Here is a 55,441-nt window from a genome sequence, read left to right on the forward strand (position 1 = left end):
CGTCAATTTCCCGGAATGCCATGATCCCCATTTTTATCCGAGGGGACTTATAATTATAGGATCGCCTCGCCGTTTCGAGCGGTATCCACACAGCCTTCCGCACCGGTTCCAGAGCCGGATGTCACCCGATCTCTGTCGTCACTTCCGTGCGACCGCGGGATCGGCAACGGCTCCCGTCGGAGGACGCAGTCCGAGCACCCGCCGCAGGTCTGCGGTACCGAAGTTCTTTGCTGCGAGAGCCCGCTTCTCGATGACATGCCAGGAGAGGAACGCGAGAGCGAGCGCTGCCGGGAACGAGAGCCCGCAGAGCGCCGGAAGGAGGAGAGTGTTCCCCGTTACCTGAATCAGCATCTGCTGGACCGGGTAATGGTAGATGTAGATGCCGTAGGAGAAGTCTCCCGATCTGCCGAAGTTGTTCAGGAGCGGGATCGGGAGGTGCGCGGCGTAGATGACGAGGTAGGGGATGGCGAGCATCCCGGCAATGGACGGGAACGGGTAGGGTGTCAGGGCCGAGAGCCCGAGCACCAGCAGCAGCCCCCCGGCGACGACCGGCCGGTAAACGATACGTTCCCGGTGGAGGTAGAGGAAGGCCCCGATGAGGAAGTAGAGGGCGAACCGGATCTTTGCCATCCGGGGATCGTCGAACCAGGCAGCCCACAGGAGGACGTTTACGGCGGCGAGGGCAGCGAGGGCGCCCCACCGGCGAAGGAGCCCGGCGATCCCGAGGGCGGCGACGACCCCATACAGCAGGACCTCGACGGGAATCGTCCAGAGCGAACCGTTGACGTAGGTCCACGGGTTCTCCTGAAAGAGGCCTATCGCCGACCCGTCCTCAAAGAACGGGATGGTAGAGAGCCCTGCCGGGGAGAAGAGGGCGGCAAAGTACTCCGCCGGAGATAGGGTCGTCATCAGCGGGCCGATGACGAAGAGGGTGATGAGGATCGCGAGGACAAGGGCCGGAACGACCCGGAGGAACCGCTTCCAGGCGAACCGAAGCGGCGATGCGGTCGACTCCCAGCTTGCCGCGATCAGGTAGCCGCTGATGACGAGGAGGGTGGCAAGCCCTGTCAGTCCCATAAGCAGGACCGGGTCGGTGAGCCCGATGCCCGTATAGCCGAGCCTGAGCGCGTAGGCGTGCGTGACGACGATCATCGTCGCCGCGGCGAACCGCAGAAAGTCGAAGTTGTTCGAGAACCGAGCCGCACCGCCGGGAGTGCTTCTACCCGCCGGTGCCGCTCCCGGGTGCTGTAGATCCATGATTAATCCAGGTAATTTCTCAATTATTCTTCGACAAATATTAAATAGTTAGTCAAATACTCTCCAGCATGAACCTCTCGGTCGTCGCCACGTTCGCCGTCGTCGCCCTGCTCGAGATCGCCGTCCCGCTCGCGCTCGGCTACTGGATCGTCAAAAGGTTCGGTGTCTCATGGCGGATTTTCGCCCTCGGCGCACTCTTCTTCATCGCCGTGCAGGTCGTCCACGTCCCGCTCGTCTTTGTAACACAGACCCCGCTCTACCTCGCCTTCCTGCCGTTCGGACCACCAACCGCCGTCGCCGGTCTCGCCGTCTACCTCGGCCTCCTCGCCGGGCTCTTTGAGGAGATCGGCCGCTACCTCGTTTACCGCTACTACTTCCGACGTCGGGAGATCCCCCTCACCCGCGAGAACGGCCTCCTGTTCGGGACCGGGTGGGGCGGCGTCGAGAGCATGTCCGTCGCGCTCATCGTGATCGCGGGCATGCTCTCCTACATCGTCCTCACGAGCGACGGAGCGACGATCCCCCTGCCAGACGACCCCGCCGTCCAGGCCCAGATCGATGCCGTCCGGGCCCTCACCCCGCTCGATATCCTGCCCGGGCTTGCCGAGCGGATGATGACGATCACCCTGCATATCGCGTGGTCGCTCCTGGTGCTTGCCGCCGTTGTCTACGGCAGACCCCTGCTCCTTGCTCTCGCCGTTCTCTGGCACGCCGCCGTGGACGCCGTCGCCGTCTACCTCGCCCAGACGCAGGGGATTCTCGTGACCGAGGCGGCGGTCTTCGTCTTTGCGGTGCTTGGTCTCGTGTATATCCTGTGGGAGTGGCGGCGGATGGGGAAACGGGTCCCTGCCTAACCGCTCCACTCGTGCAGGTAGCCCCGGCGCTCAAGCGGTTTTCCGTCCGCGAGGACCACCCGCTCCGGTATGACCTTTCCGATGATGTGCGCCTCGACCCCAGGGATCGGGAAGATGGCGGGAGGGGCGGAGAAGAGGAGTTCGAAGTCCCCCCCGCCGTAAAGCGCGAGTTCTCTCGCCTCGTCCTCCGGGACCCCGGCCGGGAGCGGGAGGCGGGCGGTCTCGACGGCAAACCCGCGGTCGTTAACCGCCAGAAGGTCGTGGAGCGAGAGCGCAAGACCGTCGGAGATGTCCATCATCGCCGAGACCCCGGCCCGCCCGAGGACCTCGCCCTCCGCGACCCGGGGCTGCGGTTCGAGGAGTTCCTTTCTGTGCCGGTCGTAGCCGGCGAGAGCGGCCTGGGCTTCTCCGAGCGGTCCCGTGACCGCAATGACATCGTTTGGCCGCACTCCCCGCCTTCGCACGAGGTGCTCCGGGGCGACGGTCCCGAGCCCCGTGCTCACGATTGTCAGTTCCCGGTGGGCGTCGAGGTCCCCTCCCACGATCTCGGCGCCGAACGCCGCGCAGCAGTCCCGGGCGCCTTCCATGATGTCAAAAAGACGTTCCGGCCGGTCGAGGCCGACCGCGAGGAGCACCTCGCCCGGTGTCGCTCCCATGCTCGCGATATCCGAGAGCGTGACCGCCACCGCCATCCAGCCGACCTGCCAGTCGGTCATCCCGGCAGGAAAGTCGGTCGTCTCGTGAAGCATATCGGTGCTCGCGACCGCGAGAAGGTCGCCGCAGGGGATGACGGCGCAATCGTCCGCAAGGCGCTCAGGATCGATGATCGTCCCGATCAGCCGGTGCAGGGCCCGTTCATCCACCGCGGCGCACCTCCTTCTCCCGTTCGCTCCGGTACTCTTTGAAGAGGTACTCGACCCGCTCGGCTTCCTGTTCGCGCAGGAACACCTTCTGCTCCTTCTCCCACGCTCCGAGCGCCTCCTCTACGGCCCCGGTCTTTGCCGCTCCGGTCCTGCCCCGGATGTCCGGCCGGACGGCGTCGGCCGGAAGGAGGGGGAGGTCGGCCTCCCGGGCGATCCGGACAAGGTGCGGGTCGGGGGGCTCCCCGCCGACGACCAGTGCCCGCACGCCCGCCCCGGCAAGGTCTTTCACCACACCCCGCCCCCAGCCGTGAGCCCGCGAGACATAGAGGATATCCCCGGTGGAGACCCCGATCCCCTCCTGGAGGTCCCGCACCCCGTCCCGGGTGAGAGAGTCGAGCACCTTGAGCGGGGTGTAGTCCTCCGAGACCTCGATCTTCGCGACGGCCCGCATCCGTTCCAGGCGTTTCTTCAGTCGCCTGGACCGCCGCCGCTCGCTCCGGAGTTGCTCGCGCAGGCTCTCGATGGTTGCGTCCTTCGTCGCCAGTTCCGCGTCCCGCCGGACCTTCCGCTCGGTCGCGGAGCGTGCCCGCTGCAGGTCCTCTCGTAGCCGTTCCCCCTCCCGGTCGCGCTCCCGGAGGTCTTCCTGCAGTTCCTGAACGTAACTCCGGAGTCTTTTGACCATCCCGTCGAGGGCCATCACCCGTTCATCGTCGACCGGTCGTTCAGGAAGAGTCTCTTCGGGGGTTGCGGCGGCCGGCTTCGGTACCACCGCCCCTCCTTCAAGGTCCGCAAGGACCGTATCGAGAGGCTGGCCCCGGAGGACCCGCGCCCGCACCTCGTCGAGATCGACTCCCGGCCGCACCCTTTTGGCGATGTTCCGGAACTTGCTCTGGAGGCTCCGGTAGGCGTCCAGCGCCGCCGAGAGCGAGTCGCGCTCGTGGTCGTTCGTGTAGGAGAACCGGGCGGTCAGGTCGTACTTCGCCTCCACCGAGAGCGACTGCCTCGGGGTGTAGGGGATGGCGTTGAACGCCCGGCGGATCTTCTCGACCGAGTAGGGCATCTGCTGGACGTCGGAAGCGACGATGAGCGGTTTCCCGGCATGGTAGAGCTCCTCGATGATATCGGACATCGTCATCTGACGGGAACTCGTGAGGAGGACCAGGTTCCCGTCGAGGTCCACAGCGGCGATGCCGGTGGTCGTTCCCGGGTCAAGTCCGACGATCAGATACCGGGGGCGGCGGGAGAGCGGTTCGAACCGTATCCGGTCGAGTTCCCGCCCCGTCACCCGGACCTGCACGTCGGCGCCCCGGGAAGAATGGACCGGGACCATGTCCCGGGGAGCCGTGACCCGGAAGGCGACCCTTGAAAATCCGCCGAAGGCTTTTGTCTCCTTCTTATCGTAGTCGATCCCGGCGTTCCGGAGTCGGGCCTCGATCTCCCGGGCCTTCTGCAGCACGGCGCCGTGGATCTTTCGCACGTAGCGGTTCTGGCTCCACCCGCCCCGGCCCGGCGAGCGGTGTCTGCTCACCACGATGTCGGTGGTGTTCTCGAACGCGATCACCTCGACGCCCGCCCCGAGGGCGGCCACCCGGGCGGTGGTCCGGGCCTCGGCATAGGGGTCGAACCTGTTGAAACTGATGTTGTAGCGGGCGGCGACTTTCCCGAGGCTTTCTTTCCGTTCGCCGCCGGTCACCTGAACAAGTTTCGTCGAGGGAGGAAGCGCCTGCAGGAATCGGTGGAGTTCGTGCTGGTCGGCGGCGATCTCCTGGAGGCTGTCCACCGCAAGGATGTCGGGCTGCTCCGTGGCGAGGAGACGCTGGAGCCGGAACCCGGTGACCTCCTCGACGCCTTGGACCTCGCCGTCTTCCACCCGGCAAAGAGCGTAGACGGGCCGCCGGGTACGGGAGCGAACCGAGCCTTTGATGATATCGATCCCGAAGACCTTCACTCCACCACCCTTGCCAGTGCTTCGTCGAAGGCATAGTCCAGGCCGTATTTTCGTTTGAAGTACTGGAGGATGTTCTCGATATCTCGCGCGAGGATCTCACCGGCGTTCGGGTGGGCGGTCTCCACCCACTGCGGCCAGTCGATCAGCCAGCACTGCTCCTCGTCGACCATGACGTTGAACTCGCTTAAGTCGCCGTGGACGATGCCGAGGCGGTATGCTTCGCGGACGTTATCGAGGATCCGGTCGAGGATGGCCTGCGGCTCCGCAAGGGTTGCCCGCGAGAGGGTGACGCCGGGAACAAACGACATCACTACGACGTGCCGGTTCTGGTCGATGGGGAGCGGCACCGAGACAGCGGAATGAAGGGTCTTTAAGGCGTCGTACTCCATCTTTGCCGAGTTGCTGGAGGCAAATATCCAGGGGCAGTGCCCGGTCTCCGGCATGTAGCCTCGCTTTACGCGGGCCGACTGGAACGACCGCTGTCCGACCCGGTGGAACTTCAGTACGACGACCCCGAGTCCCATCGCCTCAAAAACCTCCGATTCTTTACCGACGCCGATCAGGGTCCCGAGAGCCTGGACGGTGCCCCGGCGGGTGAGGGTGTGGAGGGCCAGACTGTCGTAGCCGTTGAAGACGAGTGCGTAGCCTTCGTAGGGGACTTTCTCGTACCTGACCATGTCCATGGCCATCAACCTGCCCAGCCGGTAAGATAACTCGGACTCGGAGAACCCGGTCGCCGACTTGAGCACTTCGAGCGGCACCCACCGGTACCGCCGCATGAGACGTTCGAGAGCAAGCAGGATCCGGAGTTCGTAGGAGTGCAGGGATCGCACGTATTCTGCAGGAACGGGCATCTTCTACACCATTTATGTGACCAGGTGATAAAAGGATGATCGAGGATACATGCGATGCAGCAAGTGCCGCCGTGATGCGGTCGTCTACCAGCGATACTCCGGGCTGCACCTCTGCGAACAGCACTTCAACCAGGACGTTGAAGCGAAAGCAAAGCGGGCGATCCGGGAGCATCGCTGGGTCAGGTCGGGGGATACGGTGGCGGTGGCGTTCTCGGGTGACGGCGGCTCAAGCGCCGTCCTCTTCTTCCTCCATCAACTCCTCCGTGAGCGCCGGGACGTCCGGTTGATGGCGATCACCGTGGACGAGGGAGTTTCCGGCTACCGGAACCCGGAGCGGGCCCGGGCAACTGCCGAGCACATCGGTGTCCCCTGGGTTATGGCTTCGTTTCGTGATGAGTACGGGGCCGCGTTCGACGAGAAGTTTTCCTGCCGCGCTACACTGCGGCGGACGCTGCTCTCCCGGATCGCCCGAGCCGCGGGCGCAACGAAACTCGCCTGCGGGTATAACCTGGATGACGGGGCCAGGTCGGTGCTGGAAGCCGTTCTCCGGGGCGATCCGGGGAGGCTCACCCGTCCTATGCGGGAGGAGGAGAACGCAATTCCCTGGATAAAGCCCTTCATGTACATTCCTGAGTGCGAGGTGGCGCTTTACGCTTCCCTCCACGTCGAGGGGTACGACCCTGCAGGCTGTCCCTGTGCGGCCGACGCCCTGCAGAATGACGTCCGGGAGCTCCTCGACGACTACACCTCCCGCCACCCGGCGACGAAGTACTCGCTCGTCAACCTCGGCGAAGCCCTCCGGGAGATGGTGGAAACACCCGCAGATGAAGGGTCGGAGGTTGAGCACCGATAGGTGTGCGGGCCGTACGGGGAGGTCTGCCGGACCTGCCGGGTCCTTGATGGGCGGCAGGGTGGGGCGCGGCTGAACCGCAACCCGACACGTTGGAGCGGCGTCCGCTCCACTCAGGTGCTCCCTTCTACCGCATCAGCAGGCACCCGCCGGTCACGTCGGCGAAGATCTCCATGAACTGCTCGGGGTGGTTCAAAAACGCGACGGACCGGGGCCGCCCGATGAGGTCGTAGAGCCCGACTTCTTTCTCGATGCCGATGTCCGGGACCTCCACCGGGTTGCAGTAGCGCACCGGCGGGGCGTCGGGGTAGTGCGGGTTCTTCACCAGGGCCCCCCCCTCCATCTCGTAGTAAGCGGCGCCCTGGAGGTCCACGTAAGGGCCGTAATTGCTGGAAAACTCCGTCGAGACCAGGTTCGCCATCGCAAGGTCTTCCCGACCCGGGTTGATGGTCACATGACCGTACCCCGGCGGGATCAGGATCTTGTCGCCGACGGTGCCCTCGATCATCACCACGTCGCCGGCGTTCTCGGTCTGGAGGAGGTAGTGGCCGGTCCCCGAAAGCACCTCGTAGATCTCCGGGTAGAGCGTCCCGGCCGGGTTCACGGTGTGGTAGTGTCCCTTTGTCTTGACATACTCCCCGCAGAGAGTCCGGGCCGGAATGACGGTGATGTCGTAGCGGACATGGTGCTGCCGGAGCCACTCCTGATCGCTCTCGGTTCTGGCGAGATCCCGGTACATAAAATAGAGGGGCTGATCGGAGGTGCAGCCGGGATCGGCGAGAACCACTCGCATTTCTTCGATTGTCCTCACCTGAGGCTCCGGTTTTGGCCCGTCCCAGTACCCGTTCATCACTTTTTCTTACGGTACACGAATATATAATACCCTGCTCCGATGACGACGGCCGCAACAATGACGATGAAGACCGAACTCGTGAAGGCGGCACTACTCTTCTGCAGTGCGACCGGGACCTTCATCGTGTCCGAGATCTTGCTGTTGTCGAGTTCGTCACGGTAGCGGATCTCGGAATCGATCCCGTATTCCTTCTCGGTGCCGTCGCTGTCGATGCTCACTTCGAACCGTGCCGTTGCGGTCTCTCCAGGGGCGAGGTCGCCAAGGTAGGCGGTGTCATCGCTGCTGGTGAAGGGGTCAACGGTGCTGATCCGGGCCTGGGCATTGTAGGCCGTTGCATCGCCGGTGTTCTTATACACGACCTCAAGGACGCTCTTGCCGCCCAGATTGAGTGTTTTCATCGGGGAGACAACCTCAAAGGCGATCTTTCCGCCGACGGGAAAGCCTATCGTCACCGGCTTGGAAGTCACGGTCGTCTGCTCGTAGTTCTCATAGGTGACCGCGACGTCCAGCGGATACGACTGGGGCTCGGCGCTGTTGGCGACCGAGACCTTGAACTTCACGTCAACCACTTCTCCGGGCTCGAACGTCCCGAGGTAGGCGCTGCCGTCGGTCGGGATGAGCGGGCTTGCGCCGTTCCTCACGATCTTCGCGACGGCGTTGTGTGCCGTGTCATGGCCGATGTTCTTTAAGGTCAGGTAAACGTAGCCTTCCGTGCCGACGTTCAGCGACTCGGACCGCACGTCCGTGACCTCGATGCGGAGATCTGGCGTGACCCGCACCGAGAGCGGCAGGGTCACGGTCTTTGTCTGGTAGTTGTAGCGGAGAACGTCGCTCCCGTACTCTTCTGCATCCTGCAGGTATTGGTAGGTCACGAGAAGCGGCAACGTGTAGGTGCCCGGTTCTGCGGAATCCGCCACCTTCACGTCGAATGTGGCAGTCCGGGAGGCGCCGCCCATGATGTCGCTCAAGAACTGGGGGTCCGTCTTGACGGTGAACGGTGTGTCGTCGCTCTTGAGCGCCACCGTGACCAGTTTCGCGGTGTTCGGCAGATCATCGGGGGCGATGAGCGTCGAACCGACGATCTTGTGGGTATTTACGCCGCTGTTGGATAGAACCACCGTCAGACCTGTCTCGGCGCCCGGTGCGAACTCATTGGTGCCGGCTATCGTAGCAGATAGTTCAGGGTTTCCATAGAGGTACTTGACCCCTGCCGCTGACCCCGGCACAGCCAGGAGTGCCAGCAGGAGGAGCAATACTGTTGCATGCTGCCAACGCATCTCTTCACCTTGTTGTTTTTTTAACAACAACATTTATTGCTGAACAGTATATATATATGCTGGATGAAGGTTCCCCGAGATATTTCAGGTGCTCTTCTCGAATCTCTTAAAGCGTTGGGACTTACGAAGTACGAAGCCCTTGTGTACATCGGACTCCTCCGGGTAGCTGGTGCGACCGCGACGGAGGTTCACGAGACCTCCGGTGTACCGCGCGCGTCCGTCTACCCGGTCCTGGACCGACTCATCGAGAAGGAGCTGGTCAGTGTTTCCCACACAACGCCTAAGCGGTTCGATGCGATTCCCCCCGACCGGGGTATCGAGAACCTGATGCACCGGATCGAAGCCGATGCAGAGAGCGCTAAACTGGCCCTCGATACAATATACCGGGAGAAGGGCCCGGAAGTCCGGGGGAACCAGGAGTTGATCTGGACGATCTATGGCGAGGAGAACATCAGGACCCGCCTTGCCGATATGTTTAAACATGCGGAACAGAGCGTGGCGATGCTCGCAACGTGGGAACTTCTTCAGGGGAGTGTGCTTGAGGTCCTTACGTCCGTTCCCGAATCCGTAGATGTCGAGATCGTCACCGATTGCTGGAAAGGCGAGCAGCCGCCCCGATTCCGGATACGGCTCCCGCTTTCCGAGTCCTTTCACGAGGTCCGTTCCGCGCAGGGAAAGCCCCTGCCGTATGAGAGGTCCGGCGTCTTCCTGGTAGACAACACCCGGACACTGGTCTGGCTGGGCTCGAAGAGCGAGCAACCCTCAGCCCTTTATTCAGAATCTGCGGGGCTCGTCCAGTTCGTCAGGCGGCACCTTGCGAGCGTCACGGAGCACATGAGTGCCGCGGGTCAATAATCCTCCAGGTAGCCCATCTCCCGGATATCGATCAGTCCTTTCAGCGCCCGGGTCACGACCGGCCTTCCTGCCTCCCTGACGGCTGCCATCGCGTTTGTGCCTCCGACTATCGCCACGCCCATGTATTGCGGGCTTACCGGAACCCCGAGCAGGGGGACGTTCGGGGCGCCGACGTCCAGGATGCCGGAGAACCCGATAGCCGAGAATTCGTCGAGCACCGTCCCCACGAGTTGTTCGGCCTCCATGTGGCACTCCCGGATGTTTGCAAGGATGCTGCCGTTCCCGTGGCGCATGACGCCGAGGATCGAGGTGGTCTCCTGGGAGATCAGGACCTCGAGGGGGTCGAGCGTGGTGTCGCGGTAGAGGATCATGCTCGTGAACCGTTGCGCGACCCTTCCGCTGACTTCGACGACCCCCCCGCCGATCGGGTTGAGCGGGATGCCGCGCTGGAGGAGGAGGGCATCGAGCGTGATGCTGCACAGCGTGCAGATCCCGTGATGGCCGTCGGGCACAATATAGCCGCCGACATGTTCTCCCGGTTCGGAGACCCGGATCCGGTCGCTGATGGTGATGCCTGTTCTGTGGGCCTCTTTCATGATGGCGAGCGCAAACTCGAGGTCCCGGCTCTCGATGAGCGAGAGGTTGTAGATAATTGTCCCGGCATCCTCCTCCGGGCGGTAGGTCACCCTGAGCGCGTACTCCTCGATACGGTGATTGGTGAATTTCAGGGGGACATGCATTATACGATCTCTTGTGCGGCAGGGGAAAAAAGGGTTGCTTTCGGTGATGAGATCTCAAGGGTGTTTCCACGGCCCCGGGGCGGTACCGGGCGGGGTAAGTGGTGGGTGCCCCTCGAGAGATGACCGGGTAAGCGTGACGGCACGGAGTGCGTCCTCCTTCGGGCAAATGTATTCTTGGACCGCGTCCGGTGCAGATCTCTGTATCGGCGCCCGTATAACCTCTGATACGAGGCAAGCATGACGAATGAGATGCGGAATCGAGTTGCGGAAAGATGTCCGAAAATAGTGGGGTTAGGGATTACACGACGGTGTTTAGCGTATCGACCAATTCAGTCAGCATATGGAGGAACTCATCGATGGACATCTTGAAACTTGTGAGCATCCCCCGTTCCTCGGCGGGGAGATCGTGAACGGATATCCCGTTGACGTGAGCCTGAATCTGCTGGAGTTTGATCCGGGTATCTACAAACTCGGGTTTCGCCAGTTTTAGTTCTGATTTTGCGCCGGTCATATCTTTCCTGTCGGCGTACTCCTCGGCTTTGAGCATATGCTCCATGCCGTCGGCAAGATCGGTTCTCACTACATTGCAGAGGTCTTTTGCCGCCGTGCACATCACCACGCACGCATCGATCGTCCGCTTCTCTTCATCGTTTGCCGGCTCGATGGTGTAGAGGACCTTCACTGCCTCATCGAGATCGACCTCCGCACCGGCAAACTGGGCTTTAATGAATCCAAGGTTTTCCCGGTTCCATTCCAGATCTTCGACCTCTGCTATCTTCTCATCGGCCGACTCTATCAGTAGGGTTGCCTGTTCCAGTTTTTTTTCCGTATCAGAGATACAGCCGCATACTAGAGCGACGGTCAGAAAACAGAGGATGCAGAGAGTAAAAAGTTGTTTTTTTGCCATTCACTCGCCTTGATGCAACTAACGTCTATTGGGGTAATATTTTTTTCGAAAAGCACGCAAACGTGCCGGAGCCGGGAGTTACGCTGAATCTCTTTTAATCGGAAAAAGGTATCTTTATCCCCTGGAGGGCATTCCCGGCAGAACACCTTCTCCTCCGGGAAGGTGCCCTGAGCCACTCCGGCCGTCCTTATTTTTTATTTCCGTCAACCCGCTCATAGAATCTCTAGATTTTGTTCCGGAACCTCATCCGAATTTTTATTGACATCCACTCGAAGAAATCACGACCCACGGCCGCTCTCACGACGCAACCGTTTGCCTGCTCCTGTTGCGAACTGATGATTGACTCTGATAGTGCGCGGTCCGCCTGCCTGACCGACTCCCAGCCTCCGCTCTCCACGCCAGCCGGCCGACGAAAGGGAAAACTAATTCAACCTCCCTGTGGTATTGTATGGTGAATGGAGAGAGGGACTCGGGAAAAAGCCCGGAACGTGCTGAAGCGGATCCTTGTCGCGGCCTCCTACGATGTCGAAGAGGTCGGCGAGCCGCTGGATCTCTCCGCAATCGGGAGTGAAGACGCCCTGGTGGTGCTCTGCTCAGACGACCCGGAGACGATTAAATCTTTCGATTCGATGACCTACCGGCTACGCACCGGCGACGATGATGTGGTCTGCAGGAAACTGCTCTTTGCCCTTGATCCGGCGGTGCTGCAGACGGAGGACTGCATCCGGTGGGGTGCGGACGAGTTTGTCCGTTACGCGGGCAGGGCTATGCTTGCGGAGGTGCTCGGGCAGAACCTGATCCTGGACTTCGGCGAGCCGGCCCCCGTGATCCGGAGCGACCCGGCAGATCCCGCCTCTCCGCCGGAGGCGGAGGGTCCGGAAGCGGGGCCCGACCTGCCTCACCTCCCCGCCCAGGTTACTGAAAAGCGCGCCTGCGGCATCGCCGGGCTGCACGGGTCTGCGAAGTGCCGGTTCATCCCGTACTGGAGTTACCACTATGTGAGCACCGGCGAGCGCGAGGTGAAGGACCGGCTGGTCTCTTTTGATTCCGAAGCATCCGGGGCCATAAATGCCATCAACGGCTTGAAGATGGAGATCCCCCCCGGCGCCGTCGAGCGCGGGCCGGTCCCGTTCGGCTCCGAGATCTCATCGGCGCGGCTCGTGCGTGAGGACGTCGAGGAGCAGCTCGTGCGGGATGTCATCGACCGGCTCACCCAGCGGGTGCGATTCCGCTACGAGAAGGGCGATGCCATCTTCTACGAGGAGAAGACCCTCAAACCCGACCGGAACAACATCAAGGTCGACCTGGAGATCATTTACGTGCCGGTCTGGCAGGTGCGGGGAGGAAGCAAGATCGTCGAGATCAACGGATCCACCGGCGAAATCCTCTCGATGCCGATGGACGAGGGCGTCGAACTTCTGTAGGTAACCATGATCGTCGTCATCGGCGGCGGACCCGCGGGAAGGTTCGGGGCGATGCACCTGGCACAGGCCGGGAAGGAAGTCCGGCTCATCGAGCAGCGCAGGATCGGCGGCCAGTGCCTCCACGAGCGATGCATGCTGGTTTGCGCCTTAAACGACGTCGCGCGGCTCATCGAGTACGCCCGGACCCAGAAGGACCTCGGCATCCTCGACTCGGTCCCGGCCGTCTCCTATCCGATGATCCGGAGACGGGTCTGTGAGGTCCAGGAGAAACTCTCCTCGGTCCTCGATGCCGAGACCCGCGCGGCGGGTGTCGAGGTCGTCTACGGGGCCGAAGGCCATCTGGAAGGCAGTCGGGCCTTCATCGACGATGAAGAAATCCGGGCCGATGCGGTCCTCGCGGCCACCGGGTCGCGGGCGGCAATCCCCGCTGTCCCCGGCACCGATCTTTTCGGCGTCTACACCTACCGGACGCTTTCGGCGATGCCCGACCTCCCCCGGCGTATGGTCGTTATCGGCGGCGGAGTGGCGGCAGCGGAGTTCGCGCATATATTCCGGGCATTCGGGTCCGAGGTTGAGATCGTCGCCCGGCACGGGCTGCTCCGGGACCTCGATCCGAAGGTGCGCTCGGCCGTTTTGCGCGATCTTGCCGGGGTTTGCATCCGCGAGGGGACCCCTGTCGCGAGTATCGAAGGTGCGGGAAGGGTCCGGTCGGTCCTCCTCTCCGACGGCGGGGAGATCGAGGCCGATGCCGTCCTGCTTGCTACCGGGCTCGTCCCCCGGTCGGAATCGCTGCAGGGTCTCCGCAAAGGCCCGGACGGCGCAATCATCGTTGACCGGCAGATGCGCACGAGCGTGGAGAACGTTTACGCCGCCGGCGACGTCATCGGCCCGCCCTATCTCACCCCGGCCGCCCGGCGGGAGGGTGTGGTGGCGGCCGAGAATATCCTCGGCCGCGACACCGTCATGGACTACGAGGGCATCCCTCAGGCGCTGAGCCTCCGCTACGACTACGCCTTCGCCTCGACCGGCGCCGACGGGGGCGTCACCCTCTCGGCCCCGGCACCTGCAGGCCCCGGCTCGTTCTGGGACGTGACGAAGGGCTGGGCCGGGCTTACCCAGATCCGGGTCGATCCGGAGACCGGCTGCCTTATCGGGGCCGCTGCCGGCGTCCCGGGGGCATCGGCTCTCCTTTCTTACCTCGGCTACCTGATGAAGCGCGGCATCACCGTCTACGATTTCGACGATATCGTCGAGGTCCACCCCTCGACCGACGGCGTCTCCGGACTCTCCCGCTACGCTGCCGGAATGCTTCGGAAGAAAAAGGGTTGAACTGTTCCGGCAGGCTTCTACAACTGCCGGAGCATCTGCCCGAACTTCGGGATAAAGTCTTTTTTCCGGGACATGACGCCCTCAAGCCGGGCGGGCTGGTCCCGCAGGTTCAGTTTATTGATGCAGGCCTCGTCTCCGGCGGCGAAGAGGTCGCTTGCATTGCTAAAGACATTGGTAAAGAGCGCTAAGAAGCAGTCGACCCCCATCGTCGTCCGCAGGTGTTCGAGCTCGGCGCGGATCTCGTCGGCACGGGTCTCTGCGAACGTAAACGACGACGCCATCACCTGAGACACCATGATGCTCCGCCCGAAGAGGTTGTAGCGCTTCATGTCCCGGGTGAGGAGTTCCTCCATCGGGAGGGCGTCGAGATCCATGCCCCTCTGGATCAGTTCGGGCCCGAACTCGGCCGGGTCGACGCCGGCGATCCCCGCGAGGTAGTCCGCCGCCCGGATATCCCCCGGCGTGGTCGTCGAGAGTTTCATCACCATCGTATCCGAGAGGACCCCCGCGAGGAGGAGGCCGGCGGTCGACGGCGTGGGCTCCACGTCGGCCTCGATGAACTTGGTCGTCACGATCGTCGAGGTCGATCCTACGGGATCGTTGAGGAACTTCACCGGCTTGAGGGTGGATATTGCGCCGAGGCGGTGGTGGTCGATGATCTCCAGGATGTCCGCCTGTTCGATCCCGTCCACGGCCTGAGAGTACTCATTGTGGTCGAGCAGGATCACCGACTTCTGGACGTCCTGCATCAGCGTCGTCCGGGATACAAGCCCGATGTGCTTTCGGTTTTCATCGACGACACATGCCGTCCGGAACTTGGAGTTTGAGACGACGCTTTTTGCGAACTCAAGCGAGTCTTCCATCCGCACCGTGGGAACGTCGGTCTCCATGATCATGCTCGCCGGCAGGGAGAGGCTGATCATCTTGCCGACGCTGAATGCGTCAAGCGTCGTCGCGAGCACCGAAGCCCCTCTTTCCCGGGCGGCGGCGATCACCCGCTCGCCGACCGGCGCCCCTTCGGCGATGATGAGCGCGGCGACCCCTGCCGATATCAGGGCAAGTTGGGCCGGTTCATTATCCCCGACGATCGCGATGTCGTCCGGCGTCATCCGGGAGAGGGTGACGTGCAGAGCATCGATGACGGTGTAGACCCGGCCCTCCCCGAGCATTTCACGCGCCGGCACGACGACCCGGGCGTCGAGGATGCGGGCGAGCGTTTCAAGCGGCATCGGGATGAGCGAGAGCCGCTCCCGGGGGTTCTTCCGGACGTATGCCCGGGCGAGGCCGTACTCGCTGACGAGGCCGACCAGCGTCTCCTCTTCGTCCGTGATCGGCATGTTCCGCATGTCGTAGGTATCCATCAGGGCGGCGACGTCGATCGTCGGAACGTCCTTCCTGACGCTCCGGGTATCGAGCGGTATATCGGACACGGCGGGCTCGACGCTTGCTATGTAGACCGGCGCCTCAGCGTTGAACGTCTCGAGCGCAAAACTCGTCTCCGCATTTATCTCCCCGCACCGCGCGGGGATGTACTTCCCCGGCTCGGCGTGGTTGCGGAGTTCCGCGTAGCCGATGACGCTGCAGATGCTGTCGGTATCGGGCTGCTTGTGGCCGATGATATAGATGTTGTTCTGTCCCATGTTTCCTCGGACCCCCGTCGTCAAATGCTTGTTTTTAGAGGTTATCTCTCTGCCGTCAAAGGCTTTATGCCGAATCGCGGGAGCAGGGTTGAAGCAGGAGTTCCCATCGTTCTCCCATGTGGACTCACGACCGTCGAAGACGAAGCAACTCCGGGGCTGTGCCGAAGCGGCCCGACAGATCTTCGAAGGTGACGGACCCCCGGGTCGCAGTTCGCTCGTACCTCCTCTGGCCCTGGAACCGGGCCTTCCTGCCGTATTTTTCGGTTTGCTCATCTCTTCCGAGAATGATACGGCCACTTTTGATTAAGACCGAAGTGAATATCCTTTCTTTAAGGTGGAGTGCAGATGGCCGCTTTCTTCCCGAAGGGGTGCCTCGGTGCCGTTGCAATTGGGGACGGGTATCTGTGGACAGGCCCGTGCATTGTACGGGCTTTTCGTCCCTGATCTCTCACTACAGGAAGAATATATATGGAAAAAGAAAAGGAGAATAACCCCATTTCCCTGCTTCGCCGTTTTGCCCGGCCATATAAGGGCAAATTCGCCGCTTCGGTTTTTCTGGCGGTTCTGGGCGTTGCCTCGGGGCTTGTTCCGTATCTCGCCGTGGCGCGGATGGTTGTCGGGCTGCTCGCCGGGGAGGGGGGGATCTCGTTTTATCTGTTCTGGTGCGCCGTCGCGGCGGCCGGATACCTGGGCAAGGCGCTGCTTGCAAACTGGTCGACGACGATCTCCCATACCGCCACGTTCATGACGCTGCGGGACATCCGCAAAAGCCTGGTTTCAAAGCTTTCCCGGATGCCGATGGGCGCCCTGCTGGACACACCCTCCGGCCGGTATAAGGACGTCATCGTGGACCGGGTAGAGGGGCTGGAGCCTACCCTTGCGCACATGCTGCCCGAGATGACCGCCAGCATCCTTGGCCCGATCCTGCTGTTCGTGTTCCTTTTTGTGCTGGACTGGCGCATGGCGCTTGTATCCCTCATTACGTTGCCGGTGGGAATGATCTTCATGGTGCACGTCATGAAGACCTATCCTGCACAGTATGCCGGGTCGGTGGAGGTCGGAAAAAGGATGAACAGCGCGGTGGTGGAGTATATCGGCGGCATCGAAGTCATCAAGGGGTTCAACCAGAGCGCCAGATCCTACCAGAAGTATGCCGACGCCGTCAACGACAATGCGGCCTATTTCTACAACTGGATGAAGAGCTGCCAGCTTCCGCACGCCGCGTTCTTCGCCATCTGCCCCGCCACCCTTACGACCGTACTGCCGATCGGCTTCTTTTTTTACGCGAACGGCAGTCTGCCGGCGCCCGAATTCATTACCGTGATCATCCTCTCGCTCGGGATTATTGGGCCCATTCTCACTGCCATCAACTTTACCGACAGCATCGCCGCGATGGGGACGGTAGTGCAGCAGGTGGACGACATCCTCTCCGCGCCGGAGCTTGGGCGCCCCACAAAGGACGCGAAGATCTCCGATCCGACCATCGCCCTGAAGAACGTCTCCTTCTCCTATCATGAAAACAGCGCCGAGCCCGCGCTCTGCGGCGTCGACCTCACGATCCGTCCCGGCACGGTCACGGCGCTGGTCGGCCCGTCCGGCAGCGGAAAGTCCACCATCGCCAGGCTGATCGCGGGCTTCTGGGACGTGACGGAAGGCGAGATCATGATCGGCGACGTCAATTTAATGGAGATTCCCCAGCGCCAGCTTTCGAGCCTTATCTCCTACGTGGCGCAGGATAACTATCTCTTCGACGATACCGTCCGCGAGAACATCCGCATGGGCCGACGCTCGGCCTCCGACGCCGAGGTGGAGGCTGCCGCAAAGAACGCCGGATGCGACGCGTTCATCCGCGGGCTGGAGCACGGCTACGATACCCGCGTCGGCGGGGCGGGCAGTCACCTCTCCGGCGGGGAGCGTCAGCGCGTCGCCATCGCCCGCGCCATGCTCAAGGACGCGCCCATCGTCATCCTTGACGAGGCGACGGCTTACACCGATCCCGAAAACGAGGCGGAGATCCAGCGGTCGGTGTCCAGGCTGGTGGCGGGAAAAACACTGCTTGTTATCGCACACCGGCTCTCCACCGTGACCGATTCCGATCAGATCGTGCTCGTAAATAAAGGCAGGGTCGAGGCGAACGGAAAACATGAGGAACTGCTTGCCGCTTCGGAACTGTACCGAACTATGTGGCAGGCGCACATCGGCGTAAGGGATGGTGCATAAGGATGATAGGCGTATTAAGAAAGATCTGGGCGTTTGCAGGCAACAAGCAGAACGAGATCAAAAAATCCGTGATTATAGACTTTTTCAACGCTGTATTCTACGCGTTGATGTTTGTCGCCATCTTTGTCGTTTTGAACGCGCTGGTCACAGGAAGTACCGACATGCGGGTCGCCTGGGCGGCGCTCGGCCTGATGCTGGCAAGCATTCTCGGGAGGATCGTAACGCGGTACTTCTCCATGCTGCAGCAGACCAACGCGGGCTACTTCATGGTTGCCGAAAAGCGCATTCGGATCGGCGACAAACTGAAGGTTATCCCGATGGGGTACTTCAACCAGAACAGCCTGGGGAACATTACGGCGATGGCCACGACGATTCTGGGCGACGTGGAGAATCAGGCGCCAAGGGTTCTGGTGCTGGTGCTGGGAGGACTGATCACCACCGTGGTGTTTACCCTGGCAATACTCCTTTTCGACTGGCGGATCGGCCTCGTCGTGGCGGCCGGCCTCCTGGTGTTTCTCTGGACCGCGTCGCTTACGGAAAGGCGCTCACGCAGCGATTCGCCCAGACGTCAGGCCGCGCAGGAGGGGCTGGTGGAAGCCGTGCTGGAGACCGTCCAGGGTATGGGCGTCGTGAAAGCCTTTAGCCTGGATGCAGAGCGGGACAAAAAAGTGGACCGGGCCATCGAAGAGAGCTGTGCGAAAGAAACAGCGCTCACGAAGGCCCTGACGCCGTATAACGCCCTGCAGCAGGTCGTGCTCTGGCTGTTCTCGGTCGGGATTATACTCGCGTCCATTCTGTTTTACCTCGGGGGCAGTATGACGCTTGTCGTCTGCCTGATGATGCTGATCGTGTCGTTCGTGGTCTTCGAACAGCTTCTGTCTGTGGGAAACGGCGTGGCCCTGCTGCAGCTGACGGCGGCCTCCATCGACCGGGCCAACGAGATCGACAGGGTGCCCGTGATGGGCGAGGGCGGGAAGGCTATTGCGCCCAGGAGCTTTGACATCGAATTTGAGAATGTCGGCTTTTCCTATGGGAAGCGGCCGGTGCTCCAGGACGTGAACTTCAAGATCCCTGAAGGGACCACGACGGCTATCGTGGGGCCGTCGGGCAGCGGCAAGACGACGATATGCAACCTGATCGCGCGTTTCTGGGACGTGGATTTCGGCAGCGTCAGGATCGGCGGGCGGGGCGTGCGGGAATACACTCCGGACAGCCTGCTCTCAAACATCAGCATGGTGTTCCAGAACGTGTATCTCTTCAACGACACGATCGAGAACAATATCAAATTCGGCTCTCCGTCTGCGACTCACGAGCAGGTGGTGGAAGCGGCGAAGAAAGCCTGCTGCCACGACTTCATCACGGACCTGCCGGATGGCTACGATACCGTTCTCGGGGAGGGCGGCGCCACCGTATCGGGCGGCGAGCGGCAGCGCATCTCCATCGCCCGTGCGTTGCTCAAAGACGCACCCATCGTGCTGCTGGACGAGGCGACCGCGAACGTGGACCCGGAAAACGAGGACCAGCTTCAGCGTGCCATTGAATCCCTGACAAGGGAGAAGACCATCGTCATGATTGCCCATCGCCTGAAGACGGTCCGAAACGCCGACCAGATCCTTGTACTGAACGGCGGCAGGGTCGTGCAGCGGGGCACCCACGAGGAACTGCTTTCCCGGCCTGGCTTTTACGCCGATTTCGTGGATGCACGCAAGAAGGCGATCGGCTGGAAACTGGGCGGGACTGTCCCGGCCGCCGGATGACGGGGAGGAGGAAGATGATTCCGCTTAAGGGTGTACAGGAGACGATGCTGATACCCCTTGCCATTAAGGCAAGCGAAACAAAACGGCCCAATGCAAGGATTCACGATCTCAAGGCTGTGGAGATCATAGAAACGTTGAACCTGGATACTTCCAGATATGATAAATTCATGAGCCACGAGGGGGTCGTGGCGAGGACCATTCTCTTCGATGAGGCCGTCAGGCGCTATTTGAAAAAATATCCCCGATCTGTGTGTATTTCTATCGGCTGCGGCTTTGATTCGAGATTTTCAAGAGTTGACAACGGAGTGCTGACCTGGTATGATCTGGACTTCCCCGAGGTGATCTGCGCCAGAAAACAATTCTTCCCGGAGCAGGAAAGGGTGCATTTGATAGCGAAATCCGCTCTGGATTCTTCATGGCCCCTGGAAGTAAAAAAAGGCGAGAAAACCATTATTCTCCTGGAGGGGGTGCTCATGTATTTTAACGAGGAGGAGGTAAGGCAGCTGTTACGGATTATAAAAGACAATTTCGCTGATGTCATATTGCTGGCAGAGTTGATGCCGCCGATTTCAGCAAAAGGCAGCAAGTTGCATGATACCGTCAAAAACACGGAGGCTACCTTCAAATGGGGCGTAAAGTCGGGGAAAGAGGTCGAAAAACTCTGCGATGGCTTGAAGCTCGTTGATGAAAAGAGTTTTAATTGCGAGATGAAAAAACACTCTCTCAGAGGCAGACTGTTCGCCTCCCTTCCTGTTATTCGAAATTTTAACGACCGGCTCGCTATCTTCACGTTGAATTGGAGAGGACAGGATGTTTAGTTCACAATCCGCACTCCTCCGGCACTTTGCATCCAATTGCATTCGTATTAACGAGAATAACAAAAATTACAACTGATCTCTGACTCCGGTCCTCCGGACAATCGCTGATTGGGTAGACCCCGTAGGGGAAAAGGAATGATAAGCGCCCTTATCTTTCTCATCGGCCTAAAAGCGGCTAAAAACGACATTACTCAGTGTTACGGCGAATCATTCTATAAGGATTTCAAGGCCAGAGCAAAGCGGGAGTACCGGGCGATACGCCCGCAGGTGCCCGATATAGGCGACAGCATATTCAAATTCAACTATGCTTTTACCCCCGCGTACATTGCATGGTATCGGTCGTTCCGGGTCATGGGGCTGGACAGAGCCGGCACTGTTGAGTTGATCTGGAGCATAAACGAAGATATGATTCGGCTCATTCCGTCATGGCTGCTAAAACGATATGGGACGAAAATATACCTTGGCGGGTTTAGAAAGAGAGCGCCCGGGCATGCCGTGAAGTCGGCTCAAAACGACCTGCATAAATATGATTACAAAATCCGGTTTCGTGAGATCGACGGCAACGCCTTTGAAATCGATATCTACGCATGCGGGATGAAAAAGTTATGTGAGAAACTGCATGCTTCGGACCTGTTGCCGGGCGTTTGCCGGCTCGACTATCTGGTCTCTCACTATATGGGCTGCGGGTTTTACCGGACCAAAACACTCGGTGACGGCGACGATTGCTGCAATTGTCGATACGAGATGATGGGAGACTGTGCGTGGGAGCCGGAGCGGGGATTCGAAGACAGGAAATAATCTATGAGGGAAGAGGACGTATTGAAGAAAAATAGGCGCATTGCTAAAATTGAGGTTAGAAACCTCTACCCAGGGGTGATCCCTTGAACGATGGGATAATTTGCCCGTGGTGGGCAGGGCATATGCTGGCCGGTCCGGTGCGCGGGCTGTTTCACAGCCCCTACCGCATAATAAAGCCTTATCTATCCGAAGGCATGACCGTCATGGACGTCGGCTGCGGGATGGGGTTTTTTACTGTCCCGATGGCGAAGATGGTCGGCCGCACGGGGAGGGTTATCGCCGTCGACATTCAGCGGCAAATGCTTGCGGGTATGGTTCGGTATGCAGGCAGGGAAACTGTAGCAGACCGGATTGAACCGCACCTGTGCGGCGCGGATTCCCTGCGCGTCGAACGGTGGAACGGTACGGTTGACTTTGTCCTTGCTTTTATGATGCTGCACGAGGTTTCCGATCAGGAGCGGATGATCCGGGAGATGCACAGCGCGCTTAAACCGGGCGGCAGGCTCCTGTTCGCGGAGCCGGTCATCCATGTCGGCAAAAAGACGTATGACGGAGAACTCTCCGGAATGAAAGCCGCGGGTTTGCGCGTGGCGACCGTCCCGAAAATCCCGATCTGCAGGGCTGCCTTGCTGGAAAAACCGTGCTGTATGGATGAGGGGGTCATCGAATGCCCAGTTTAACATATCGGATTACGGAACGATTGATTGCTTTATCCGGGGCCAGGCGGATGATGGCAAAGGAAGGTGAGGCGTTTTCGAAGATGATCATGAAAATGGGGCGGAAACAATCGGTCAGGGTGCCCCGTTCAATCAATAAAAAATGCGATCTCTCGGAAGGGAAGATAGGCAAACACAGGTACTTTGTCATTTCAAAGAAAGATGCGAAGCCCCGGAGAGCAGTTTTGTATCTGTTTGGCGGCGGATATGTTCTGCCCCCGGATAAAGGCGATTTTCTGTTTGCCGTGGAAACGGCAGAAGCAACGGATGCAGAGGTGTGGTTCCCGGTATATCCTCTTTTGCCCCGCTACAAATTGGTGGATGCCGTCAGGATGGTGATGGAGATCTATGGGATGATGCTGGAGCGCTTCCCGGCCGAACAGATAACCTTCATCGGTTTTTCTTCCGGCGCCGCACTGGCCTGTTCCGTGTGTATACAGAACAAACAGGAGGGCTTCAGGTATCCAATGCCGAGCAGCCTCATTTTGGTATCGTCGGGAACGCAGCTGCCGCCGAGCGGGGAGCAGATGAGAGAGATGGAGCGGCTGGCGCCTAAAGACCCGATGATACCTCCCTCCTTTTTTCAAAACATCGGCCCGCTCTTAGCCGCGCAGGAAGACCGGTACCTCCTGTCGCCCGCGCTGTATGACCTGACAGGCTTTCCCACGCTGGTTCTTTATTACGGGACGCATGAAGTTATGCTGGCCTTTTTACCGGCCATGCAGGCCGCTGCCGGACGGGCAAACGTGGAATATACGGTACATATCGGGGAAGGCCTGTGCCATTGCTGGCCCATGCTGGGTTTTACAAAAGAAGGCAGGCAAAGCAGAGAAGAAATATATTCATCCGTCGTTGAACCGCGCAAAAGCCATGCGGCCCTCACCGGAGGGATGAATCAGGAAGGTACAGGAAAAGCCTGAATCCGCAGGCTGACACCGTGCAGCTGATCGACCTTGCGGTCAACTGCGTAAATCCTATGTTCTTTTTCGACTATCCTACGCCCACGCGCCGCTTTCCTGCGAAGGGAAGCAGGTCGTTCGTTTGAGAATGTTCCCCGAGGCTGCAGTCCGCCCGCACCTCCTCTAACCGTGGAACCGTCTCCTCCCATCGTATCTTCGGTTTGCTCACCTCTTCCGAGAATGATGCGGCCACTTTTGATTAAGACCGAAGTGAATACTCTTCCTTGAAAGGAGTGCAAATAGCCGATTTATCCCCGGACGAGTGCACGGGTTCTGCTGCAATCCGTTGTTCGGGCTTTTCATTCGTGAGATCTGACAAAAGGAGAAATGTACATGGTTTCTGCGAAAGGAGATGCGGCTCGGAATTATGGGATCTCCCCGAAAATACAGACGAAACGGCGTAAGATAGGAGCGTGCTGCAATTGACTATCCTGAAGAATTTTTTTCAAAATGCGCGAAAGCCTGAAAGCATAGGCGGCAGGCTGGCTCTGTCCATGATGAACGCCTTTCACAACCCCGTTGCGCTCTGGGGACTTACGCACCTTGAGATCCCGCCGGCAGCCAGGGTCCTGGACATCGGCTGCGGCGGCGGGAAAAATATCAGCAACCTGCTTTCCCGCGTGCCGCAGGGAAGCGTACACGGCGTGGACTACTCGCCGGTAAGCGTGGAAAAATCCAGACGCAAAAACAGAGCGGCGGTCCTTGCGGGACGGGTAAGCGTCCTGCAGGCAAGCGTCTCCTCCCTGCCTTTTGAAGACGGGGAATTCGACATAGCAACCGCGTTTGAAACCATTTACTTCTGGCCGGACCTGCTCCACGATTTCATGGAAGTCCGGCGCGTCTTAAAGGAAAACGGCGTTTTTTTCATCTGCAATGAGGCCGCCCGCCCGGAGGACGCTGAGAACTGGATAAAAATGCTGGATCTGTCTGTATACACCAGGGAGGATCTGTCCAGAACACTCCTCAAAGCCGGATTTTGCGGCATATCCTGCTATGAACATCCAAACGGGAGATGGCTTTGCGTAACCGCGCAAAAGCCATGTGGACCTCGCCGGAGGGACAAATCATGAAGGTGCAGGAAAAGCCTGATGCGTTCGCCTATCTCCATTGGGACGAAAACGGCGTTTTGCTGGATATCGGCTGCGGCAGCGGTACACTGGCCGTCGGGGCGGTAAAATTTATCCACATTCTGCGTAACTGGAAAGGAACTTCATGCTATGGGAGAAGCAACCACCGTATTGAATAAAAACCTTGTTCTCAAATCATTATCCGCCGTCGTTCTGGTTGCGGCCCTGATCTTCATCTGCGCGGGCAAATGGCTGTTCTGGCAGGGCATCCTGTATTCCTTACTGATGATATCCATGTTTATTGTTTCATTCCTTTTCGTCGCGCATAACCCCGGTCTGATCAACGAAAGGCTGAAGCCGGGCCCGGGCGCCAAGGCATGGGATAAAATCTATCTGGCGCTTTCAACGCTTCTTTTTTTCATCACCATCAGCCTTTCCGCGCTGGATTCCGGGAGGCTCGGCCTGTCCCCCGAGCTGCCGGCGGCTGTGTATGCGGTCGCCTCCGTTGTTTACATTGCGGGCAATCTGATCTTCGCCTGGGCCAAGGGGACGAACAATTTCTTCTCTTCGGTCGTGCGCGTACAAAAGGAGCGGGGCCACGCAGTATGCCGTGACGGCCCCTACCGCTACGTCAGGCATCCCGGTTATCTGGGCGGATTTTTATATATGGCCGTCACGCCGCTGCTCTTGGGCTCGCTGTGGGGGCTGATCCCGACCGGCATCATACTCGTTCTGATGCTGGTCCGGACCGCGTTGGAAGACAGAACGCTTGCAGATGAACTCGAAGGATATCAGGAATGTCAGGCGAAGGTGAAATACAGGCTGATCCCGTTGGTCTGGTAAGCATGCATGCAGAATTTTCGCAGAAGAGCAGTTACAATCCCTCCTTCATCCTCTGCAGAGTTACCGGATGCACGGCGCCGCGGCCTCCCCGAAGATCAGGATGGCGACATATCGCTCGTCGGCATAATCATCGTCGTGCTTGTCGCGTTAGGGATAACCGGAGTAATTATCTACTCCCGAAGACGGACGTAACGGCAATGCCCATCATCCGGTTCGAGGACGTTAGCAAGATCTACCGGCTCCCGGCCGGCGACGTTGTGGCGCTCGATCACGTCTCCCTCACGGTGGAACCAGGGGAGTTCATCGCCGTGATGGGGCCGTCCGGCTCCGGAAAATCGACGCTCTTAAACATGATGGGCTGCCTCGACATCCCTACCTCGGGGAGGATCTACCTTTCCGGTCAGGATATCTCCGGGCTCGGCGACGACGCCCTCACCCGGCTCCGACGGGATCGCATCGGGTTCGTCTTCCAGAGTTTCAACCTCATCCCGCTGCTTTCGGCGGTCGAGAACGTCGAATTCCCCATCGTCCTCACCACTGGCCGGGCGGAGAGCCGGCGGCGGGCGGTCGAGGTTCTCGCGGCGGTGGGGATTACCGAGTCGCGCTTCACTCACACGCCGGGCGAGCTCTCCGGCGGGCAGCAACAGCGCGTGGCGATAGCCCGGGCGCTCGTGAACGACCCCGACCTCCTCCTCTGCGACGAGCCGACCGGGAACCTGGACTCGAAGACCGGGACTGCGATCATGGACCTCCTTGCGGGGGAGAACCGGGAGGGTAAGACGATTGTCATGGTCACCCACGACCCCAACGTCGCCGCATACGCTCACCGCACGATCCGGATCGTGGACGGGAGGCTCGCGTGATGTTTTTCTCGTTCGCGGTCCGGAACCTCCGGAGGCACTGGATACGTTCGGCGCTCTCGATCATCGGGATCATCATCGGCGTCGTCGCCATCGCATCTCTGGGCATCATGGCGAGCAGCATCAACCTCCTGCTCGCCAACGTCATCACCGACGTCGGGGACACCCTGGTGATCACGCCACATACTGCGATCGGCGAGACCTTCACCGGAGACCCGCGGACGGCTGTGGATGCCGCCATCCCTGCGCGCGAGGTCGAGGAGATCCGGCGGGCGGCAAACCCGCACCGCACGATCCCGGTGCTCCAGGGCGCGGATGAGGTGGAGTTCAGTCGCGGTGAGGGCGGTTATGCTCAGATCATCGGGCTCGCGCCGGAAGACATCCCCGTCCTGCTGAACATCGCGAAAGGACAGTACCTCCGGCAGAACCAGCCGGGTGCGCTCGTCGGGACCCATCTGGCCCGGGAGTACGGCATAAGCCCGGGCTCGAGGATCACGGTCGGCGAGGAGAGTATCAGGGTGGCCGGCGTGCTTACGGAGCGCGGACTTGCCGCCGATATCAACCCCGATTACGCGATCGTCGTCTCCGATACCTGGTACGAGAGCCACTTCGGAGTCGGGGACGGTTACTCGATGGTCGTCGTCCGGATCGGCGACATCGCCGAGATCGATCGGGTGAAGGGGGTGCTGGAGAACCAGTTCAACCGGCGCGAAGAAGTGGTGGACATCTTCGACTCGCGCGACATGCTCCGACAGTACGAGGAGATCTACCAGCAGATCACGGTGTTCCTTCTCGGAATCGGAGGGCTTTCGCTCATTGTCGCCGCCGTCAACATCCTCAACGTCATGTACATCTCGGTCACCGAACGTATCCGGGAGATCGGCGTCATGAGGAGCATAGGGGCCCGGAGAAGGGAGATTCTCCGTCTGTTCCTGTATGAAGCGCTGGTCCTCGGGCTCATCGGAAGCATCGTCGGCGGCATCGCGAGCGCCATCTCTGGCTACCTGATCAGTCTCGTCGCGGTCGAAGTCTTCACGGCCGGGACGACCTTCGGCGAGGGTTTCACAGTCTTTAATCTCAGTGCGGTCGGGTATATCGTCTTCGGGATAGCGTTCGGTATAGGAACGAGCATCGCCGCCGGGTTCTACCCGGCGTGGAAAGCCTCACAACTGACTCCGATCGAGGCGATGCGGCATAAATGACGGAGTGTGACGGGGCATGATCTTCTTCGATCTCGCTGTACGGAATCTCCGGCGGCACAAAGTCCGCTCGGTCCTCGCAACGGTCGGCATCATCATCGGTGTCGTCGCCATCGCATCCCTGGGCATCGTGGGCGCAAGCCTCTCGGGGCTCATCAGCGGGATGGTCTCCGACGTGAGCGACACCGTGCTCGTCACCCCGCACCTGGCGGCATCGAGCGGCGACCCCTTCGACCCTCGAAGTGCCCTTGCCGCGCGCATATCCGAAAGAAATCTGGGGCTGATAGAGAAGGCCGCCGGGCAGGCCCGTGTCGTCCCCATGATTCTCGCATCAGATCGGCTGCAGGTCAGGGATAAGGGCGGCTACGTGACGGTGTATGCCATGCCGGTGGCCGACATCCCCTTCCTTCTGCAGCAGGAAGCCGGGATCTACCCGCAGGGCGGGTCTTCGGGCGTGATGGTGGGCTCGCTCCTTGCCGAGGAACTCGACCTCCATCCGGGAAGCCGCGTCGAGGTCGGGGGTGAGAGCGTCCGCGTTACGGGGATCGCGGCGGAGCGGGGGATGGGAATCGACATCAACCCCGATTATGCCCTCATTGTCACGGAAGACTGGTACACGGAGCGTCACGGCGCCGGGGACTACAGCCGGGTCGTTGTGAAGGTCGACGATCTCTCTGAGATCGAGGGGGTGAAGGAGGCCATCGACCAGCAACTCAACCGCAGGAAAGAGGTCGTGGACGTCCTGGACTCGCGCGAGATCCTGGAACTCTATTACGAGACCCTCGACGCCATCAACATCTTCCTCCTTGGTATAGGCGCGGTATCCCTCCTCGTCGCCAGTGTGAGTATCTTAAATGTCATGTTCATCTCGGTCACGGAGCGGACGGCAGAGATCGGGCTGATGCGGAGCATCGGGGCGCGGAAACGGGAGGTGCTCTTCATGTTCCTCTACGAAGGCCTGGTTCTCGGGATCGCGGGAAGTCTCATCGGCGGCATCGTCAGCATAACGATCGGCTATTACGTCAGTGCCACGGTAGCGGAGTTCTTCACCGACTTCGCCGTATCGGGAGGGGCGGGAGTCCCTGTTTCCGTGGTGGCCGGCTACGTCGCCTTTGCGATGGCGTTCGGGACAGGGACGAGCATCGTCGCCGGGTTCTACCCGGCATGGAAGGCGGCGCACTTGAACCCTATCGAGGCGCTCCGCTACGAATGACGTGTCGTCGCCGGGCGCGGTCCCGGGAAGGCGGGGTGCTCATCCTCCCGGCGCAGGTTATTTATACCTGGCGCGAAAGGGGGGTGCGGTGAAGAACATGCTTTTTGTCCTGTGGTATAAGTTCGAACCGGAGCACGCTCATCAGGTCCTGGAACTCTGGAAACACTTCCAGTTCCCGTCCGATGTGAAAGTCCATCAGCGCTACCTCCTCATCGGGAGACACATGTCGGTCGCCGTCTTTGAAGCGCCGGACGAGCGCTCCATTCTGAAGGTCACCGCGCCGTTCAGTTCCTACGGGGTTGCTCACGTCGTACCGGCAATGCCGCTCGAAGAGGCGATCAAGACGATCTAACCCCGGCGCCGCACCACATATCGGTAATCCACCTCTTTTCCGGCCCTGCAAGGCTACCGTGCGGCTATTCCTGAGTTTTCCTGAAACGTCGCCGGCTCTTCGCCCGGACAGGGTTGCCGCGACCGGTCGGGGCACGATCCCGGGTCATCATGAGGGTGGGCAATCACGGCGATGTCTTGAGGTCATGCGTAATTTCATAGTTCTGGAAACCGGAAACTCTATGAGCACTCATTGGGTGATAGACTACCCTTGTCAGGGAAGTGCTCCGACCCTCATCCGGTCTCAATACGATAACAATACTCAAGTTGTGTGGAACGAATGTTGCAGATGATAACGTGGCTCAACAAGAACTTCAGCTCGCTTCAGCCGACGCGGGCGATCATCATGAGAGCGCTGCGCCACATGCGCCCCGCGGATCGAAAAAAACTCTTCTCTGAAGATCTCCCCGAGATGCGGACCGCTGAAGGGCGGTGGTTTGAGGCGATTGTTTACGAGATGATCCTCGACCTCTCACTTCAGACCGACCTCATCCATTCCGTCGTGGCCCGGGGGGCCGACGGCCCGGCGAGAGTCAAACATGCGCAACTCGGGCAGAACGGGCTCTTTTACTCGAATATCGGGGATATCAAGGTCAGAGGAAACGGGCAGGACCTCGCCGAGGTCGACATGGTGCTCGTCGATCATACCGGCGCGCTGACGTTTGGCGAGATCATCACTTCGCCTGCCGACTTAAAAGAGTTTGAGGCGGAGATCCGCTACAAGAAACAACTCTTCGGCTATCTTTACGGGCAACCGACGGTGCCGTTCCTCCTCATCTCCTCGGTCGACATATCCCGTACAGCCGTCGTCCGTCGCCTCCTCCGGGAACCCGACAACGTCCTCCTCACGACGCCCACCTGCGAGGACTTAAAATCCCTGATCCGTCCCCGGGACCTGAAGCGAAGCCCGCCCCGCAAGATCCGGCACGAAAAATTGATCTCAATCGCCGACATCCCCCCACGGCGGCCGTTCGACTACAAGAAATTGCACGACGAACGGATGCAGAGCATCATCGCCGCCGTCACTTCCGGGCAGGGTGTCCGGGAACTCGCCACCCCGGACGAGATCCCGCCGATAGTAAAGAAAGTTCTCTTCGGCGGGCTCTATCCTTCGGCTATCCGGATGCTTGACTCCCGGTACCCCATCCATATAAAGGGGAAGACCTACGACCCCGACGCGATCCAGAAGCAGTTCTCAAAGGTCATCCTCGCAGTCAACATCCCGGAGTACCGGCCGATCATCTACCTCCGGGCACGGAACAAGAGGGAATACCTCAAGATGGTGCCCAACCGGACGGGCGGGTTCAAGTTCGAGAGCCGGCGGACGCCTCACATGGCCGGGTTCTTCCTCTGGCTCGAGTCCGTCCGGCCGTCGCTCGGGGCTGAATTGACCCGGGAACTCCTCGACACGTTCCCGGCAATCCATGTTCCCGAAGCGGTGGCTACCGAAGAACCGCAAGGTACCTATGGGGCCGGGGTACATTCATCATCATGATCGTCGGATGTGGTGACCCGGAATGGACCTGATCGCCGAAGTTGTCGGGTTTGTGGGGTTCAGCCTTGTTTCGGTCGCGTCCATCGTCGCGGTGATGAACCCGGCCTCCACGGTTGCCGTATATACGGCGCTCACCGAGGGGATGGGCTGGAGCGAACGCCATAAGGTTATCAGGACCTCCATGAAGATCGCGCTCATCGTGCTCGTCTTCTTCGCCCTCACCGGGCAGTTGATCTTCTCGATCTTCAACATCACCGTCCCGGCGTTCCAGATCGCCGGCGGCATCCTGCTCATCAGCGTGGCGACCGGGATGCTCGGTACAAAGTCCGAGACCTACTCGGCCGAGAACCTGGAAAACGTCGCCGTTGTCCCGCTGGCCTTTCCGCTCTCGTGCGGACCCGGGACGATCACGACGGTGATCCTGCTTGCCTCGGGGCCGGAGGGTATCACCGGCCTTGTTGCCGTCTTTCTCGGGATCGTCGTGGCCCTCGGCATCTCCTACGTGGGGATGATCTACGGCCCCCGGATCTTCTCGCTCATCGGGGAGGGAGGGCTGCGGGTCGTCCCGAAACTGATGGCGATCATCGTCCTTGCGATAGCCATCCAGTTCATCATCAACGGGATCGCGGCGGCGATGCCCCAGCTGCTGGCGAACCTTGACCTCACCGGGCTTGTATGATCGATAGCGAGATCGCGCTCATCCGGGCGCTTCAGGAGCAAGCGGCGTGGCTCGAGGCTCCGATGCAGTTTTTCTCGTTCCTCGGGCAGCCGGAGTTCTACCTGCTCGTCGTCCCACTCCTCTACTGGTGCCGGGACCCGCGCCTCGGCCTTCGTCTCGGGCTCCTCATGGGGATATCGAGCGGGATCAACGAGGCTCTGAAGGTCGCGTTTCACCTCCCCCGCCCCTACTGGGTGAGTCCGGAGGTTCGGGCGCTTGAGAGTTATCCGTCGTTCGGCCTGCCGTCGGCGCACGCCCAGGGGGCGGTGACGTTCTGGGGGCTGATCGCCGCCACCGTCCGGCGGAGGTGGTTCTCCGCTTTTGCGGTCGCTCTGATCTTCCTCATCGGCGCGTCAAGGGTCTTTCTCGGGGTCCACTACCCGGCCGACGTCGTTGCGGGCTGGGTTTTCGGTATCGCCGTCCTCATTGCGTTCTTTGCCCTCGAAGAGCCGGTGGGCCGCCGGGTCGCCGCCCTCCCGCTCTCCCGGCAGGTGCTGCTCGCGTTCGCCGGCTCTCTTGCCCTGGCCCTGGCCTCGTTTGCCGCCCTCGCGTCCCTCGGCGACTGGGAGGTTCCCGCGTCCTGGGCGGCTGGGGCGCTTGAACGGTCGGGGGAGCCGATCCATCCGCTCTTCCTCCGTGACGCCGTCACTGCGTCCGGGCTCTTCTTCGGGTTTGCGGCCGGTGCGGCCGCGGAGCATCGCCGGTGGAGCATGTGCGTCCTCGGAACGGGACCCGTCCGCCTGCTCCGCTACGTCTTCGGGATCACCGTGACCGGGGTGATCTGGTTCGGGCTCGGGCTTCTCGTCCCGCCCGACCCCGTCCCTGCTGCCTCTCTCGTCCAGTTCCTCCGGGCCGCCGCCGCCGGCGCCTGGGTCTCGTTCGGTGCTCCGGCGGTCTTTGCTCGCGCAAACCCGGCTCGGGGCGGAGCATAAGGCAGAAGGCTCCATCCCCCGGCAGATGAGGTCCGCCCTGCCGGCGCGGAGAGCGGAATGGAATCACTATCCGCGCTGGACCGGACGCCCGAAGATGGTTTTCGGACCTGCATCTCCGCCATGGAGCGGCCCCGTGCCGCCGCGGATGGAACCCGGTTGATAACGTCTTTTCAGCAGGCTTTTATAGCCTCAAGCCGACTCGATCTCTATGCTTGTAGAGGGGCTCGCTCTTGGCTGGATACTGATCGTTCTCGGGGCGGTGCTGCTCCTGGTTGAGGTCTACCAGCCCGGGTTCTTCATCGCCGTTCCCGCGACGGTCCTGATCATCCTCGGGGCCCTCCTCCTCCTCGGCGTCGATATCTTCAGTTCTCCCTGGGGCCTGATTATCGGGGTTCTGGCGGCACTCGCCGCGGCTGCCGTCACCGTCTGGCTCTACAGCCGTCTGACGCCGGGAAAAGAGCCGCCGAGGACGCTCTCCCGGGACTCACTCGTCGGTCTCGAAGGGACGGTGGTCGTGCCGGTCGATCCGGAGACGCTCGCGGGGAAGGTGCGGCTTGGAAGCATGGAGTGGAGTGCGCGTTCCGAGTCCGGGCGGATCCCGGCCGGAAGACGGGTTATCGTCGTCCGCTCCGAGGGAGTGCATGTTGTTGTGAAGGAGGTTATGTAAAATGCTTTTTACCGGGGATGTCCCCTGGATCGGTCTGATTACGATCTTTCTGATCATTGTTATCGTCATCATCTTCACCCGCGGCGTGGTGGTTGTGCAGCCGTACGAGCAGGGTCTCCAGATCCGTCTGGGGCGCTACATCGGGAGGATGAACCCCGGGTTCCGGTGGGTAATCCCGCTGATCACGGTGGTCAAGAAACTCGACCTCCGCACAGAGGTGATGGACGTCCCGCGGCAGGAGGTGATCACGAAGGATAACTCCCCGACGAACGTGGACGCGATCGTCTACGTCCGGGTGATCGACCCCGAGAAGGCCTACTTCGAGGTGATGAATTACCGGTCGGCGACTGTGGCGCTGGCACAGACGAGCCTGCGTGGGATCATCGGCGACATGGAACTCGACGAGGTTCTCTACAACCGGGATGTCATCAACGCCCGCCTCCGGGATATCCTGGACCGGGAGACCGACGCCTGGGGCGTGAAGGTCGAGCGGGTGGAGATCAAAGAGGTCGACCCGGCCGGTGCGGTCAAGCAGGCGATGACCGAGCAGACCGCGGCCGAGCGGGAGCGGCGTGCCGCGATCCTCCGTGCGGACGGCGAGAAGCGGTCTGCTATCCTCAAGGCGGAGGGTAACCGGCAGAGCATCATTCTGGAGGCCGAAGGCGAACGGCAGAGCAAGATCCTGCGGGCCGAGGGTGAGCGACTGTCGAAGATCCTGCAGGCGCAGGGTGAGGCGCAGGGGCTGCGCATCCTCTCGGTCGGCTCCCGGCCGCTGGACCGGCGTGCGATCACGGTGCTCTCTCTCGATGCCTTAAAGAAGATGGCCGAGGGCCAGGCGACGAAGATCATCTTCCCGTTCGAGTTATCGAGCGTTGTCAAGCAGGCCGCCGAGTACCTCGGCGCTACGGTTGAGGCTCCCGAGGTTCCCGAAGGCACGGAAGTGCCGCCGGAGGATATCCTCGGGGATATCCCGAGCCGGGAGGAACTCCGTGCCGCGGAGGAGGCGGCACGGAGCATCGAGACCGACGTCGACGTGGAAATACAGCCGAAGAAGCCGCGGGACGTGGTCGGGAAGGACGAGGGACTCTAACCCCTCCGTTCCTTCCGGGAATCGTCCTGCCCTATTTTTGTATGATGGTCTTTTAAATCGTCTATCCTAGAAAATTACTTACTGCCTTTCCCTTCTTGCCGGTACGGTCCGTCATCAGGGTTCCTTGACGTTCGCCCTCCCGCGCGGCGACCTCCCGCGCGGCGAACCCTGATGCACCGTGAACCCGGGATGGATCGACCGCCCGAAGAACTACGCGCCGGAGGAGGTCCTTGAAGTGGTGGCGTCCCGATGGGAAAAAGAGGGTTCTACCCGATCGTCAGCACGAATCGCACCGCTGCGACGATTATCGGCATCGTGATGAGGAGGATCAGCATCAGCATGACGAACCCGCTGATCGAGGCGACGACCCGCTGCGCATACCGGGACCAGCCCAGCCGCTCAAAGAACCGTTCGACCCCTTCCTTCATCATATAGCCGCCGTCGAGCGGGACGATCGGGATTGCGTTGAACATCCCGACCAGAAGGTTGAACCACCCGGTCCAGAAGAAGAGGTGGACCGTGCCCCAGAAGAAGGGGAACGGCTCCTCCCAGGCTATCTGCTCGGGGGTGTCGGTGAGGAGGATCCCGAGTTGCAGTGAGTTACTCAGGATGAAGGCGTCGATCGGCGCAATCGTCAGGTAGAGCGGAGCAAGAAGGCCGAGATCCGCAATTCTCCCGAGATTCTCCTTCACCGTGGGCGCGCTGTAGTAGTAGACTCCCATGAACCCGGAACTCCGGTCGTCGGCAAGTTCTTCCGGCCACTCGTCCAGGGTGAGCGTATACGTACTCTTCGCTCCGTCTTTCTCTGCCGTCAGCGCGACCGTGTCTCCCGGTTGCGTCCCTCCCATGACCGTCGCAATCTCTTCCTGGCTCGTCACCGGGACGCCGTTTATGCTCGTGATGACCGAGTAGCCGGGGAGGCCTGCTTCGGCCGCGGGGTAGTCCTGGTAGACCCCCTGGACGAGCGGTGTGGATAGGGGCGTCGCCATCCCCACGAGGAGGAACATCAGGCCGAAACAGACCAGGCCGACGACGATGTTGTTTGTGATCCCGGCGCCGAGCATCCGTATCTTCGGCATCCCCTTCGCCGCTTCCACATCTTCCTCATCGGGTTCGACGAACGCACCTATCGGGATCACGGCAATGAGAAGGCCCATACTCCGAACCCGCATATCCTCGACCCGGGCGAGGATGGCGTGGCCGAACTCGTGAATGATCATCGTGAGCAGAAGGCCGATGACGACGGCTGCAGTGATCGGTATCGCCTCGTTGACCCCGGGGATCGCGAGGATATTCCGTGGGTCGTAGATCCCGGTCGGGTCCGGAGTCTGCACCAGGTTCTGAGAGACCGTGAGAACCATGGCAAACGTCATGAAGGCCGAGACCACGACGACCATAACGACCCCGAGCGTTGCGTAGGCCCGAAGCGCCGTCTTGAATTTTCGGAACCAGTCGAAGAAGCCGACCCGGTCGGTCTTGATCCCCATGATGGGGCCGAAGAACACGACATGATCGCGAAACAGCCCCCGGTCACGAATATAATGGGCAATCAGGAGGTATGCCGCGACGAGCAGGAGGAGTATCAGGAGCCAGTTCATCACTCAGGGTTGGCGCGCACAAACTATAAATTCTTCCGGATTACGAGAAGTCCTGCATCGTTGTCTGGTAGAGGTTCGCCACCGTCTTCCAGCTCCGGCGGGCGCAGGGCGGCGGGCTCCCGTAATTCTTGATATAGTCCCGAAGAAAATCGATTGTCACCGCATCGGAGGGGTAACCGCTGCCGATCTTCCCGTACTGCTCCCCAAGTTCCTTGATTGCCCGGTCCCGGGTGACCTTCGCGACGATGCTCGCCGCACCGACGATCTTGTAACGGGCGTCCGCCCGATGTTCTGCGATGATCTTGCAGGGAAACCCGAGATGATGCGCAACTATCCGGCCGTAACGCTCGGCATTTACGTCGCAGGCGTCGACGTAGGCAGATTCCGGCTGAAGTCCCGTGATCGCCTCGGCATGGAGTTTTGCAACACACTCGTTCATGCTCATCCGCGTCCGAACCTCGTCGATCTCGGCGGCATCGATGGTGACGATCGAGATCGAAAAATCATGGAAGAGGATCTCGTAGAGGACCTCGCGCTGCTTCGGCCGGAGGACCTTCGAGTCCCGGATGGGAAGGGCTGCGAGGTCCTCAGTCGCCCGGCACCCAACGGCGGCAACCACCATCGGGCCGAGGACTGAGCCCTTCCCCGCTTCATCTACCCCGCAGATCACACTCTTTTGGTTTATTCGCAAGGTATTTCAATGCCGACGATTGAAACCCTCTGGAATGTACACCATCATTGTGGGCCTGGGTGGAATCGGCCGGAGTCTGGCTGCGATCGCTGTCAACGCCGGCGACTCCGTGGTGGTGATCGACCAGGATGAGGAGCGTGCGAGCGATATTCTGGAGCACTTCGACGTCCTCGCCATCACCGGAAACGCAACCGATAAATCCGTGCTGGAGGATGCCGGGATTGACCGGGCCGATGCTCTCGTCGCTACCACGAGCGACGACGCCGTAAACCTGATGACCTGCTGGCTCGCCAAACGCTACAAGGTCGGAACCGTCGTCTCGATCGTCAACCAGAAGGAGCACTCCGACCTTTTCAACGAGGTCGGGGTGAAGATCAGTGAGAATCCCGACGAACTGGTGGCGACCCGGCTCTACTACTGGGCAAAGAGCCCGAACCTCCAGCAGGTCGCCTCGATCCCCGGCGGCACCATCTTCGAGATTGTCGCTGAAGAGGGCGCACCCATCGTGGATCACGAGATCCGGGACCTTGAGGTCAGGGACTTCGTCTTCATCGCCATCCGGCGTGCCGGGGGCGACCTCATCATCCCGAGCGGCACCGTCCGTATCCGGCCCGGGGACGTCATCACGGTCTTTACAAAAAAAGAAGCGGAGGGGGAGACGCTAAAGACTCTCAACAGGCAACTGAGACGGTCAGGCTAGCATGTCTTTGAGCGCCTTGAGTTCGAGAAGCATCTTCGGGTTCCGCTTGATCAGTTCCTTGATGAGCGTCGAGACCGAGAACTCTTTGAGGCTGATATTGGCGATCGAGGCCGCGAGAGTGTTGAGTTTCTTATCGTCGAGAGTGATGAAATACTCCTTGACCTTGTAGTTCCGCTCGATGATCCTGCCCATGTGGGATGCCCGCCATCCGGCATCATAGGTCATCAGCGCTTCTTTCGAGCAGTCCCCCGCCGATATGCACTCCGAGGCCACCTGAGCGGCAAGCCTTCCGGTGAACATGGCGTTGCCGATCCCGCCGCCGGTGAGGGGGTCGACGACTCGTGCCGCATCGCCGATGACCATGAGGCCGTCGGCGACCGTGCAGGCGAGCGGTCGGCAGACCGGAACGCCGCCTACGATTGCCTCGATCATCTTCCCGTCCGGGAAGTTCTTTGCAACGAACCGGTCCAGGTAATCCTTTGCCCGGGACCCGTCCCGGCTTTTGCGGCCGGATATGCCGATCCCGACGTTTGCCGTCCGGTCGCCTTTGGGGAAGACCCAGAGGTAACCTTCGGGCGCGACTTCGTTGCCCAGATAAAAGTCCGTCGAGCCTGCGTCGATGTCGATACCGGTCATCAGGTACTGGGCGCAGCTCATCATCTCCCGGAGGGGTACGGTGGTGTCGAGCCCGGCCCGGCGGGCGAACTGCGCCTCCGTGCCGTCGGCGGCGAGGACCACTTCGGCCCGGATCTCGGCCGGCGTTCCGGATGAGAGCACCTTCGCGCCCCGGACCCCCCCGTTCTCCATGATCGGTTCGGTCGCCCGGGTCTTGACGACGACGTCCGCACCGGCCTCGGCTGCCTGCCAGACGAGTTCCCGGTCGAAGACCTTCCGGTCGAGAACGTAGCCGACCTCGTTTCCGGCTTTGTCCTGCTCAAGACTGACGGTGGTGCCGTCCGGAGAGATGAGACGGGCGCGTTCGATCTCCGCGGAGATCCAGCGCGGGTCCGGCTTGATGTACTCCTTTAAGAGTTCTTTCCCTACCCCCTCCGCGCATCGGACCGGTGTGCCGATGGCGGAACGTTTTTCGATGAGGCAGACCGAATTCCCGGCTCTGGCTGCCGTCTTCGCCGCAAGAGCACCGGCGGGGCCGCCCCCGACGACGAGTATATCGTAACTACTCTTCATGGACGACCTCCAGTGCTCCGAGCGGGCACGCCCGTGCGCAGATACCGCAGGCGATACAATCCCGTTCAAGGCTGAGATAGGCATCGATCAGTTCGAGGGCATCCTCGGGACAGACTGCAACGCAGGTGCCGCAGTATCCACACTTGTCTCGGTTTATCCTGAGCATCGTATCTACGTTGTTGTTGTGATCGCAAAAACCTTTATGTTCTCCGGTTCCGGGATGCGCCGGGGCCCCCTGTCCGGTTGCGCAATCGACAGGGCGTTCTCCCGCGCCGATGACGACACAGCGTAACCCGGGTCATCCACTGGGCTATTTAATATAAACGAGCACAAATTTATCTGGGAAATGGGGATGCTATGGGACTGAAAGGTGGGCCTACGCAGGACGAAGTCATGGCCGTCTCTCTCGCGAAACTCAAAATTCGCCCGGGCGACCGGGTCGCCGACGTCGGATGCGGGACCGGGAAGGTCGCCATCGCTGCATCGAAGATCGCGGAGCACGTCTACGCGATCGACAAAAGGTCGGAGGCGATCGCCTGCGCCCGGGGGGAGGCGGCTGCCGTCGGCGCCGGGAACATCGAGTTTTTCGAGGGGGACGCAGTCGACATCCTCCCGGGCATCGGCCGGCTCGATGCTGCCTTCGTCGGGGGGTCCCGCCGCCTGCCGGAGGTCCTCGCTCTCCTCGCTGACGCGGTGCAGGGAAGGATCGTCGTGAACGCGGTGATGGTCGGGACGCTCTCCGAGGCGATTGCAAGCATGCAGCGCCTCGGGATCTTCGTCGAGGCCGTCCACCTTCAGGTCTCCCGGTCTGCCGAGATCGCCGGGGGAGTGATGTTTAAACCCATAAACCCGGTCTATGTCATCGTCGGGGGTTCCGGATGCTCGTAGGGGTGGGGCTCGGCCCCGGCGACCCGGAACTTCTGACGCTGCGGGCGGTTCGGCTCCTTCGCGAAGCAACGATGGTATTCGTCCCCGGAAACCTCGCCTTTGACCTTGTGCGGTCGTACCGTCCCGATGCCGTCGTCCTCAACTTCCCGATGACGAACGACGAGGCTTACATCCGGCGGTGTCTTGAAGAGAACGCCGACCGGATTGCTCCGTACGCAAAAGAGGGGCTTGCGGTCTATGGGATCATCGGGGACCCGAACTTTTACTCGACCTTCTCCCGGCTCTGCGAGGTGATTGCCGCCCGCTATCCGGACGTTACCTTTTCAACCGAACCGGGGATCAGTTCCATCACTGCGTTCGCCTCGGTGGCGAACATCCCGGTGGCCGGGGGGTTCTTCGTCTCGGACGGGAATGGTCCCGAGTCGCGGATCTTCATGAAGGTCCGGCGCCCGGCGGCGCTTGCGGCCGACCTCCGGAGAGAAGGCTATTCGGAGTTCGTCCTCGTCGAGCGGATGTTCCTTCCCGGACAGCAGGTCTACCGGGGGGACGATCTGCCTGAAAAGAGCGATTATTTCTCGATCCTCTTTGCGAGGCGGTCGCATGCATAAGGTCTATATCGTGGGTGCGGGGCCCGGGGCGCCGGATCTTGTCACCGTCCGGGGGATGGACCTCATCCGGCGGGCGGATGTCCTCATCTATGCGGGGTCGCTTGTGAACCCGGCGCTCGTGGCGGAGTCCGGCGCGGAGCTGAAACTTGACAGCTGGGGGATGACCCTTGAAGAGATCGTCGATGCCGTCGAGGAGCACGCCCGGGCCGGAAAACTCGTGGTCCGGCTTCACTCCGGCGACCCGGCGCTGTACGGGGCGATTGTCGAGCAGATGGCGGAGTTCTCGCGGCGCGGGATCGAGGCCGAGATAGTCCCCGGCGTCTCGTCGCTCTTTGCGGCAGCTGCAGCGCTCAAGACCCAGTTCACGCTCCGCGACGTCTCCGAGAGCCTGATCGTCACCCGTCCGGCGGGGACGACGCTTGCGGAGGACAGGATCGCCGAGTTTTCCCGGCTCGGGCAGACGATGGTGGTCTTCCTCGGGACCGAGCGGATGGAGGAGGTCCTCGCCCGGCTGGAGTGCCCCCCGGACACCCCGGCGGCGGTCGTCTATCACGCCTCCTGGCCCGACCAGAAGATCGTCCGGGGGACGGTGACGGATGTCGCGGCAAAGGCCCGGGCGGCCGGGATCGAGCGGACGGCGCTGATCGTCATTGGGAAAGTGATTGACCCGGAAACGTCGGGGTTCGGGAGGTCGGTCCTCTACTCATGACCGGGACGGCCGTGATCGCGCTTGAGCGGTTCCTCCCCGACGCCCGCCGGATAGCGAACGCGCTCGGCGCCGACGTCATCCCCTACAGTCCGGAAGCCTTCCGGACGGCGTTTGCCGACTACGGCCGGATCATCGCCCTGATGTCGGCCGGGATCGCCGTTCGGGGGATCGCCCCGCTCCTCACCGACAAGTGGCGGGACCCGGCGGTGGTGGTGGTCGGCCCGGACCTGCGCTATGCCGTCCCGGTCGTCGGCGGCCACCACGGAGCAAACGACCTTGCCCGGGACCTTGCCGCCCTCGGGATCGAGCCGGTGATCACGACCGCGACCGAGGCCCTTGGTTTGGAATCGGTCGAGGGGTTCGCCGTTCGGTCGGGATGCGATATCGTGAATCGCGACTCCACCCGGGCGGTGAACGCCGCGATTCTGGATGCCGACGTGCCCCTCTACACGATCGCCGGCCCGGGGCTCGTCGTCGCGGGGCCGGGGGTCGCCCTCCTCGTCCGGAAGGGGGAGTACGCCGTCGGCGTCGGGTGCCGGAAGGGCGTCGGGGCGGACGAAGTGGCTGCCGCTATCCGGCAGGCGCTCGAAATGGCCGGGATCGCCCCCGAGGAGGTCCTCGTCTACGCGACGACCGCAAAGAAGCGCGGGGAGGAGGGCCTCCTCCGGGCCGTCGCGGAGATGGGCGGCAACCTCGTTTTCCTGGACGACGATACACTTAACGCGGAGGAGGCGCCAACCCCTTCACGGGCCTCCCTTATCGGGCTTGCCGGGGTTGCGGAACCTGCGGCCCTCGCGGTCTCGAAGCGGAAAGAATTGGTTCTTGCCAAACAGGCGTATGGGAGTGTTACCGTTGCAATCGCGCGATAGTGAAGGAAGACTGTATATCGTCGGGACCGGTCCCGGCAACCTGCTGCAGATGACGCCCCGGGCGTTCGCCGCCCTCGACGAAGCCGACTGCGTCATCGGCAACGGGTTCTATCTTGACCTGGTCAGGCCGATGCTCGCCGGAAAAGAGGTTATTCGGAGCAGCATGGGCCGGGAAGTCGACCGGGCGGAGAAAGCCCTTGCTCTCGCACGGGACCGCGTCGTTGCGATGGTGAGCGGCGGCGACGCCGGGATTTACGGGATGGCGAGCATCGTCCTTGAGGTAGCCGAACGTTCGGCTACGGCGGTCCCGATCGAGGTCATTCCCGGCATCACGGCCGCGGTCTCGGCGGCAGCGCGGTTGGGCTCGCCTCTCTCGGGCGATTACGTCACGATGAGCCTCTCGGACCTCCTGACACCCTGGGAGGAGATCGAGCGAAGGCTCGACCTCGCGTTCCGGATGCGGGTGCCGGTCGTCCTCTACAATCCCCGGTCCCGGGGGCGGCCGCACAACCTGGATACCGCGATCGAGATCGCCAGCCGCCACCTCCCCGGCGAGACGCCGGTCGGGGTGGTCAGGAACGCCTACCGGGAAGGGGAGGAACGGTTGATCACGACGCTTGGAGAGTTTAACGACCACATTACCTTCGTGGATATGCACTCGATCGTCTTTGTCGGCGGAGGAGAAACGAGGATCTGGAGGAATGAGACGGATGCGAGAGGAATCATCACGCCCCGGGGATACCACCGGAAATACGTATACTGACCTTGCGGCGGTCACCCCGGAGGCTTATGCGATAGCGAGTACGAGCCGGAACCTGGCCCGGCAGCGGGTGGGGAACGCCACCCCCGAGGACCGGATCCGGCAGCGGTGCTCTATAGCGGTCGGCGATTTTGCGATGGCCGATCTGATGCGGTTTGCTGGCGACCCGGTTAAAGCGGGTCTTGCCGCACTTGAGCGGCGGGCTCCGGTCATCACCGATATCCGGATGGTGCAGGCGGGCATCCTGAAACGCGGGCATGCAAGCGAGGTCCTCTGCGCCCTCGATTTCGGCGAGGAGATCGCCCGGGAGCGCGGGATCACCCGGACGTCTGCCGGGTTCCTTGCCCTGCGGGACCGGATAGACGGTGCGGTTGTGGTCATCGGGAACGCCCCGTCCGCGCTCCTGGTCGTCTGCGATATGGTCCGGGAAGGCGTCCGGCCGGCACTGATTGTCGGGACGCCGGTGGGGTTTGTGAACGCGGCGGAGTCAAAGGAGGTGCTTCGTGCTCTCGACGTGCCGTCTGTCTCGAATGCCGGGACCCGGGGTGGAACGCCGGTCGCGGTAGCGGCGATAAACGAGATCGTCACGATCTTCGCCGAGCGTGCAGGTCATGCGGGACCCGGTTACTGACTTTGAGTATCCCGAAGCATGGGTTACGGCCTGCCGCTCCCCGGACCTCCTCCCCGACGTCCGGCGGGGCTTCGCGGTCCTGACGGCGTCGGGAACGGTCCTCCGCCGTGGGTTCACGACCGGGACGACGGCGGCCGCGGTCTGCAAGGCGGCGGTCCTCTCGCTCTCCTGCGAGACCGTGGACGGGGTGGAGGTCACCCTTCCCTGCGGTATTACGGTCAGGGTCCCGGTGGACGCCTATCGGGGACGGGCGTCGTGCTGGAAGGACGCCGGAGCCTATCCTTCGGACGCGACCGCGGGGCTCGAGTTCGTCGCGACCGCGGTCCCCTCTCTTTCGGGAGGGGTCCAGTTCGTCCCCGGTGAGGGTATCGGGAGTTTCGGCCGCAACACCCGCCGCCACCTGCAGGGGACGCCGGCGATCAGCGCCCCGGCACTCGACTGCATCAGGCGTTCAATCGATGAGGCGGTGGAGGAGGCGGGCCTTCATGGGACGACGGTCATTCTCACGGTTCCCCGGGGTGCGGAGGTGGCCCAGAAGACGCTGAATCCGAAGATCGGGGTGCATGGCGGGATATCGGTCCTCGGGACGACCGGGTTTGTGGAGCCCTGGGACGACCACGTGACGGAGGGGGTGCTCGACCGTATCGCCAGGGCTCCCCGGGGCGTCGTGCTGACGACCGGCCGGCTCGGCCTGCGCTATTCACGGCTCTTCTTCCCGGATCGCGAGGCTGTCCTCGTGGGGAACCACCTTTCGGAGGCGCTGCAGGCGGCCGACGGCGATACTGTGATCTGCGGACTTCCCGGCCTGATTTTGAAGTTCATGAACCCGAACGTGCTTTTCGGGACCGGGTGCGCAACGGTGGAGGAACTCTCGACGACACCGCAATGGGAAGAGGTGGCCGGCCGGGAACTTGCGGCGTTCCTGAACCGCTATCCCCGCGTCAGGGTTGTGATCGTCGATCGCGACGGCCGGGTCATCGGGGAGTCGCCGTGAAGATCGTCGGCGTTGGCTGCGGCCCGGGAATGCTGACCGCGGAGGCGGTGCGTGTTATCGCGGGTGCGTCGCTCATTTACGGGTCGGCCCGCGCAATCGCGCTTGCCCGGGAGACCATTCCGCCGGGATGCGAGGTGCACGAGATCACGGACTACCGGTGCCTCCGGCTTCTTCCGTCTCATGCGGTCGTCCTCTCGACGGGGGACCCGATGCTTGCGGGGCTTGGTTACCTCCCGGGCGAGGTGGTCCCGGGGATATCGTCCCTCCAGGTTGTTTTTGCCCGCCTGAAGGTTCCGCTGACGAAGGCGGCGGTTGTCTCGGCCCATGGAACGGACCACGCCCGGGCGGTCGCCGAAGCCCGGGAGGGAATCCTCGCGGGCCGGGTGGTCTTTCTCCTCGCCGATCCGGCCTTCTCGGTCGGGGCGCTCGCGGCCGTCCTCCCGCCGGAGACGCGGATCGCCGTCTGCGAGGACCTCGGGTACCCGGAAGAACGGATCGTCGTCGGGACGGCGGCGGAGCCCCCGATGCCCCGGGGAGGCCTGTTCGTGGTGGCGGCGGGAGAGTTTTAGGGTACGCCCACGGTGCATCGATTCAATCCGGGGGTGAGGCGCCCCTCAGTCCCGGTCTGGAGCCGCCGTCTTCTGCGGCGCACGGGCCGCTCGTCTCTCCCTTCCAGAACCAGTAGCCCGACCGGAGGAGGTCGAGGAAGATAGCCTGATATGTTCCCCGTTCGCAGAGTTCGAGGTGGTAGCGGTGCACCGTCGATTTCGTCCCGTACTTCCCCGGCACATCGCTCCAGGTGCACCCCGTGGTGAGGACATAGAGGACCCCGTTGAAGAGGTGTCGAGGATCTCGGCGGGGCCGGCCGATGTGAGGTTTCTGGGGCGGGAGATGTCTCTGAACGATCTCCCAGAGGTCGTCGTCGATCTCCCGGAATACCATGAATTTTCATATCGACCGGAGGGTCTTATACTTGTGGGATGGCCGGATCCTCCGGGGTTCCGGTCCCCGAAAATCGTTTGCCGGAGCGTTATCCTTCTCCGGAGTTTTGGGGATCGTAGTTCGTGACGATGATCTCGCAGATCTCGCCCCGCTTCCTCCCATCGCAGTTGATCATCCTTTTCGCCGGAATCCGGTCGATGTGATAGTCGGCGTAGAGTTCGTCAAAGAATCCGTCGCCTGGCTCGCTGTTCTTCGGATCGGAGTTGCTCAACATCAGTCTCGCACCCCTGGCGTCGCACCGTGCGTAGAATGCCGCAAGGCGCTTCTGGTCCTCATCGGTAAATCCGGTCTTTGAATACTGCGTGAACGACGACGTCCGGTTCAGGGGGCGGTACGGCGGGTCGAAGTAGACGAAGGCGTCTTCCGATACGTAAGGTTCCGACTGCGTAAAATCACCGAGATGAACGGTCGTATTCCGGAGTGCAGCGGAATCGGCCCGGAGCAGGTCTGCGCGCAGGATCTTCGGGTTACGGTACCTGCCGAACGGGACGTTAAACCCCCCGCGGGAGTTTACCCGATAGAGGCCGTTGAAGCAGGTCCTGTTGAGGAAGATGAACTGCCCGGCCCGTTCAATCCATCCGCTGTCGTAACGCCTGAAGTCGGTCTCTCCTCTCGCGCGGTTGAATGCCTCCCGCATGCGGTAATAATACTCTTTCCGCCCGGCATCGTTCTCCGAGAGAAATTCATTCGAGATCTCACTTAGATACCTGATGAGGCCAGAAACATCGTTCTTTACAACGTTGTACGCGAGGACCAGTTCCTCGTTGATGTCGAAGAGATGGCACTCCCGGAACCTGAAGATGCTGTTAAAATGGAAGTAAACCGCCCCTCCGCCGAGAAACGGTTCGACGAAGACCGGGAGGGCCCCCGTCTTGAGTTCTCCCGGGACCCTTCCGGTGAACGCATCAAGGAGTTGCGTCTTTCCTCCTGCCCATTTGAGGAACGGTCGCACGGTGGGTGCTGTCATCAGTCTCTTCCGTCGGCGTGGGTGCTTTTTTGTACCTCCAGAAGTTTGCTTTGAAACACATTAGTGTTGTCTGTATCCCGCGGCCGAACGACGATAGAGACAGTAGAGACGGTTGAGCTCGGCCCGTCCGCCCCCGTCGGGGAGCCTCACTGCCGGAGCCCATCCGCATACCCGGAGAACGCGTCCATATCCAGCAGGGTAAACGCTCCCTTCGAGAGCACGCCCACGCGGTCGCACATCACCCGCATCACCTCGGGGTCGTGCGATATGAAGACGGAGGCCGTGTTGTTCTTCCGCTGGAGGTCTTTCATCAGCGAGAGCACCTGCGCCTGCACGGACATGTCCAGCATCGACGTCGGTTCGTCGGCGACAATCAACTTCGGAGAGAGCGAGTAGATCTTCACCATCATCGCCCGCTGGATCTCCCCGCCGGAGAGCTGGTTCGGATAACTGTAGAACTGATCGGGCCGAAGACCGACGGCCTCAACCAGCGGCTGGAGTTCCTCAAAGACCTCTTCCCGCTCCTGCCCACGGTGGTAGACAAGCGGCTCGGTCACACTCTCGATCAACCGCATCCGGGGGTCCAGCGAGACCTCCGGGTGCTGGAAGATCATCTGCATCCCGGGCCGGATCGCCTCCAGGCGTCGGCCCCGGAGCCTGGAGATCTCGATTTCCTCGAAGAAAACCTTCCCTCCCGAAAGCCGTTCGAGCAGCAGGAGACAGCGGCCGAGCGTGGACTTGCCCGACCCGCTCATCCCGAATAGCCCGATCGTCTCCCCGGCGTCCAGCGTGAAACTCACGTCCCGGAAGATGTCCCCGTGGCCGTAGGTTTTGTGGAGACGCTCTACGCGGAGAAGTGGCTGCACCGCACCCACCTCCCCGAGACGTCCAGCATCGCAGGGTGGAAACCCTCACCTTCGGTGCAGGGGTGCGGGCAGCGGTCGCGGAAGTAGCACCCCTTCGGCAGCCGGGAGAGCCCCGGACAGATTCCCGGCATCGGTTTCATGCCGTTCTTCGGCAGCGCCGCGATCAGCCCTCTCGTATACGGGTGCCCGGGTTCCTCGAAGACCTCCGCCGTCGGCCCGAACTCTACAAGTTCCCCGGAGTACAGGACACCGACCGTATCGCCGATCAGCCGGGCAAGTTCCAGATCGTGCGTGATCATCAGGATTGAGTCGTGTCGTTTCTCTTTCAGCGTACGAAACATCGCGATCGAAGCGTTTCGTGCCGCGTAATCCAGACCCTTCGTCGGTTCGTCCGCCACCAGAAGCCGCGGCTCCGATGCAAGCGCGATGCCGGTCGTCAACCGCTGGCGCATGCCGCCCGAGAGCTCGTGCGGATAGGACGCCGCCGTCAGTTCCGGGTCCGGGAAGTTCAGGTACGAGAGAATCCGGCCGGTCTCCCCGCTCAGTCTTTCCCGAGGGACTTCGCGGCACTCCAGAACCTCGGCGATCTGCCGGCCGCACCGCATAAGCGGGTCCAGCGACCCGCTCGGGTTCTGCGGGATGAGTGCGATCTCACGGCCCCGGAGATGTGCATACGCCGCCTCGCTCATCGAGAGGATCTCTTGCCCTCCGTAGCGGATGCTGCCCGAGACGACCGCCGTCTTAGGCAGCAGGTGCAGGATCGCCTGGCCGATGACCGACTTACCGGACCCGGTCTCGCCCACAAGGACGCAGATCTCCCCTCTGTCGACGGAGAAACCGACGTTCTGCGAAGCCCGGATCATTCCCCGGCGGGTCGGAAACGTCACGTTCAACCCGGCCACCTCGAGGATCTTCATAGCGATCCTTCCCCGTCGGACTTCGGGTCCGTGATATCCCGCAGTCCCTCCCCTGCGAGGTTGAAGAGCAGCGTTACGATCGTGATCGCAATGCCCGGTACGATCACGTTCAGAGGCGCAGTCCGCATGGAGTCCAGACCTGCATTGATCATCGAGCCCCATTCGGGGATCGACGGCGGAATGCCGAGCCCAAGAAACGACAGCGTCGAGATCGTCAGGATCGTATGTCCGAGGTCCATCGTCGCCAGGACAACCACCGGCATAATGCAGTTCGGCATGATGTGTTTCGTCAAGATCCACCAGCCCGGAAGCCCCGACGCCCGTGCGGACAGAACATACTCCTGGTTCTTCTCAGAAAGAACCTGCCCCCGCATCAGCCGGGCAAACGAAGCCCACTGCGCTACCGCAAGCATCAGGATCATGTTCACGATGCCCGAACCGAGGAGAGTGATCAGGGCGAGAGCAAGAATGATCGACGGAAACGCAAGAAACACATCGATCACCCGGGCGACGACGTTGTCGACCCAACCCCCTCTGTACCCCGAGTAGCCGCCGATGGCGGTCCCGATGACGAATGTCGCGGCGATCGTCGTCAGGGCGATGGTCATCGAGGTCTGCAGGCCGCAGATCACCCGGCTGAAGAGGTCGCGGCCCAGATAATCCGTTCCAAGGATATGGGCGGCGGACGGACCCTGATTTTTCCCGTAGAGGTCGGTGGCGTTCGGGTCCTGCGGCGCAAGCATCGGCGCAAATGCGCTCGCGAGGATTACCGTCGCGAGCAGTGCGAGCACCACCTGCAGACCGGGTCGCTGCATCAGCCGGGAATACCAGTCCGATTCAAGGACGGATGCCCGCCATCTCCGGAGTTTTCTCGCGCTGCCCACTTCACTCATAGGTAATCCTCGGGTCGATTGCATGGTAGAGCAGGTCGATTGCGAAGTTCACGAGCAAGAAGAGAAGCACGATCACCATGATCGTGCTCTCGATCAGCACGAGATCGCGGGCGGAGATGGCCTTCATCAACAGGCTCCCGATGCCGGGCCACGCGAAGATCGTCTCGATCACCACCGAACCCGCAAGCAGGGCGCCAAACGACATGCCGACGACCGTCAGCACCGGCAGCAGGGCGTTTTTACAGGCGTGGGAGAGAAGCACCTGCCGGCCCGGGAGACCTTTTGCTTTTGCAAACACCACAAACGGTTTCTCCATCGTATCGAGCATGCTGGTCCGCATGATCCGGGCGATGGAGGCCATGGTATGCAGGCCCAGAGCGATCGCGGGCAGGACGATGAACTGCGGGCCGCCGTATCCGGCGACGGGTGTCAGGCGAAGCCAGATGGAGAAGACCAGCATCAGCATGACGGCAACCCAGAACCCGGGCATTGAGACGAAGAAGATCGTTGCTATCCGGATAAGGTGATCCGGGATTTTATTCTGGTGCAGCGCCGAGCAGATGCCGAAGAAGAGACCGAAAACTACGGCAAATGTCATGGATACGGTCGTCAGCAGAAGTGTCGGCGGCAGATACAACATCAGCAATTTATCCACCGGTTTATTGAACAGGATCGAGTAGCCCAGGTCCCCGTGAAGAACACCCCCCATCCAATCGAGATACTGTTCCAGCAGCGGCCTGTCGAGATTGTAGCGGCCGGAGACCTCGGCGATCAGTTCCGGAGGGGCGACCTCTTCCAGCCCGAGATACAGGTGCCGGGCGAGAACCTCGGCCGGCTCGCCCGGGGTGGCGTTCACTACCACAAACGTAAAGATCGACGCGATCAGCAGCGTCAGAATGAGGTATGCGGTGCGTTTGATGATGTAGTGATGCATATCTTTACGCCTGCTTCGTTCCTGAAATGAGATAATAGCACCAGTGATGGTTGATCTTCTGGTACCATTTCAGATATCGCCGCTGATGCTCGCGGATATGCATCAGGTCTTCCAGAGAAATGTCTGTAAGACCCGCATCCGCAAAGTATCTTCGTGCCGTATCCTCCGGAACGCCCCCGAGGTTCGGCAGGGCGGCCGAGACCTCTTCATCGTATGAAGACGGCGTAGAGAGGGGATCAAAAACCTTACCAAGAACCTGACTTACGGTTCTGCGGATCTTCGTCGTTGTCTTTCCGTCGTCCCAGACACCATCGATGACGATGACCCGGCCGCCCGGCCGGACCACGCGCTTCCACGACGCAAGGGCGACATCCGGATGCGGAAGCGTCCAGAGAAGGTGGCGGTTGACCACCGCATCGAAACTCTCATCTGCAAACGACGGGTTTTCCGCGTCCCCCTCCCGAAAGATCATCGAAAGCCCCCGATCGGCGTTTTTCTTTCTGCCGACCTCCATCATACCCTCCGAAAGATCGATGCCGGTGACGTCATGACCCATCTCCGTGAGGATCAAGCCCATCGCGCCGGTACCGCATCCGACATCCAGAATGGAGAGGGGATCTCCTTCCGGTAAAATTTTCAGGAATGCATCCATCCAGAGATCTTTTTCCTCTTTCGTCTGCACACCGTGGGAAACATGCAGGTCGTACCGGTCTGCACTCTTATCCCACTTGCTGGTGATGCCGGATTTGATCTCGCTGTCCTCCATCGTCTCCCCCTCAGGATACCGTCATGAACGGACTGAGCTTGTAGTCGTGTGCCGTCGGGTCGTAGGCGAACCCTTGCACATTGTCCCACATGAGAATGGCGACACCGTAGTAGGCGATGTTGATGGTCGCAACATCATCGTACACAATGCCCTCAACATCGCGGAAGTAGGCATACCGCTCCTCCGGGAGGGTGAGGTTGTGGCCCTCCGCAACGAGTCTGTCGACTTCCGGATTGCTGTAATGGCCGCGGTTTGTAGTTCCGTCGGTTGTGTACCAGGTCTTTAAAACATACTCCGGGTCCGGGACCATGGCAAGGTTCGCTGCGATCAGGTACAGGTCCCAGTCGCCTTCGTTCAGCATGGGAGAGATAGCCCCCGTCTCCATGGCAACCTCCGTCACCTCAACACCTACGTCTTTTAAGTTGGCGGAGATTGCCTCAAGCATCGGCACAAGACCGGGCCGCTCGGTGTAGGTGAGCAGTTTGAGGCTCAGCTTCTTTCCGTCTTTGTCGATGTATCCGTCGCCGTCCGTGTCCTTCCAGCCGGCTTCGGCGAGATACTGTTTCGCGAGAGCGGGATCATACGTGTAGGGAACGAGGGTGGTGTTCGCCCAGGTCATCGTCGGCAGGAACGGTCCTGCTGCCGCATCGCCGACACCGTACAGCACGTTGTCCACGATCCCTTCCCGGTCGATTGCATATGCCAGCCCTTTTCTGACGTTCAGATCGTCGAGCGGAGCATGGTCCATATTTAGATCGAGTTTGTAGGTCCGCGGGGTGTTGAACTTCAGCACCTCAACCCCCGAAAGAGCATCCAGCCGGTCGACGCTGCTGTACGGCGGGTCGAAGGTAAGGTCGACATCGTGATTTTCCAGGACCATTGAACGGGTTCCGGGATTCGGGTAGCCCCGGGTGATGATCTTTTCCAGTGTCGGCGTACCGCCCCACCACCCGGTGTGTTTGACCACAACGACCTCACCGGTCTGCTCGTTGAAGGATTCCAGTTTCATCGGACCGGTCCCGATGGTACCGACATAATTTCCCGCAGCGTCATAGGATTTCGGGCTGATGATTGCGGTATCCGGGGAGTGAAGCGCCGCAGGCAGCAACGGGTTTTTCTCGTTGGACCGGATGCGGAGGGTGTACCTGTCCACGATCTCGGAGCCTTTGTAGTCCAGCAGCGTTGTCCTGCCCGGCTGTTTGGCGTTGATGTTCTCGATGGAGAACTTCACGTCCTCGGCCGTCATCTCATCGCCGTTGTGGAACTTCACACCCTCCCGGAGTTTGAACTCCCAGGTGGTGTCGTTGATCATCTTCCAGCTCTCGGCAAGAATCGGTTTAAGGGAGAAGTCCTCCTCGGTACCGACGAGCGTCTCGGTGATGATGATCTTCTCGGTGATCAGCGTTCCGGTGCCGGTGCCCTGATCCAGCTCGCGTGCGTCGACCATCTTATGATTTCCGACGACCAGCACGTTTTTCTCGGCGTTACTGTCGGTACATCCCGCCGCGGCAATGCAGAGAAAAACCGCCGCGAACATACAGAGCAGGGGTGTCGTCTTCATTTACTCGATTCCTTTCCTGCCGGAGATCAGGTAGTAGGTGCCTCTCGGGTTGATCTTTTCGTACCACTTCAGCCGTTTGCGCTGATTCTCCCGGATGCGGGCAAGATCCTGCACCGCGATATCTCCAAACCCTGCATCGGTCAGATACCGGCGTGCGGTCTCCTCCGGAACGCCGCCGAGGTTGGGCAGAGCGGCGCGCACCTCATCGCTGTACCCCTTGTCGCCGTGGGGATGGGCTTCGACGATCCGGGCGATTCCGGAACTTACGCCGCGGCGGACTTTCGCACCGAAAGACCCGTCGTCCCAGACGCCGTCGATGACCATCACGACGCCCCGGGGCTTTAGCACCCGATGCCAGGATGCAAGTGCCGTCTCCGGGTGGGGAAGCGTCCAGAGCAGGTGGCGGTTGATGACCGCATCGAACGTCTCCGGTTCAAACGGCGGGTGTTCGGCATCTCCCGTCAGAAATGTCATCGGAAGGTTCTGCTCCTCCGCTTTTTTTCTGCCGATCGCCATCATGCCTTCTGAGAGATCGATCCCTGCGACGGTATGCCCCATCCCGGCAAGAATGAGCCCCATCGCACCGGTCCCGCATCCGACATCCAGAATGTGCAGAGCGTTTCCGGGGAGAAGTGCGGAAAATACCTCCATCCAGAGTTTTTTCTCCTCGTCGGTCTGAACCCCGTGAGACACATGATTGTCATAGTATCCGGCTTCCGCACTCCAGGTCTGTGCAATGTGCGATTTCATCGCGTTGTCGTCCATGTTCTCTCTCCTGTAAAATCCCTAATTACTCGCTTCAACGGTCTTTTTTGCTCACAGATTCTATAAATCCGTCGTCGGTATCTTCATCTTCGCGTCTCCTACGGTTACGCGGGCAGCGGGCATTCCCGCCGCTCTGTTTGAGAACTTTCTTCCTTCATGCTTCCGCCCTTCCCGGTTCTTTGCGATCGAAAAATGGGTTCATGCCGAGATGGACATGAACGGATCGATCCGGTAGTCGTGTGCGGTCGGATCGAACTTGTAGCCGTTTACGGTATCTTTCATGACGACGGCGACGCCGTAATAGGCGACGTTGATCGTCGGCAGGTCATCGTAGACGATCGCCTCGATCCGGCGGAAGTGGTCGTAGCGTTCGTCAAGATCGCTGATATTGTGCCCCTCTATGATCATGCGGTCGACCTCCGGGTTGCTGTAGCCCGCCGTGTTGCTGGACCCGGTGGTGGTGTACCAGCCCTTCAGGACATACTCCGGGTCGGGGACCATCGCAAGGTTTGTCGCGGAGAGATAGAGGTCCCAGGTGCCGTCGGCCATGGCAACGGTCAGAGCGCTGTTTTCCATCGAGAGCGTCTCGACTTCGATGCCGACGGACTTGAGGTTTGCCGCAATGGCTTCAAGCATCGGCGGCAGTCCCGGGCGCTCGGTATAGGTCACGACCTTCACCTTGAGGTTCTTGCCGTCTTTGTCGACGTATCCGTCGCCGTCCGTGTCGGTCCACCCCGATTCTGCAAGATACTGCTTTGCAAGCGCCGGATCGTAGGTATAGGGTTTCAGGGTGGTGTTCGCCCAGGTCATCGTCGGGAGGAAGACGCCTCCGGCCGGACTCCCTACCCCGTAGAGGACGTTGTCGACGATCCCGTCGCGGTCGATTGCGTGGGATATCGCCTTACGAACGTTCTTATCGTCCATTTGAGGGCGGTTCAGGTTGACGTCGAGTTTGTAGATCCTCGGCGTGTTGTACTTCTCCACGTGAACCCCGTCGAGAGCGTCCAGACGATCAACCTCGCTATAGGGCGGATCGACGGTGAAATCGACCTCTCCGCTCTCGGCAAGCATTGCCCGGGTTGCCGGACTCTCGTAGCCGCGGATGATCATCCGATCAAGACCGGGCTCTCCGCCCCACCACTCGCTGTTCTTGACGACGACAACCTCCCCGGTCTGTTCGTCGAAGGACTCAAGTTTCATCGGACCCGTTCCGATCGGCGTTATAAACTTCCCGGAGGCATCGTATGAATCCGGGTGGATGATCGCCGTGTCCGGATAGTGCAGCGTTCCCGGTACAAGCGGGTTCAACGTGTTTGTGTGGATGCGGAGAGTATAGCGGTCCACCACTTCGGAAGAGTTGTAGTCGAGAAGCGTTGCGGTGCCGGGAGAACTTTCGGCGACCCGGTCCAGAGAGAACACGACGCTCTCGGCGGTCATCTCCTCCCCGTTGTGGAACAGCACCCCTTCTCTGAGGTCGAACTCCCACGTCGTGTCGTTGATCTGCCGCCAGGCGGTGGCAAGGTTCGGCACGAGGGTGAAGTTGGCGTCCGCCCCGACAAGGGTCTCGGTCACGATTGCCTTCTCCGTGATGAAAGTGCCCCCGCCGTGCCCGTCTCCGGGATTGATCGACGACACGCGCCACATCTCCCCTACGACAAGGGTGTTTTCCGGACCCGGCCCGGACGATTGGGTCGATGTACACCCGGCGGCCAGCATGCCTGCCGCCAGAATCAGAACGATGAACAATCCACACGTCTTTCTCATTGTTTTACCTCTCTATCGTCAACTCTGTCCCTGCGGGAGTACACGGAAAAGACCCGTCAACATGGCAATTGTCCGGGATCTCGCCCTTACAGAGTATGGTTTCTATTGAGATCCACCGGTCATAAATTTTACTAAATTATATCTTAATGATAATTGATGTGATGAATTCAAGAATTAATATGAAAAACCGGTTTGCTATTGCGGATAATTACGACCTTTTGTTAGGATCTGCTTAAAATATCCGATGATCGAAGATCCCCCATGGCTTAGAGCATTTTCGCATGTGTTTGCCGGGGGAAAGGTCATATCCGGTGAAACAACGGTAATCGAGAGGGCTAAAAGCCTTCGAGGCGCGAGCACAGTGAGCGTGAGCACCGAGGTGTGAATGGGTGTTCCCTCCGGCGTTCCGGGGCAACATCATAGCATGAACTCGTCTTGCCGTTCGGTCGCGGTGCCTCCCCGTTCACGGACCGGTTCGATTCTGCCTGGTTACGAAAGACGCCGTTCCCGGAGTCTCCTCCCGTGGACCCACCAGCCTGCGACCGCCGCGAGGACGACAACGACGATAGCGGCCAGAATCCCGGTGCCGAGCATCGGATCATCCCGGTAGATATTCAGAAGTACGTCGGCCCCGAGGGCGAAGACGAGGCAGGAGGCGAGCGACCCGATGCAGACGCAGCAAAAGACCCGAAACTCTGCCAGTCCAAGCAGCCGGCCGAGGACCGATCCGCTCATCGCCCCGGTCCCCTGGAGCGGGACAAAGACGAGGAGAGTGAGTCCGACCGTCGAAAACCGCCGTAGCCATGCCTGGCTCTCGATGTAGTCTCGGGCTATCGTCATCCCGCTCTCAAGCAGACGGCCGACGAGCGGGACCTTCAGTGCCAGGTCGAAGTTCCAGACGACAAAGAGGGAGACGGCTACGTCAAGGAGGAAGATCACGGCCGTGATGAGCCACCAGGAGTAGCCCGCCAGGATCGCGAGCGGAATGATCGTCTCATGCCCGGCGGGAGGAATGAAATAGGCGATGATCAGCCCGGACATGATGAGGAACCGTTCGTAGGGCTCGGTCAGGTAAAGGGCCGTAACGACGGCCGGGATGATGGCGAGCGGGAGGGTGAATTTCAGGGCACCTATGATGCAGGGATGCATAAGGAGGGTTTTCCAGCGGCCCTGTCCGGAGGTCTCGGTTGTATGGTCGTCTGTGGTCATGGATCGTCGCCCGGGAGGGAGGATCTACCGTTCAAGATAGTGGGCCGAGGATTCCTGCGACTTAAGTTGTGGGAGGAATCGGCCCTTCGCATATCTCGTTATACTTTCACCCCGCGCATGGGTATACTTAATGACGGAGGAAGTCCAACAGATGTTTGTTGCGCTATGGAAGGCACGAAGCAGGAGCATCTCCTGCGGATCACGGCTATACACCTGGCGCAAACGACACCACAGTGCAGCGACATTGCTGCCAGGGCCGCTGTCAACCGGCCTATTGCGGTCCGCTCCCCCGACATCGGGGGAGAGGTGGAATCGTGAAGCCCCTAAAGAGCATGGTGCCACCTACGGTATCATGCCCCCCACTTCAGTGGGGGGTAGTTGACGGTTTGGGACGTCGGGATAAGACATTGTCGGAGCGGGTTCCAGCAGGTTCAAGTTCCCGGAGGGTGAGGATAGGGGAGTATGACTCCTGTTCCTGTTACCCGGTCGCCCCGCACCCTTCCCATCGTCGATCCCGGTACCCGGGAGAGTGCCTTATGCACGATCGCCAATGTCGGGACCGCGCTCGAAACCCTTCGCGAGGTGAGAAAGCACGTTCGCGGCGACCACAAGCGCCGCCTCGACGACGTCGCGGTGATCCTCCGTGCGGTCGCGTTCGACGCCCAGGCAGCCTATGCGATCACCGACGAGGAAGCCCGGGAATTTATCCGAAAGTGCCGTTCCCCGTGAGTCTCGGGCCGCTTATCCGGCGCGGCTTGCACCGGCTTG

General features: G+C 61.0%; 57 protein-coding genes. 33 read left to right on the forward strand and 24 right to left on the reverse strand.

Translation table 11 applies throughout. The features are described from left to right. Positions 1-138: 138 nt before the first annotated feature. Positions 139-1,257, reverse strand: a complete 1,119-nt coding sequence (locus BRA42_RS03480; RefSeq protein WP_292410080.1) for an acyltransferase family protein — start codon at positions 1,255-1,257, stop codon at positions 139-141. A 68-nt stretch (positions 1,258-1,325) separates the two neighbouring features. Between BRA42_RS03480 and BRA42_RS03485 the strand changes: the two genes are divergently transcribed. Beyond that, the gene (locus BRA42_RS03485) at positions 1,326-2,111 is read left to right on the forward strand and encodes a YhfC family intramembrane metalloprotease (RefSeq protein WP_292410078.1); all 786 of its coding nucleotides are present in this window, start codon (positions 1,326-1,328) and stop codon (positions 2,109-2,111) included. Here the strand turns inward: BRA42_RS03485 and thiL are convergent. From thiL to BRA42_RS03500, 3 genes are read right to left on the reverse strand one after another with little or no spacing between them, the layout of a single operon-like run. Further along, positions 2,108-2,974, reverse strand: a complete 867-nt coding sequence (gene thiL, locus BRA42_RS03490) for a thiamine-phosphate kinase (RefSeq protein WP_292410076.1) — start codon at positions 2,972-2,974, stop codon at positions 2,108-2,110. The genes BRA42_RS03485 and thiL overlap by 4 nt on opposite strands. Further along, positions 2,967-4,922, reverse strand: a complete 1,956-nt coding sequence (locus BRA42_RS03495; protein ID WP_292410074.1) for a DUF460 domain-containing protein — start codon at positions 4,920-4,922, stop codon at positions 2,967-2,969. The genes thiL and BRA42_RS03495 overlap by 8 nt, the downstream gene beginning before the upstream one ends. Further along, positions 4,919-5,776 (reverse strand): serine/threonine-protein kinase RIO2, encoded by an 858-nt coding sequence (locus tag BRA42_RS03500; RefSeq protein WP_292410072.1) that lies wholly within the window; start codon positions 5,774-5,776, stop codon positions 4,919-4,921. Before BRA42_RS03500 ends, BRA42_RS03495 begins: the two co-directional genes overlap by 4 nt. Positions 5,777-5,825: 49 nt before the next feature. On the opposite strand from BRA42_RS03500, the gene BRA42_RS03505 reads away from it, so the two are divergent. Further along, positions 5,826-6,629, forward strand: coding sequence for an ATP-binding protein (locus tag BRA42_RS03505; RefSeq protein ID WP_342770723.1), 804 nt, complete (start codon positions 5,826-5,828; stop codon positions 6,627-6,629). Positions 6,630-6,753: 124 nt separating this feature from the next. Here BRA42_RS03505 and BRA42_RS03510 read toward each other — a convergent pair whose 3' ends face one another. Together BRA42_RS03510 and BRA42_RS03515 are read right to left on the reverse strand one after the other, a co-directional pair. Beyond that, positions 6,754-7,476 carry a glucose-6-phosphate isomerase family protein gene (locus BRA42_RS03510; protein ID WP_292410067.1) on the reverse strand — a complete coding sequence of 241 codons (723 nt, stop codon included), beginning with the start codon at positions 7,474-7,476 and terminating at the stop codon, positions 6,754-6,756. Next, complete coding sequence (locus tag BRA42_RS03515) at positions 7,476-8,756, reverse strand: COG1361 S-layer family protein (protein ID WP_292410066.1); 1,281 nt, start codon at positions 8,754-8,756, stop codon at positions 7,476-7,478. The genes BRA42_RS03510 and BRA42_RS03515 overlap by 1 nt, the downstream gene beginning before the upstream one ends. A gap of 63 nt (positions 8,757-8,819) precedes the next feature. Between BRA42_RS03515 and BRA42_RS03520 the strand changes: the two genes are divergently transcribed. Beyond that, positions 8,820-9,611 (forward strand): TrmB family transcriptional regulator, encoded by a 792-nt coding sequence (locus BRA42_RS03520; protein ID WP_292410065.1) that lies wholly within the window; start codon positions 8,820-8,822, stop codon positions 9,609-9,611. Here BRA42_RS03520 and BRA42_RS03525 read toward each other — a convergent pair. Further along, on the reverse strand, positions 9,605-10,351 hold the full coding sequence (locus tag BRA42_RS03525) for a DUF128 domain-containing protein (RefSeq protein ID WP_292410063.1): 747 nt from the start codon (positions 10,349-10,351) through the stop codon (positions 9,605-9,607). The two genes, BRA42_RS03520 and BRA42_RS03525, sit on opposite strands and share 7 nt — an antisense overlap. A gap of 298 nt (positions 10,352-10,649) precedes the next feature. Continuing rightward, the gene (locus BRA42_RS03530) at positions 10,650-11,258 is read right to left on the reverse strand and encodes a hypothetical protein (RefSeq protein WP_342770724.1); all 609 of its coding nucleotides are present in this window, start codon (positions 11,256-11,258) and stop codon (positions 10,650-10,652) included. Positions 11,259-11,713: 455 nt separating this feature from the next. Here BRA42_RS03530 and BRA42_RS03535 point away from each other — a divergent pair, with 455 nt between their 5' ends. Continuing rightward, entirely contained in the window at positions 11,714-12,682 is a 969-nt protein-coding gene (locus BRA42_RS03535; protein ID WP_292410060.1) for a hypothetical protein, read from the forward strand. 6 nt (positions 12,683-12,688) lie between these two features. Further along, positions 12,689-14,011: an NAD(P)/FAD-dependent oxidoreductase gene (locus tag BRA42_RS03540; RefSeq protein WP_292410058.1), complete on the forward strand. Its 1,323-nt coding sequence runs from the start codon at positions 12,689-12,691 to the stop codon at positions 14,009-14,011. Positions 14,012-14,028: 17 nt separating this feature from the next. Here BRA42_RS03540 and BRA42_RS03545 read toward each other — a convergent pair whose 3' ends face one another. After that, entirely contained in the window at positions 14,029-15,651 is a 1,623-nt protein-coding gene (locus BRA42_RS03545; protein WP_292410056.1) for a putative manganese-dependent inorganic diphosphatase, read from the reverse strand. A 468-nt stretch (positions 15,652-16,119) separates the two neighbouring features. Here BRA42_RS03545 and BRA42_RS03550 point away from each other — a divergent pair, with 468 nt between their 5' ends. The 18 genes from BRA42_RS03550 (at position 16,120) to BRA42_RS03635 (ending at position 33,393) form a co-directional block, all read left to right on the forward strand. Beyond that, complete coding sequence (locus tag BRA42_RS03550; RefSeq protein ID WP_292410054.1) at positions 16,120-17,871, forward strand: ABC transporter ATP-binding protein; 1,752 nt, start codon at positions 16,120-16,122, stop codon at positions 17,869-17,871. Between the two features lie 2 nt (positions 17,872-17,873). After that, positions 17,874-19,628, forward strand: coding sequence for an ABC transporter ATP-binding protein (locus BRA42_RS03555; protein ID WP_292410052.1), 1,755 nt, complete (start codon positions 17,874-17,876; stop codon positions 19,626-19,628). A 14-nt stretch (positions 19,629-19,642) separates the two neighbouring features. Continuing rightward, a complete protein-coding gene (locus BRA42_RS03560) occupies positions 19,643-20,446 on the forward strand; it encodes a class I SAM-dependent methyltransferase (RefSeq protein ID WP_342770725.1) in 804 nt (267 codons plus the stop codon). A gap of 135 nt (positions 20,447-20,581) precedes the next feature. Then, positions 20,582-21,244 (forward strand): L-2-amino-thiazoline-4-carboxylic acid hydrolase, encoded by a 663-nt coding sequence (locus BRA42_RS03565; RefSeq protein ID WP_292410048.1) that lies wholly within the window; start codon positions 20,582-20,584, stop codon positions 21,242-21,244. Positions 21,245-21,366: 122 nt separating this feature from the next. Continuing rightward, on the forward strand, positions 21,367-21,924 hold the full coding sequence (locus tag BRA42_RS03570; RefSeq protein ID WP_292410046.1) for a class I SAM-dependent methyltransferase: 558 nt from the start codon (positions 21,367-21,369) through the stop codon (positions 21,922-21,924). A 47-nt stretch (positions 21,925-21,971) separates the two neighbouring features. Continuing rightward, entirely contained in the window at positions 21,972-22,880 is a 909-nt protein-coding gene (locus BRA42_RS03575; protein ID WP_342772084.1) for an alpha/beta hydrolase, read from the forward strand. Between the two features lie 461 nt (positions 22,881-23,341). Continuing rightward, on the forward strand, positions 23,342-23,989 hold the full coding sequence (locus BRA42_RS03580) for a class I SAM-dependent methyltransferase (RefSeq protein WP_292410043.1): 648 nt from the start codon (positions 23,342-23,344) through the stop codon (positions 23,987-23,989). After that, positions 23,986-24,165: a hypothetical protein gene (locus BRA42_RS03585; protein ID WP_292410041.1), complete on the forward strand. Its 180-nt coding sequence runs from the start codon at positions 23,986-23,988 to the stop codon at positions 24,163-24,165. Before BRA42_RS03580 ends, BRA42_RS03585 begins: the two co-directional genes overlap by 4 nt. Then, on the forward strand, positions 24,137-24,829 hold the full coding sequence (locus BRA42_RS03590) for an isoprenylcysteine carboxylmethyltransferase family protein (RefSeq protein ID WP_342685837.1): 693 nt from the start codon (positions 24,137-24,139) through the stop codon (positions 24,827-24,829). The genes BRA42_RS03585 and BRA42_RS03590 overlap by 29 nt, the downstream gene beginning before the upstream one ends. Before the next feature lie 197 nt (positions 24,830-25,026). After that, positions 25,027-25,692, forward strand: a complete 666-nt coding sequence (locus BRA42_RS03595; protein WP_292410038.1) for an ABC transporter ATP-binding protein — start codon at positions 25,027-25,029, stop codon at positions 25,690-25,692. After that, complete coding sequence (locus BRA42_RS03600) at positions 25,692-26,891, forward strand: ABC transporter permease (protein ID WP_292410035.1); 1,200 nt, start codon at positions 25,692-25,694, stop codon at positions 26,889-26,891. The genes BRA42_RS03595 and BRA42_RS03600 overlap by 1 nt, the downstream gene beginning before the upstream one ends. Positions 26,892-26,907: 16 nt before the next feature. Beyond that, complete coding sequence (locus BRA42_RS03605; protein WP_292410033.1) at positions 26,908-28,101, forward strand: ABC transporter permease; 1,194 nt, start codon at positions 26,908-26,910, stop codon at positions 28,099-28,101. Positions 28,102-28,198: 97 nt separating this feature from the next. Then, the gene (locus tag BRA42_RS03610) at positions 28,199-28,453 is read left to right on the forward strand and encodes a DUF3303 domain-containing protein (RefSeq protein ID WP_292410103.1); all 255 of its coding nucleotides are present in this window, start codon (positions 28,199-28,201) and stop codon (positions 28,451-28,453) included. 318 nt (positions 28,454-28,771) lie between these two features. Further along, positions 28,772-29,986 carry a hypothetical protein gene (locus BRA42_RS03615; protein WP_342685839.1) on the forward strand — a complete coding sequence of 405 codons (1,215 nt, stop codon included), beginning with the start codon at positions 28,772-28,774 and terminating at the stop codon, positions 29,984-29,986. A 22-nt stretch (positions 29,987-30,008) separates the two neighbouring features. Then, the gene (locus BRA42_RS03620; protein ID WP_292410029.1) at positions 30,009-30,665 is read left to right on the forward strand and encodes a MarC family protein; all 657 of its coding nucleotides are present in this window, start codon (positions 30,009-30,011) and stop codon (positions 30,663-30,665) included. After that, positions 30,662-31,636 carry a phosphatase PAP2 family protein gene (locus BRA42_RS03625; protein WP_292410027.1) on the forward strand — a complete coding sequence of 325 codons (975 nt, stop codon included), beginning with the start codon at positions 30,662-30,664 and terminating at the stop codon, positions 31,634-31,636. The genes BRA42_RS03620 and BRA42_RS03625 overlap by 4 nt, the downstream gene beginning before the upstream one ends. A gap of 208 nt (positions 31,637-31,844) precedes the next feature. Beyond that, on the forward strand, positions 31,845-32,303 hold the full coding sequence (locus BRA42_RS03630) for an NfeD family protein (protein WP_292410026.1): 459 nt from the start codon (positions 31,845-31,847) through the stop codon (positions 32,301-32,303). A 1-nt stretch (position 32,304) separates the two neighbouring features. Next, positions 32,305-33,393, forward strand: coding sequence for an SPFH domain-containing protein (locus tag BRA42_RS03635; protein WP_292410025.1), 1,089 nt, complete (start codon positions 32,305-32,307; stop codon positions 33,391-33,393). Between the two features lie 266 nt (positions 33,394-33,659). Here BRA42_RS03635 and BRA42_RS03640 read toward each other — a convergent pair whose 3' ends face one another. Both BRA42_RS03640 and rnhB read right to left on the reverse strand, forming a co-directional pair. Next, positions 33,660-34,991, reverse strand: a complete 1,332-nt coding sequence (locus tag BRA42_RS03640) for a site-2 protease family protein (RefSeq protein ID WP_292410024.1) — start codon at positions 34,989-34,991, stop codon at positions 33,660-33,662. 40 nt (positions 34,992-35,031) lie between these two features. After that, positions 35,032-35,661: a ribonuclease HII gene (rnhB, locus tag BRA42_RS03645; RefSeq protein WP_292410022.1), complete on the reverse strand. Its 630-nt coding sequence runs from the start codon at positions 35,659-35,661 to the stop codon at positions 35,032-35,034. Between the two features lie 55 nt (positions 35,662-35,716). Here rnhB and BRA42_RS03650 point away from each other — a divergent pair, with 55 nt between their 5' ends. Further along, positions 35,717-36,382, forward strand: a complete 666-nt coding sequence (locus BRA42_RS03650) for a potassium channel family protein (RefSeq protein ID WP_292410021.1) — start codon at positions 35,717-35,719, stop codon at positions 36,380-36,382. Here BRA42_RS03650 and BRA42_RS03655 read toward each other — a convergent pair. Both BRA42_RS03655 and BRA42_RS03660 read right to left on the reverse strand, forming a co-directional pair. Further along, positions 36,374-37,570: an NAD(P)/FAD-dependent oxidoreductase gene (locus BRA42_RS03655; RefSeq protein ID WP_292410019.1), complete on the reverse strand. Its 1,197-nt coding sequence runs from the start codon at positions 37,568-37,570 to the stop codon at positions 36,374-36,376. The two genes, BRA42_RS03650 and BRA42_RS03655, sit on opposite strands and share 9 nt — an antisense overlap. Further along, positions 37,560-37,736 (reverse strand): 4Fe-4S binding protein, encoded by a 177-nt coding sequence (locus BRA42_RS03660; RefSeq protein ID WP_292410017.1) that lies wholly within the window; start codon positions 37,734-37,736, stop codon positions 37,560-37,562. The genes BRA42_RS03655 and BRA42_RS03660 overlap by 11 nt, the downstream gene beginning before the upstream one ends. A 191-nt stretch (positions 37,737-37,927) precedes the next feature. On the opposite strand from BRA42_RS03660, the gene cbiT reads away from it, so the two are divergent. The 8 genes from cbiT to BRA42_RS03700 are packed head-to-tail and all read left to right on the forward strand — an operon-like array spanning position 37,928 to position 43,598. Continuing rightward, positions 37,928-38,458, forward strand: coding sequence for a precorrin-6Y C5,15-methyltransferase (decarboxylating) subunit CbiT (gene cbiT, locus BRA42_RS03665; protein ID WP_292410015.1), 531 nt, complete (start codon positions 37,928-37,930; stop codon positions 38,456-38,458). Further along, positions 38,449-39,066, forward strand: a complete 618-nt coding sequence (locus BRA42_RS03670; protein WP_342770727.1) for a cobalt-factor II C(20)-methyltransferase — start codon at positions 38,449-38,451, stop codon at positions 39,064-39,066. Before cbiT ends, BRA42_RS03670 begins: the two co-directional genes overlap by 10 nt. Continuing rightward, entirely contained in the window at positions 39,059-39,775 is a 717-nt protein-coding gene (cobM, locus tag BRA42_RS03675; protein WP_292410011.1) for a precorrin-4 C(11)-methyltransferase, read from the forward strand. The genes BRA42_RS03670 and cobM overlap by 8 nt, the downstream gene beginning before the upstream one ends. After that, positions 39,772-40,644, forward strand: a complete 873-nt coding sequence (gene cbiG, locus BRA42_RS03680; RefSeq protein ID WP_292410009.1) for a cobalt-precorrin 5A hydrolase — start codon at positions 39,772-39,774, stop codon at positions 40,642-40,644. The genes cobM and cbiG overlap by 4 nt, the downstream gene beginning before the upstream one ends. After that, positions 40,613-41,407, forward strand: coding sequence for a precorrin-3B C(17)-methyltransferase (gene cobJ / locus BRA42_RS03685; protein ID WP_342770728.1), 795 nt, complete (start codon positions 40,613-40,615; stop codon positions 41,405-41,407). The genes cbiG and cobJ overlap by 32 nt, the downstream gene beginning before the upstream one ends. Then, the gene (locus tag BRA42_RS03690; protein WP_342770729.1) at positions 41,355-42,035 is read left to right on the forward strand and encodes a precorrin-8X methylmutase; all 681 of its coding nucleotides are present in this window, start codon (positions 41,355-41,357) and stop codon (positions 42,033-42,035) included. Before cobJ ends, BRA42_RS03690 begins: the two co-directional genes overlap by 53 nt. Next, on the forward strand, positions 42,016-43,029 hold the full coding sequence (locus BRA42_RS03695; protein ID WP_292410102.1) for a cobalt-precorrin-5B (C(1))-methyltransferase: 1,014 nt from the start codon (positions 42,016-42,018) through the stop codon (positions 43,027-43,029). Before BRA42_RS03690 ends, BRA42_RS03695 begins: the two co-directional genes overlap by 20 nt. Then, on the forward strand, positions 43,026-43,598 hold the full coding sequence (locus tag BRA42_RS03700) for a cobalt-precorrin-7 (C(5))-methyltransferase (protein WP_292410003.1): 573 nt from the start codon (positions 43,026-43,028) through the stop codon (positions 43,596-43,598). Before BRA42_RS03695 ends, BRA42_RS03700 begins: the two co-directional genes overlap by 4 nt. Before the next feature lie 22 nt (positions 43,599-43,620). On the opposite strand, the gene BRA42_RS03705 is transcribed toward BRA42_RS03700, so the two are convergent. The 11 genes from BRA42_RS03705 to BRA42_RS03755 all read right to left on the reverse strand — a co-directional run bounded on the left by BRA42_RS03705 (position 43,621) and on the right by BRA42_RS03755 (position 54,673). Continuing rightward, positions 43,621-43,971, reverse strand: a complete 351-nt coding sequence (locus BRA42_RS03705; RefSeq protein ID WP_292410001.1) for a transposase — start codon at positions 43,969-43,971, stop codon at positions 43,621-43,623. A gap of 88 nt (positions 43,972-44,059) precedes the next feature. Then, positions 44,060-44,998: a DNA adenine methylase gene (locus BRA42_RS03710; RefSeq protein ID WP_292409999.1), complete on the reverse strand. Its 939-nt coding sequence runs from the start codon at positions 44,996-44,998 to the stop codon at positions 44,060-44,062. Between the two features lie 146 nt (positions 44,999-45,144). Then, complete coding sequence (locus BRA42_RS03715; protein ID WP_292409997.1) at positions 45,145-45,864, reverse strand: ATP-binding cassette domain-containing protein; 720 nt, start codon at positions 45,862-45,864, stop codon at positions 45,145-45,147. Continuing rightward, on the reverse strand, positions 45,843-46,781 hold the full coding sequence (locus BRA42_RS03720; protein ID WP_292409995.1) for an ABC transporter ATP-binding protein: 939 nt from the start codon (positions 46,779-46,781) through the stop codon (positions 45,843-45,845). Before BRA42_RS03720 ends, BRA42_RS03715 begins: the two co-directional genes overlap by 22 nt. Continuing rightward, positions 46,778-47,674 carry an ABC transporter permease gene (locus tag BRA42_RS03725; protein ID WP_273259219.1) on the reverse strand — a complete coding sequence of 299 codons (897 nt, stop codon included), beginning with the start codon at positions 47,672-47,674 and terminating at the stop codon, positions 46,778-46,780. Before BRA42_RS03725 ends, BRA42_RS03720 begins: the two co-directional genes overlap by 4 nt. Then, positions 47,667-48,608 carry an ABC transporter permease gene (locus BRA42_RS03730; RefSeq protein ID WP_292409991.1) on the reverse strand — a complete coding sequence of 314 codons (942 nt, stop codon included), beginning with the start codon at positions 48,606-48,608 and terminating at the stop codon, positions 47,667-47,669. The genes BRA42_RS03725 and BRA42_RS03730 overlap by 8 nt, the downstream gene beginning before the upstream one ends. Before the next feature lie 4 nt (positions 48,609-48,612). Beyond that, positions 48,613-49,374, reverse strand: a complete 762-nt coding sequence (locus BRA42_RS03735) for a class I SAM-dependent methyltransferase (protein WP_292409990.1) — start codon at positions 49,372-49,374, stop codon at positions 48,613-48,615. A gap of 10 nt (positions 49,375-49,384) precedes the next feature. Next, complete coding sequence (locus BRA42_RS03740; protein WP_342770730.1) at positions 49,385-50,935, reverse strand: ABC transporter substrate-binding protein; 1,551 nt, start codon at positions 50,933-50,935, stop codon at positions 49,385-49,387. After that, on the reverse strand, positions 50,936-51,700 hold the full coding sequence (locus BRA42_RS03745) for a class I SAM-dependent methyltransferase (RefSeq protein WP_292409986.1): 765 nt from the start codon (positions 51,698-51,700) through the stop codon (positions 50,936-50,938). A gap of 198 nt (positions 51,701-51,898) precedes the next feature. Beyond that, positions 51,899-53,464, reverse strand: coding sequence for an ABC transporter substrate-binding protein (locus BRA42_RS03750; RefSeq protein WP_342770731.1), 1,566 nt, complete (start codon positions 53,462-53,464; stop codon positions 51,899-51,901). A 489-nt stretch (positions 53,465-53,953) separates the two neighbouring features. After that, entirely contained in the window at positions 53,954-54,673 is a 720-nt protein-coding gene (locus tag BRA42_RS03755) for a small multi-drug export protein (RefSeq protein WP_292409982.1), read from the reverse strand. A 462-nt stretch (positions 54,674-55,135) separates the two neighbouring features. On the opposite strand from BRA42_RS03755, the gene BRA42_RS03760 reads away from it, so the two are divergent. Further along, positions 55,136-55,402 carry a hypothetical protein gene (locus tag BRA42_RS03760; protein WP_292409980.1) on the forward strand — a complete coding sequence of 89 codons (267 nt, stop codon included), beginning with the start codon at positions 55,136-55,138 and terminating at the stop codon, positions 55,400-55,402. Positions 55,403-55,441: the final 39 nt, after the last annotated feature.

The sequence above is a fragment of the Methanoculleus sp. UBA374 genome, from assembly GCA_002508705.1.
In the GTDB taxonomy this organism is placed as follows: domain Archaea; phylum Halobacteriota; class Methanomicrobia; order Methanomicrobiales; family Methanoculleaceae; genus Methanoculleus; species Methanoculleus palmolei.

What these genes read in the sequence shown, in the direction of transcription:
- BRA42_RS03540 (WP_292410058.1), top strand. Translation starts at nt 12,689, where the DNA reads ATGATCGTCGTCATCGGCGGCGGACCCGCGGGAAGGTTCGGGGCGATG.
- BRA42_RS03505 (WP_342770723.1), top strand. Translation starts at nt 5,826, where the DNA reads ATGCGATGCAGCAAGTGCCGCCGTGATGCGGTCGTCTACCAGCGATAC.
- BRA42_RS03530 (WP_342770724.1), bottom strand. Translation starts at nt 11,258, where the DNA reads ATGGCAAAAAAACAACTTTTTACTCTCTGCATCCTCTGTTTTCTGACC.
- BRA42_RS03630 (WP_292410026.1), top strand. Translation starts at nt 31,845, where the DNA reads ATGCTTGTAGAGGGGCTCGCTCTTGGCTGGATACTGATCGTTCTCGGG.
- BRA42_RS03485 (WP_292410078.1), top strand. Translation starts at nt 1,326, where the DNA reads ATGAACCTCTCGGTCGTCGCCACGTTCGCCGTCGTCGCCCTGCTCGAG.
- BRA42_RS03745 (WP_292409986.1), bottom strand. Translation starts at nt 51,700, where the DNA reads ATGGACGACAACGCGATGAAATCGCACATTGCACAGACCTGGAGTGCG.
- BRA42_RS03625 (WP_292410027.1), top strand. Translation starts at nt 30,662, where the DNA reads ATGATCGATAGCGAGATCGCGCTCATCCGGGCGCTTCAGGAGCAAGCG.
- BRA42_RS03600 (WP_292410035.1), top strand. Translation starts at nt 25,692, where the DNA reads ATGTTTTTCTCGTTCGCGGTCCGGAACCTCCGGAGGCACTGGATACGT.
- BRA42_RS03695 (WP_292410102.1), top strand. Translation starts at nt 42,016, where the DNA reads ATGCGGGACCCGGTTACTGACTTTGAGTATCCCGAAGCATGGGTTACG.
- BRA42_RS03705 (WP_292410001.1), bottom strand. Translation starts at nt 43,971, where the DNA reads ATGGTATTCCGGGAGATCGACGACGACCTCTGGGAGATCGTTCAGAGA.
- BRA42_RS03480 (WP_292410080.1), bottom strand. Translation starts at nt 1,257, where the DNA reads ATGGATCTACAGCACCCGGGAGCGGCACCGGCGGGTAGAAGCACTCCC.
- BRA42_RS03520 (WP_292410065.1), top strand. Translation starts at nt 8,820, where the DNA reads ATGAAGGTTCCCCGAGATATTTCAGGTGCTCTTCTCGAATCTCTTAAA.
- BRA42_RS03525 (WP_292410063.1), bottom strand. Translation starts at nt 10,351, where the DNA reads ATGCATGTCCCCCTGAAATTCACCAATCACCGTATCGAGGAGTACGCG.
- BRA42_RS03670 (WP_342770727.1), top strand. Translation starts at nt 38,449, where the DNA reads ATGCTCGTAGGGGTGGGGCTCGGCCCCGGCGACCCGGAACTTCTGACG.
- BRA42_RS03660 (WP_292410017.1), bottom strand. Translation starts at nt 37,736, where the DNA reads ATGCTCAGGATAAACCGAGACAAGTGTGGATACTGCGGCACCTGCGTT.
- cobM (WP_292410011.1), top strand. Translation starts at nt 39,059, where the DNA reads ATGCATAAGGTCTATATCGTGGGTGCGGGGCCCGGGGCGCCGGATCTT.
- BRA42_RS03690 (WP_342770729.1), top strand. Translation starts at nt 41,355, where the DNA reads ATGCGAGAGGAATCATCACGCCCCGGGGATACCACCGGAAATACGTAT.
- BRA42_RS03510 (WP_292410067.1), bottom strand. Translation starts at nt 7,476, where the DNA reads ATGAACGGGTACTGGGACGGGCCAAAACCGGAGCCTCAGGTGAGGACA.
- BRA42_RS03750 (WP_342770731.1), bottom strand. Translation starts at nt 53,464, where the DNA reads ATGAGAAAGACGTGTGGATTGTTCATCGTTCTGATTCTGGCGGCAGGC.
- BRA42_RS03570 (WP_292410046.1), top strand. Translation starts at nt 21,367, where the DNA reads ATGCTGGCCGGTCCGGTGCGCGGGCTGTTTCACAGCCCCTACCGCATA.
- BRA42_RS03740 (WP_342770730.1), bottom strand. Translation starts at nt 50,935, where the DNA reads ATGAAGACGACACCCCTGCTCTGTATGTTCGCGGCGGTTTTTCTCTGC.
- BRA42_RS03535 (WP_292410060.1), top strand. Translation starts at nt 11,714, where the DNA reads ATGGAGAGAGGGACTCGGGAAAAAGCCCGGAACGTGCTGAAGCGGATC.
- cbiT (WP_292410015.1), top strand. Translation starts at nt 37,928, where the DNA reads ATGGGACTGAAAGGTGGGCCTACGCAGGACGAAGTCATGGCCGTCTCT.
- cbiG (WP_292410009.1), top strand. Translation starts at nt 39,772, where the DNA reads ATGACCGGGACGGCCGTGATCGCGCTTGAGCGGTTCCTCCCCGACGCC.
- BRA42_RS03575 (WP_342772084.1), top strand. Translation starts at nt 21,972, where the DNA reads ATGATGGCAAAGGAAGGTGAGGCGTTTTCGAAGATGATCATGAAAATG.
- BRA42_RS03620 (WP_292410029.1), top strand. Translation starts at nt 30,009, where the DNA reads ATGGACCTGATCGCCGAAGTTGTCGGGTTTGTGGGGTTCAGCCTTGTT.
- BRA42_RS03730 (WP_292409991.1), bottom strand. Translation starts at nt 48,608, where the DNA reads ATGCATCACTACATCATCAAACGCACCGCATACCTCATTCTGACGCTG.
- BRA42_RS03615 (WP_342685839.1), top strand. Translation starts at nt 28,772, where the DNA reads ATGTTGCAGATGATAACGTGGCTCAACAAGAACTTCAGCTCGCTTCAG.
- BRA42_RS03640 (WP_292410024.1), bottom strand. Translation starts at nt 34,991, where the DNA reads ATGAACTGGCTCCTGATACTCCTCCTGCTCGTCGCGGCATACCTCCTG.
- BRA42_RS03710 (WP_292409999.1), bottom strand. Translation starts at nt 44,998, where the DNA reads ATGACAGCACCCACCGTGCGACCGTTCCTCAAATGGGCAGGAGGAAAG.
- BRA42_RS03735 (WP_292409990.1), bottom strand. Translation starts at nt 49,374, where the DNA reads ATGGAGGACAGCGAGATCAAATCCGGCATCACCAGCAAGTGGGATAAG.
- BRA42_RS03605 (WP_292410033.1), top strand. Translation starts at nt 26,908, where the DNA reads ATGATCTTCTTCGATCTCGCTGTACGGAATCTCCGGCGGCACAAAGTC.
- BRA42_RS03500 (WP_292410072.1), bottom strand. Translation starts at nt 5,776, where the DNA reads ATGCCCGTTCCTGCAGAATACGTGCGATCCCTGCACTCCTACGAACTC.
- BRA42_RS03595 (WP_292410038.1), top strand. Translation starts at nt 25,027, where the DNA reads ATGCCCATCATCCGGTTCGAGGACGTTAGCAAGATCTACCGGCTCCCG.
- BRA42_RS03760 (WP_292409980.1), top strand. Translation starts at nt 55,136, where the DNA reads ATGACTCCTGTTCCTGTTACCCGGTCGCCCCGCACCCTTCCCATCGTC.
- BRA42_RS03560 (WP_342770725.1), top strand. Translation starts at nt 19,643, where the DNA reads ATGATTCCGCTTAAGGGTGTACAGGAGACGATGCTGATACCCCTTGCC.
- BRA42_RS03550 (WP_292410054.1), top strand. Translation starts at nt 16,120, where the DNA reads ATGGAAAAAGAAAAGGAGAATAACCCCATTTCCCTGCTTCGCCGTTTT.
- BRA42_RS03755 (WP_292409982.1), bottom strand. Translation starts at nt 54,673, where the DNA reads ATGACCACAGACGACCATACAACCGAGACCTCCGGACAGGGCCGCTGG.
- cobJ (WP_342770728.1), top strand. Translation starts at nt 40,613, where the DNA reads ATGGGAGTGTTACCGTTGCAATCGCGCGATAGTGAAGGAAGACTGTAT.
- BRA42_RS03590 (WP_342685837.1), top strand. Translation starts at nt 24,137, where the DNA reads ATGGGAGAAGCAACCACCGTATTGAATAAAAACCTTGTTCTCAAATCA.
- BRA42_RS03545 (WP_292410056.1), bottom strand. Translation starts at nt 15,651, where the DNA reads ATGGGACAGAACAACATCTATATCATCGGCCACAAGCAGCCCGATACC.
- BRA42_RS03565 (WP_292410048.1), top strand. Translation starts at nt 20,582, where the DNA reads ATGATAAGCGCCCTTATCTTTCTCATCGGCCTAAAAGCGGCTAAAAAC.
- BRA42_RS03610 (WP_292410103.1), top strand. Translation starts at nt 28,199, where the DNA reads ATGCTTTTTGTCCTGTGGTATAAGTTCGAACCGGAGCACGCTCATCAG.
- BRA42_RS03720 (WP_292409995.1), bottom strand. Translation starts at nt 46,781, where the DNA reads ATGAAGATCCTCGAGGTGGCCGGGTTGAACGTGACGTTTCCGACCCGC.
- BRA42_RS03515 (WP_292410066.1), bottom strand. Translation starts at nt 8,756, where the DNA reads ATGCGTTGGCAGCATGCAACAGTATTGCTCCTCCTGCTGGCACTCCTG.
- BRA42_RS03655 (WP_292410019.1), bottom strand. Translation starts at nt 37,570, where the DNA reads ATGAAGAGTAGTTACGATATACTCGTCGTCGGGGGCGGCCCCGCCGGT.
- BRA42_RS03650 (WP_292410021.1), top strand. Translation starts at nt 35,717, where the DNA reads ATGTACACCATCATTGTGGGCCTGGGTGGAATCGGCCGGAGTCTGGCT.
- BRA42_RS03635 (WP_292410025.1), top strand. Translation starts at nt 32,305, where the DNA reads ATGCTTTTTACCGGGGATGTCCCCTGGATCGGTCTGATTACGATCTTT.
- BRA42_RS03585 (WP_292410041.1), top strand. Translation starts at nt 23,986, where the DNA reads ATGAAGGTGCAGGAAAAGCCTGATGCGTTCGCCTATCTCCATTGGGAC.
- BRA42_RS03725 (WP_273259219.1), bottom strand. Translation starts at nt 47,674, where the DNA reads ATGAGTGAAGTGGGCAGCGCGAGAAAACTCCGGAGATGGCGGGCATCC.
- BRA42_RS03555 (WP_292410052.1), top strand. Translation starts at nt 17,874, where the DNA reads ATGATAGGCGTATTAAGAAAGATCTGGGCGTTTGCAGGCAACAAGCAG.